This is a genomic window from Hymenobacter sp. YC55 (assembly GCF_029433095.1).
In the GTDB taxonomy this organism is placed as follows: Bacteria; Bacteroidota; Bacteroidia; order Cytophagales; family Hymenobacteraceae; genus Hymenobacter.
In genome coordinates this window covers 2650260-2707930 of the sequence record NZ_JARNTX010000001.1, presented here as the reverse complement: position 1 = coordinate 2707930, position 57671 = coordinate 2650260, and the positions used below count along the sequence as shown (strand labels likewise).

The 57671-nt window shown below is 56.4% G+C and carries 47 protein-coding genes (1 of these 47 only partly in view); 19 read left to right on the top strand and 28 right to left on the bottom strand.

The genetic code is table 11. The annotated features are described in order from the left end of the window. Window positions 1–227, top strand: partial view of a TonB-dependent receptor gene (locus P1X16_RS11425; RefSeq protein WP_277228896.1) — the final stretch only. The gene continues 2395 nt to the left of window position 1, outside the view; 227 of the gene's 2622 nt are visible here — the last part of the coding sequence; its start codon lies off the left edge, out of view; its stop codon occupies window positions 225–227. A 364-nt stretch (window positions 228–591) separates the two neighbouring features. Here the strand turns inward: P1X16_RS11425 and P1X16_RS11420 are convergent, their stop codons facing one another. After that, the gene (locus P1X16_RS11420; protein ID WP_277228894.1) at window positions 592–3150 is read right to left on the bottom strand and encodes a malectin domain-containing carbohydrate-binding protein; all 2559 of its coding nucleotides are present in this window, start codon (window positions 3148–3150) and stop codon (window positions 592–594) included. Window positions 3151–3792: 642 nt separating this feature from the next. Here P1X16_RS11420 and P1X16_RS11415 point away from each other — a divergent pair. From P1X16_RS11415 to P1X16_RS11405, 3 genes are all read left to right on the top strand, one after another. Next, entirely contained in the window at window positions 3793–4326 is a 534-nt protein-coding gene (locus P1X16_RS11415; RefSeq protein WP_277228892.1) for a 2Fe-2S iron-sulfur cluster-binding protein, read from the top strand. Between the two features lie 86 nt (window positions 4327–4412). Then, entirely contained in the window at window positions 4413–5438 is a 1026-nt protein-coding gene (locus P1X16_RS11410; protein WP_277228890.1) for a xanthine dehydrogenase family protein subunit M, read from the top strand. Next, window positions 5435–7708, top strand: coding sequence for a xanthine dehydrogenase family protein molybdopterin-binding subunit (locus P1X16_RS11405; RefSeq protein ID WP_277228888.1), 2274 nt, complete (start codon window positions 5435–5437; stop codon window positions 7706–7708). The genes P1X16_RS11410 and P1X16_RS11405 overlap by 4 nt, the downstream gene beginning before the upstream one ends. An 84-nt stretch (window positions 7709–7792) precedes the next feature. On the opposite strand, the gene P1X16_RS11400 is transcribed toward P1X16_RS11405, so the two are convergent. Both P1X16_RS11400 and P1X16_RS11395 read right to left on the bottom strand, forming a co-directional pair. Next, window positions 7793–9196, bottom strand: coding sequence for a POTRA domain-containing protein (locus P1X16_RS11400; RefSeq protein WP_277228886.1), 1404 nt, complete (start codon window positions 9194–9196; stop codon window positions 7793–7795). Window positions 9197–9245: 49 nt separating this feature from the next. Next, window positions 9246–9638: a BlaI/MecI/CopY family transcriptional regulator gene (locus P1X16_RS11395; protein ID WP_277228885.1), complete on the bottom strand. Its 393-nt coding sequence runs from the start codon at window positions 9636–9638 to the stop codon at window positions 9246–9248. A 333-nt stretch (window positions 9639–9971) separates the two neighbouring features. Between P1X16_RS11395 and ygiD the strand changes: the two genes are divergently transcribed. From ygiD to P1X16_RS11370, 5 genes are all read left to right on the top strand, one after another. Continuing rightward, the gene (ygiD, locus tag P1X16_RS11390; RefSeq protein WP_277228883.1) at window positions 9972–10748 is read left to right on the top strand and encodes a 4,5-DOPA dioxygenase extradiol; all 777 of its coding nucleotides are present in this window, start codon (window positions 9972–9974) and stop codon (window positions 10746–10748) included. A gap of 477 nt (window positions 10749–11225) precedes the next feature. After that, window positions 11226–12308, top strand: coding sequence for an acetamidase/formamidase family protein (locus tag P1X16_RS11385; protein WP_277228881.1), 1083 nt, complete (start codon window positions 11226–11228; stop codon window positions 12306–12308). A gap of 199 nt (window positions 12309–12507) precedes the next feature. Further along, window positions 12508–14976, top strand: a complete 2469-nt coding sequence (locus P1X16_RS11380) for a M1 family aminopeptidase (protein ID WP_277228879.1) — start codon at window positions 12508–12510, stop codon at window positions 14974–14976. A gap of 188 nt (window positions 14977–15164) precedes the next feature. Further along, window positions 15165–17870, top strand: coding sequence for a glucosidase (locus P1X16_RS11375; protein ID WP_277228878.1), 2706 nt, complete (start codon window positions 15165–15167; stop codon window positions 17868–17870). Beyond that, complete coding sequence (locus P1X16_RS11370) at window positions 17867–18571, top strand: dienelactone hydrolase family protein (RefSeq protein ID WP_277228876.1); 705 nt, start codon at window positions 17867–17869, stop codon at window positions 18569–18571. The genes P1X16_RS11375 and P1X16_RS11370 overlap by 4 nt, the downstream gene beginning before the upstream one ends. 432 nt (window positions 18572–19003) lie before the next feature. Here the strand turns inward: P1X16_RS11370 and P1X16_RS11365 are convergent, their stop codons facing one another. The 3 genes from P1X16_RS11365 to P1X16_RS11355 all read right to left on the bottom strand — a co-directional run bounded on the left by P1X16_RS11365 (window position 19004) and on the right by P1X16_RS11355 (window position 20913). After that, entirely contained in the window at window positions 19004–19318 is a 315-nt protein-coding gene (locus P1X16_RS11365; RefSeq protein WP_277228874.1) for a DUF3817 domain-containing protein, read from the bottom strand. Between the two features lie 9 nt (window positions 19319–19327). Then, complete coding sequence (locus P1X16_RS11360) at window positions 19328–19789, bottom strand: hypothetical protein (protein ID WP_277228872.1); 462 nt, start codon at window positions 19787–19789, stop codon at window positions 19328–19330. Window positions 19790–19989: 200 nt separating this feature from the next. Beyond that, a complete protein-coding gene (locus P1X16_RS11355) occupies window positions 19990–20913 on the bottom strand; it encodes a helix-turn-helix domain-containing protein (protein WP_277228870.1) in 924 nt (307 codons plus the stop codon). A 344-nt stretch (window positions 20914–21257) separates the two neighbouring features. Between P1X16_RS11355 and P1X16_RS11350 the strand changes: the two genes are divergently transcribed. Beyond that, window positions 21258–22115, top strand: coding sequence for an urease accessory protein UreD (locus P1X16_RS11350; protein WP_277228868.1), 858 nt, complete (start codon window positions 21258–21260; stop codon window positions 22113–22115). 137 nt (window positions 22116–22252) lie between these two features. Here P1X16_RS11350 and ureG read toward each other — a convergent pair whose 3' ends face one another. The 11 genes from ureG to P1X16_RS11295 all read right to left on the bottom strand — a co-directional run bounded on the left by ureG (window position 22253) and on the right by P1X16_RS11295 (window position 35882). Then, a complete protein-coding gene (gene ureG / locus P1X16_RS11345) occupies window positions 22253–23011 on the bottom strand; it encodes an urease accessory protein UreG (RefSeq protein ID WP_277228866.1) in 759 nt (252 codons plus the stop codon). Between the two features lie 122 nt (window positions 23012–23133). Beyond that, entirely contained in the window at window positions 23134–23808 is a 675-nt protein-coding gene (locus P1X16_RS11340; RefSeq protein ID WP_277228864.1) for an urease accessory UreF family protein, read from the bottom strand. A gap of 340 nt (window positions 23809–24148) precedes the next feature. Further along, complete coding sequence (gene ureC, locus P1X16_RS11335) at window positions 24149–25864, bottom strand: urease subunit alpha (protein ID WP_277228862.1); 1716 nt, start codon at window positions 25862–25864, stop codon at window positions 24149–24151. Between the two features lie 4 nt (window positions 25865–25868). After that, complete coding sequence (locus P1X16_RS11330; RefSeq protein WP_277228860.1) at window positions 25869–26384, bottom strand: hypothetical protein; 516 nt, start codon at window positions 26382–26384, stop codon at window positions 25869–25871. A gap of 372 nt (window positions 26385–26756) precedes the next feature. Next, a complete protein-coding gene (locus P1X16_RS11325; RefSeq protein ID WP_277228858.1) occupies window positions 26757–27515 on the bottom strand; it encodes an urease subunit beta in 759 nt (252 codons plus the stop codon). 116 nt (window positions 27516–27631) lie between these two features. Further along, window positions 27632–28231: an urease accessory protein gene (locus P1X16_RS11320; RefSeq protein ID WP_277228856.1), complete on the bottom strand. Its 600-nt coding sequence runs from the start codon at window positions 28229–28231 to the stop codon at window positions 27632–27634. A 211-nt stretch (window positions 28232–28442) separates the two neighbouring features. Continuing rightward, window positions 28443–28895 carry an ankyrin repeat domain-containing protein gene (locus P1X16_RS11315; RefSeq protein WP_277228854.1) on the bottom strand — a complete coding sequence of 151 codons (453 nt, stop codon included), beginning with the start codon at window positions 28893–28895 and terminating at the stop codon, window positions 28443–28445. Between the two features lie 319 nt (window positions 28896–29214). Continuing rightward, the gene (locus P1X16_RS11310; protein WP_277228852.1) at window positions 29215–30249 is read right to left on the bottom strand and encodes a bile acid:sodium symporter family protein; all 1035 of its coding nucleotides are present in this window, start codon (window positions 30247–30249) and stop codon (window positions 29215–29217) included. Window positions 30250–30581: 332 nt separating this feature from the next. After that, a complete protein-coding gene (locus P1X16_RS11305) occupies window positions 30582–31859 on the bottom strand; it encodes a PepSY-associated TM helix domain-containing protein (protein WP_277228850.1) in 1278 nt (425 codons plus the stop codon). Between the two features lie 152 nt (window positions 31860–32011). Beyond that, a complete protein-coding gene (locus P1X16_RS11300; protein ID WP_277228848.1) occupies window positions 32012–34612 on the bottom strand; it encodes a TonB-dependent receptor in 2601 nt (866 codons plus the stop codon). Between the two features lie 223 nt (window positions 34613–34835). After that, window positions 34836–35882: an LLM class flavin-dependent oxidoreductase gene (locus P1X16_RS11295; RefSeq protein ID WP_277228846.1), complete on the bottom strand. Its 1047-nt coding sequence runs from the start codon at window positions 35880–35882 to the stop codon at window positions 34836–34838. Between the two features lie 560 nt (window positions 35883–36442). Here P1X16_RS11295 and P1X16_RS11290 point away from each other — a divergent pair. Further along, entirely contained in the window at window positions 36443–38137 is a 1695-nt protein-coding gene (locus P1X16_RS11290) for a hypothetical protein (RefSeq protein ID WP_277228844.1), read from the top strand. 10 nt (window positions 38138–38147) lie between these two features. Beyond that, window positions 38148–39407 (top strand): radical SAM protein, encoded by a 1260-nt coding sequence (locus tag P1X16_RS11285; RefSeq protein WP_277228842.1) that lies wholly within the window; start codon window positions 38148–38150, stop codon window positions 39405–39407. A gap of 92 nt (window positions 39408–39499) precedes the next feature. Here the strand turns inward: P1X16_RS11285 and P1X16_RS11280 are convergent, their stop codons facing one another. Further along, window positions 39500–39727 (bottom strand): hypothetical protein, encoded by a 228-nt coding sequence (locus tag P1X16_RS11280; RefSeq protein ID WP_277228840.1) that lies wholly within the window; start codon window positions 39725–39727, stop codon window positions 39500–39502. 53 nt (window positions 39728–39780) lie between these two features. Here P1X16_RS11280 and P1X16_RS11275 point away from each other — a divergent pair, with 53 nt between their 5' ends. Continuing rightward, complete coding sequence (locus P1X16_RS11275) at window positions 39781–40548, top strand: TSUP family transporter (protein WP_277228838.1); 768 nt, start codon at window positions 39781–39783, stop codon at window positions 40546–40548. 88 nt (window positions 40549–40636) lie between these two features. On the opposite strand, the gene P1X16_RS11270 is transcribed toward P1X16_RS11275, so the two are convergent. After that, window positions 40637–41134, bottom strand: a complete 498-nt coding sequence (locus tag P1X16_RS11270) for a hypothetical protein (RefSeq protein WP_277228836.1) — start codon at window positions 41132–41134, stop codon at window positions 40637–40639. A 344-nt stretch (window positions 41135–41478) separates the two neighbouring features. On the opposite strand from P1X16_RS11270, the gene P1X16_RS11265 reads away from it, so the two are divergent. Then, window positions 41479–42501 (top strand): SDR family oxidoreductase, encoded by a 1023-nt coding sequence (locus tag P1X16_RS11265; RefSeq protein WP_277228834.1) that lies wholly within the window; start codon window positions 41479–41481, stop codon window positions 42499–42501. A gap of 60 nt (window positions 42502–42561) precedes the next feature. Here the strand turns inward: P1X16_RS11265 and P1X16_RS11260 are convergent, their stop codons facing one another. Next, window positions 42562–43134, bottom strand: coding sequence for a hypothetical protein (locus P1X16_RS11260; protein WP_277228832.1), 573 nt, complete (start codon window positions 43132–43134; stop codon window positions 42562–42564). Between the two features lie 150 nt (window positions 43135–43284). Here P1X16_RS11260 and P1X16_RS11255 point away from each other — a divergent pair, with 150 nt between their 5' ends. The 4 genes from P1X16_RS11255 (at window position 43285) to P1X16_RS11240 (ending at window position 46614) form a co-directional block, all read left to right on the top strand. Continuing rightward, entirely contained in the window at window positions 43285–44034 is a 750-nt protein-coding gene (locus P1X16_RS11255; protein ID WP_277228830.1) for a prolipoprotein diacylglyceryl transferase family protein, read from the top strand. Between the two features lie 26 nt (window positions 44035–44060). Then, window positions 44061–44387 carry a hypothetical protein gene (locus P1X16_RS11250; RefSeq protein WP_277228828.1) on the top strand — a complete coding sequence of 109 codons (327 nt, stop codon included), beginning with the start codon at window positions 44061–44063 and terminating at the stop codon, window positions 44385–44387. A gap of 18 nt (window positions 44388–44405) precedes the next feature. Continuing rightward, window positions 44406–45812 (top strand): radical SAM protein, encoded by a 1407-nt coding sequence (locus tag P1X16_RS11245; RefSeq protein WP_277228826.1) that lies wholly within the window; start codon window positions 44406–44408, stop codon window positions 45810–45812. A 487-nt stretch (window positions 45813–46299) separates the two neighbouring features. Continuing rightward, window positions 46300–46614 carry a hypothetical protein gene (locus P1X16_RS11240; RefSeq protein ID WP_277228824.1) on the top strand — a complete coding sequence of 105 codons (315 nt, stop codon included), beginning with the start codon at window positions 46300–46302 and terminating at the stop codon, window positions 46612–46614. A 351-nt stretch (window positions 46615–46965) separates the two neighbouring features. Here P1X16_RS11240 and mutM read toward each other — a convergent pair whose 3' ends face one another. Further along, window positions 46966–47799 (bottom strand): DNA-formamidopyrimidine glycosylase, encoded by an 834-nt coding sequence (mutM, locus tag P1X16_RS11235; RefSeq protein ID WP_277228823.1) that lies wholly within the window; start codon window positions 47797–47799, stop codon window positions 46966–46968. 261 nt (window positions 47800–48060) lie between these two features. Then, entirely contained in the window at window positions 48061–48960 is a 900-nt protein-coding gene (locus tag P1X16_RS11230) for a PhzF family phenazine biosynthesis protein (RefSeq protein WP_277228821.1), read from the bottom strand. Window positions 48961–49339: 379 nt separating this feature from the next. Between P1X16_RS11230 and P1X16_RS11225 the strand changes: the two genes are divergently transcribed. Beyond that, window positions 49340–50788: a DUF4394 domain-containing protein gene (locus P1X16_RS11225; protein WP_277228819.1), complete on the top strand. Its 1449-nt coding sequence runs from the start codon at window positions 49340–49342 to the stop codon at window positions 50786–50788. A 92-nt stretch (window positions 50789–50880) separates the two neighbouring features. Here the strand turns inward: P1X16_RS11225 and P1X16_RS11220 are convergent, their stop codons facing one another. The 6 genes from P1X16_RS11220 to P1X16_RS11195 form a co-directional block, all read right to left on the bottom strand. Continuing rightward, complete coding sequence (locus P1X16_RS11220; protein WP_277228817.1) at window positions 50881–51810, bottom strand: membrane-binding protein; 930 nt, start codon at window positions 51808–51810, stop codon at window positions 50881–50883. A gap of 297 nt (window positions 51811–52107) precedes the next feature. Beyond that, window positions 52108–53895 (bottom strand): ABC transporter ATP-binding protein, encoded by a 1788-nt coding sequence (locus P1X16_RS11215; protein ID WP_277228815.1) that lies wholly within the window; start codon window positions 53893–53895, stop codon window positions 52108–52110. A 510-nt stretch (window positions 53896–54405) separates the two neighbouring features. Continuing rightward, window positions 54406–56097 carry an MFS transporter gene (locus P1X16_RS11210; RefSeq protein ID WP_277228813.1) on the bottom strand — a complete coding sequence of 564 codons (1692 nt, stop codon included), beginning with the start codon at window positions 56095–56097 and terminating at the stop codon, window positions 54406–54408. Window positions 56098–56421: 324 nt separating this feature from the next. Then, a complete protein-coding gene (locus P1X16_RS11205; protein WP_277228811.1) occupies window positions 56422–56661 on the bottom strand; it encodes a KGG domain-containing protein in 240 nt (79 codons plus the stop codon). A gap of 61 nt (window positions 56662–56722) precedes the next feature. After that, window positions 56723–57037, bottom strand: a complete 315-nt coding sequence (locus P1X16_RS11200; RefSeq protein WP_277228809.1) for a hypothetical protein — start codon at window positions 57035–57037, stop codon at window positions 56723–56725. 146 nt (window positions 57038–57183) lie between these two features. Next, entirely contained in the window at window positions 57184–57624 is a 441-nt protein-coding gene (locus P1X16_RS11195) for a hypothetical protein (protein ID WP_277228807.1), read from the bottom strand. Window positions 57625–57671 lie beyond the last annotated feature (47 nt).

The window sequence follows — 57671 nt, the reverse complement described above, 5'->3', positions numbered from 1 at the left end:
GGGTCAACTACCGCTGGCAGGCCCGCTACTACTCGCAAACCTTCTTAGTCAACGGCTACGTGCCCGCCTATCACACCCTCGATGCCCAAGTGAGCTACACCGCAGCCGCGCCCAATCTACGCTTCAAGCTCGGCGCCAGCAACTTACTTAACGAGTACTACGTGTCGTACCTCGGCGGCCCAAGTGTAGGAGGGCTCTACTACCTAGCCGTGACGTATGGCCTGTAATGCCATGCATGGGGGGGATACAAACCAGGTGAGTTCAATAAGTGCTTATAATCCGCAGAAAAGGTCCTTCCTGTTAAGTAAGTAGAAGTATCTGATTTGCCGAAGTTGCCAAACTATATCGGTCATGCTGAGCGCAGTCGAAGCATCTCGCGTGCTGACGTTGTGAGGCTAACTGATTATACCACACTAGCGAGATGCTTCGGCTGCGCTCAGCATGACCGATATAGTTTGGCAAAGTCAGTACGCAGGGTGCTTCGACAAGATCAGCATGACGGCCTGGTAGTGTTGGCAATGGCGGCATAGGTTAAGACAGATAAAGCCGAGCTGCTAGAGCAACTCGGCTTTATCTGTTGTATTTAGTGACTTACTTTACCACCAGCATACGGGCGTTGATGATGCCTTCCTGGAGATACACACGAACGATGTACACACCTGCTGCAAGCTTCGAGGTAGCAAGCTCTAGTTGATTAGCGCCGGCCACGGTTGACTGTGTTTCTTGCAAGGCTACCTGGCCCTGGCTATTCAAGACCTCTAGACGTGCTGCTTGCTTCGTGGCGGCTGTAAAAGATAAGGTGGCTTTTTCGGAGACGGGGTTAGGGTACAGGTTCCATTTAGTGGCTAACGCCTTCGTGCTAGATTTGGCTTTTAATGCCGTCGAAGCTGTAGTTCCGGCTGCTGACGTGCTTTCGATGAGCAGGGCCGCTAGCTTTGCGTTGTCGAGGTCGGTGCGGAATTGCAGGTCAAGCTCCCCGTCGGTTACGGTTACGGTCCGGACGATGTCGAGGGAGGTGAGGCTGCCGGCTTGAGCAGCTATATCCAGGTCGTTTATTACTACTTGGTTTTCGGCTAGTACATCAAACTGGCGCTGCTGAGGGGCTTGCCAGAATATCTCGGCGAGTTTGAACGTAACGCGGTAGGTGCCATTAGGCACGGGCACGTTGTAACTGAAATTGCCGTACCGCTCCGTCTGATACAGTAAATCGTCGGGGGTATTGGCAATGGAATTGCTGGTGCTGAACGTGCTGCCGCCGCTGAAGTATTGGTCGCTCTGATAAGAAATGTTGTCGGCGTCGGTGTAGGCGTTGCCGCCCGCATTAAGCGCAAGCACTACGCCACTCTGGCCCGTGATGGTAAGCGTGAGCGTAGTAGTAGCGGTAGTATAGCCCGGCGCGCTGGCTTGTACGGTGGCGGTGTACGTACCGGGCGTCAGGCCCGCCGCATTGATTTGCAGCCCTACTTCCTGCCCAAGAGTGCCGGCTGTGCCCGTACGGTTAGGCAAGCTCAACCAAGTTGGGGCATTAGGCAGCGAAAGGGTATAGGAGGCAGTGCCGGAATAAGTCCATAGCACGTTTTCGAGCGTTGTGCTGCCGCCCGACGGGAGCGAAACCGCGAGTTGCGGCACCGAAAAGCCGAGTACGTTGCTGGCCACCCGGGTGATGGTGCTGACTTGGGTGGTCTTCTCGGGTACGGCAAAATTGTCGCGGGCACCTTGGGCTACCACTAAGCGGTTGCCAATGGCTTGTGCAAAGGGGGCAACTAGGGTAGCGGGCAGGGTGCAAAACTGGCGCCAGTTATTGACAGCAGGGCTGTAGCTCAGGATGTCGGCGTAGTCGGTGGTGTTGGTGCTGCCCCCTACAATCAGGATTTGGCCATCGAGGGTGAAGGTGCCGGGCTCGAAGTGCGACCTAGGGCCGGGCAGGTCAGGTAGCCGGGTCCAGGCGTTGGTAGCCGGGTCGTACACATGAACCAAGGAGTTGATGTCGCGGCCTTGGTCGTGGCCATACTGCCCCCCAATGGCGTACACCTTGCCCCCTAAAGAGGCCCCGGCCAAGTGGTTGCGGGGGCTGGGCAGCGGCGTGGCCGACTGCCAACCAGCGGCCAGATTATCGACATCCAGCACATAATGGTCGCCGGCATCGGTGTGGCGGTCGGGGAGTACGCCCCCGAACGCATGAATCTTGCGGCCAACCAGCGCCGCCGCATTGGAGCCACGCGGAGCCGGTAGAGGAGGGCCGAAGTTCCAGGTATTGGTTCGGGTATCGTAAACCTGCACGGCGGCCGTTACGGGGCCGGGGTGCACTTCGCCCTGAAAACCACCAATCAGCCAGACCTGCTCGTCGACCACCGCAACGCCCATATGGGTAACGGGGTAGGGGGCCGGGGCTAAGTTGGTCCACTGGTTGGTCGTAACGTCGTAGCGCTGCGTGAGGTTGGTACCCTGTAGGTTACCGTAGTAGCCCCCAAACGTGTAGAGCTGACCATTCACGACGGCACTCTGGCCTTCCTTGCGCTCCAAGGCGGAGGGAGCAGCAGTTACCCACTGGCAGCCGGTGGGGGAAGGGTCGGTACTGCGTAGTACTTCAATGGCGGCCACGCTAGGCTGGTCCACGCTGGCCGCAAAATCCAGGGTTAGCGCGTTGTCCGTTACGGTGGTTTGATACTCCTTGACAACGGCCGTCATCGAGCCAGCGTCAGCTATGATGTCGTAGTTGACAAGAACGGGACGGCCTTCCAGATTCACGCTGAACACGCGCCGGCCTGCTCCACCCGGCCCGCCCCCGGTTGCCCCGAAGTAGATTTCAGCAAAGTGCAAACGCACTGTGTACGTGCCCGCCGACACCGGAATGTTGTAGCTGAAAGGCACTAGGTTAGCCGAGGCGCTGTGCTCGGTGCGGTATAACTCGTCGTCGTTGGTTTGCAGCACATCGGCAATGGCCGAATTGCTAAACGATTTGCCGCCCGTGAAATACGCATCGGCCGCGAAAAGCTTGCCATTGGTTTGCACGGCTGCGCCGCCACAGTTGATGCGAATGGTGTCACCACTTGCGGCCACGCGGGCGGGCGTCTGCCGGGCTTGAAGGCTAGGGAGTTCTGGAGAGGGGTTGGCCAGCAGACTAGGCCCGGCGAACAGGCATGCTCCCAAAAGCAATGTTCTCGCCCTGCGAGGCAGTTGCGCAAGTATATTTTCTTTCATAGCAAGAAGGTGGAAGGTGGCTAAGTTGAGAAATAGAAGCGTATAGGAGTTCCGTTTGGGCGTCGTACTAGCAATAATTGAATACCAGCACAACTAGGATTTTTAGCGGTCATTTCACCAACGCCCGCACTTTTTCAATGGCAAGAAGAGAATATGCAGAATGAGTGATACTATATACCTCATCCGTCAAGTTATGTTCGCCTGTACTAGCTTTATTCTTGCTGCTGTGCACATTAATAAAGCATTAACCGCCTGTGCTTTGAATGGGAAAAAGAACTGGCAGTCGGTGGTAACTGGCTCGTAGTTTTCTACGAAAGGAAAAGCCTAGAGCAAGCGCTAGGAATACAAGCAGCCCGACTGTGCAATGGCGACGAAACCTGAAGGTTTAACGGGGGGCTGCTGCTGCTAACTCGTATTCTTACTCGAAATGCGTAATAGCCCGTGGGCAGCCCACGGGAAGTTTGCAACCGGACAAAGCAAATACCAGGGAAATAGTAACGCAAGGCGAAGTGGGGGCGTATGGATACGGAGCAGGTCGGAGTCAACTGCTACAAGGCTTCTGCTGCCAATCCACCTCTGCACTCAGTTTCTATGAATTCAAACCCAACTACCCTGTCCGCCGGCTTCGGCGCGCTGCCCAAGCCGCCGGCTACTGGGCATGTTACCCTTATTATCAATGGCGTGCGCCGCGAAATGCAGTTGGCTCCCTGGACGTCGCTGCTCGATGCCCTACGCGAGTACGCCGACCTGACCGGCACCAAGAAAGGCTGCGACCATGGGCAGTGCGGCTCCTGTACGGTGCTCGTCAACGGCAAGCGCATCAATAGCTGCCTCACACTGGCCGTCATGCAGGACGGCAACGAAGTAACGACCATCGAAGGACTAGGCCAGGAAGGCAATCTGCACCCCTTGCAGCAAGCCTTCATCGACCACGACGCCTTCCAGTGCGGCTACTGCACGCCCGGCCAAATTTGCTCGGCCCAAGGGCTGATCAACGAAGGGCGCGCCCACACCGAAGATGAAATCCGGGAGCTGATGAGCGGCAACCTCTGCCGCTGTGGCGCCTACGTAGGCATCTTGGCTGCGGTGAAAGAAGTGGTAGACAAGCAGAATGGGAAGTTGTGAAAAGTGAAGTTATGAAAGTGCCCTAGGGCTGCTTCGCATAACACGGATTCACAAACTCATACTATCTCAACTTCACTCTCTCACCCATGAACAGCTTCACCTATACCAGCGCAACAACCGTGGACACGGCCGTGCGCGACAAGTCCACCAACTCGAAATCGGCGTTTGTGGCGGGCGGCACTAATATTCTGGATTTGATGAAGGAAAACGTGGAAAAGCCCACGCACCTCATCGGCCTCAACAAGCTGCCCCTTACGACCATCGAAGACAACGCGGAAGGTGGCCTGCGACTCGGCGCTTTAGCCACCAACGCCGATACCGCCTGGCATCCCGAAGTGGAAAAGCGCTATCCGTTGCTTAGCCAGACCATACTAGCCGGTGCCACGGCGCAGCTGCGCAACATGGCCACCAACGGCGGCAACTTGCTTCAGCGCACGCGCTGCTACTATTTCTACGACACCTCCACGCCCTGCAACAAGCGAGAGCCCGGCTCCGGGTGCTCGGCCTTGCAGGGCTACAACCGCATCCACGCTATTTTGGGCACCAGTCCGCAGTGCATTGCCACGCACCCCTCCGATATGGCCGTAGCACTGGCCGCCCTGGAAGCCACAGTGCGCGTGAGCGGCCCGCACGGCGAGCGGACCATCGTTTTCGACGACTTCCACCGCCTGCCCGGCGACCAGCCGGAGCGCGACAACACGCTCGAAACCGGCGAGCTGATTACGGCGCTGGACTTGCCGGCTAAAGGCTTCGAGAAAAACTTCACCTATCTCAAACTCCGCGACCGAACCAGCTACGCCTTTGCCGTGGTATCGGTGGCAGTAGGGTTGGAGCTGGAAGGCACCACTATCAAAGAAGCCCGCATTGCCCTCGGTGGGGTGGCCCACAAGCCCTGGCGCGATATGGCGGTAGAGGAAACACTCCGTGGCCAGTCGGCTACCGAAGACAACTTCCGCCAAGCCGCTACGGCCATCATGCACAACGCCCAAGGCTACGGCTACAACAACTTTAAGATCGAGCTCGGCAAGCGCGCCATTGTGCGGGCCCTCAAGCAGGCCACCGAAATGAACCAGCCCCTCGATGCCAACGCATATCTAAACTCGAATCCATGAGCCAGCTTATAACTACCCCGCCCACCGTGGAAGCGGGCACCACCGGAACCAGCTACATCGGCAAGCCCACCAACCGCGTCGATGGGCCCGCTAAGGTGACGGGCGCCGCCAAGTATTCGGCCGAGTTCAACGTGCCCGGTTTGTTGTATGGCTACGTGGTCAACAGCACTATCACTAAAGGCCGCATCACCAAAATTCACTCCGAGCCGGTGCTGGCGCTGCCGGGCGTGGTGCAGATCTTCTCGCACGAAAACGTGCCTTCGCTGGCTTGGTTCGACCGTAACTACAAAGACGATGTAGCGCCCGGCGGCTCGCCGTTCCGGCCCCTGCACGACGAGAAAATCATGTTCAACATGCAGCCCGTGGCGGTGGTCATAGCCGAAACGTTCGAGCTGGCCCGCTACGGTGCGTCGCTGTTGCAGATTGATTACGAGGAAGAAAAGTTTGAAACCAACATCGAACTCAAGCGCGACGAAGGGTTCGAGCCGGGCCGCGGCAAAACCGGCTGGATGCCGCCGCCAGCACCCCGCGGCAACCCCAACGACGCGCTGAAAAAAGCCACCCACCGCATCGAGGGGGAGTATATGCACGGCACGCAGCATCACAACCCCATGGAGATGTTCGGCACCACCGTGGAATATCATCCCGATGGCAAGATCACGGCCTACGACAAAACGCAGGGCGTGTACAACGTGCAGCAGTACATCACCAAAATCTTCGGGCTTAGCAAAGACGAAGCTCGGGTGATTAACCTCTACATGGGTGGTGGTTTCGGCTCCGGACTGCGGCCCCAATACACGGTGTTCTTGGCGGTGCTGGCCGCGCTGGAACTGAAACGCTCGGTGCGCGTGACCCTCACACGCCAGCAGATGTTTTCGTTTGGCCACCGGCCCCACACGCTGCAATACGTGAGAATGGGCACCAACCCCGACGGCACGCTGGCAGCCTTGCAACACCACGCCCTCCATGAAACCTCGCAGTTCGAGGACTACACCGAAAACGTGGTGAACTGGTCGGGCATGCTCTACCAGTGCGACAACGTAAAGTTGGGCTACCAGATAGCCAAGCTCGACGTGTTTACGCCCCAAGACATGCGCGCGCCCGGTGCCGCCACCGGCTCTTTCGCCCTCGAAGTAGCCATGGACGAAATGGCCTACGAGGCTGGCCTCGACCCCTTGGACTTCCGCATCCGCAACTACGCCGAGCGCGACCAAAACCTAAAGCGGCCCTTCTCCAGCAAGAAACTGCGCGAGTGCTACCACCAAGGCGCCGCCCGGTTCGGTTGGGATCGGCGTACTCAGGAGCCACGCTCCATGCGCGAAGGCAACATGCTGATCGGTTGGGGTATGGCCGGGGGCGTGTGGGATGCTTCCATGCAAAAAGTCAAAGCCAAAGCCACGCTTACTGCCGATGGCAAGCTGACCGTAGCCAGCGCCACCGGTGACATTGGCACTGGCACCTACACCATCATGACCCAGATTGCGGCCGAAACGCTCGGCTTGCCCCTAGAGGCAGTAACCTTCCAGCTCGGAGATACCGATTTGCCGGAGTCGCCGGTAGAAGGCGGTTCTTGGACGGCGGCCTCGGTGGGTACGGCGGTGCAAAAGGTATGCGTCAACATTGGGGAGAAGCTGCTCAAGCTGGCCCAAAAGATGGAAGGCCACCCACTAAAAGGGGCCGACATCGACGACGTAGAGTTTGCCAACGGCCAGATACGGTTGCGCGAAAACCCGGAAGAAGCCGTAGTCATCCGCGACGTGCTGCAAGCCAGCGGCGAGGAGAAGCTTGAGGCCACCAGTAATTCCGGACCCGACATGATCAAGCAGCTACCGTATTCTTTGCACTCCCACAACGCCGTGTTCGTGGAAGTGAAGGTAGACGAAGACTTGGGCACCGTGCACGTGACGAGGGTAGTGAATGCTGTGGCTGCCGGCCGTATTCTCAACACCAAAACAGCTCGTAGCCAAGTGCTTGGGTCGGTAGTGTGGGGCATCAGCATGGCCATGATGGAAGAAACCGTCATGGACCACCACTTCGGCCGCTATATGAACCACAACTATGCCGAGTACCACATCCCCGTCAACGCCGACATCCACGACATCGACGTGATTTTCGTGGAAGAGGAAGACGACAAGGTGAATCCGCTTGGCGTGAAAGGCATCGGTGAAGTTGGCTTACTCGGCGTAGCCGCCGCCATCACCAACGCCGTGTACCACGCCACCGGCAAACGCATCCGCGAACTGCCTATTTACATGGATAAGCTGTTGTAACAGCAAATTCGCTAGTATATGAAAAAGCCCCGGAGCCAGTTGGTTCCGGGGCTTTTTATTAAAATATGTTATTAGATCTACAGCCTATTTCTTCTCCACCAGCGAAAATTCAATCCTCACTAAGTCGGTAGCGGCGTTCGGACGCATGATGGGTTGCGGATTTATATTAACCCGTTCAGGGTCAAAAGGGCCTAGCAAGGCTAGATTTTTTTGGGCTTCGATAAGCTTGGCCCGGCTAAAAGTAGCGCCAGGACGCAGAGGTATAGCATCCATTAAAGACTCTGTGGAGGTTTTGCCATTACCCGTGAAGGTGATGATGTCAAGTTGTGCTGCACGGCCTTCGGCAATTTTAAACGTTAGATCTACACTGCCATTGGGCTGGTGCTGGACAACGGGTGAAACCGAAAAGAAGAGGTAGCCCTGGTCCATGTAGAGCGACGTCACATCCTTACCATCGGGTGAGAAGCTGAGGTGCTTTTCCAAGGCAAGAGAATCGAAGGCGTCGCCGGGTTTCAGGCCGAGGGCTTGGTTGAGGCGCTCGGTAGATACTACCGTGTTGCCTTCCCACGTAATGCGGCCGATAGGTGTAGAAGTAGCCGCTGCTGAGGTTTCAGGGGCAACTGCAGCGGTCGGACTGGGCGAATCAGCACAAGAGGTAGCCATCCACGCACCGGCCAAGATTGGCACAATCAGGAGGAAGCGCAGTTTTTGCGTGGGGCGGGAGGATGGCGTAGTAAGCATAGTAATTCGCTGGATTATATGTTTGGTGGAAAAGGCATGAACTAGGGAAAGCGGAGACTGCTGCGCGGCCAGCTTAATAAGTAATTGGCCGTAGTCGGAAACGCTGCCGGCCGCGCGGGCTACCGCGGCATCGGCCAGATACTCGTGCACCTCTTTTAGCTGCTGGCGCACATAATAGACCGCCGGGTTAAACCACAGCAACACTGCTATACCTTCCAGCAGCAGAATGTCGAGCGTATGGCGTTGATGTACATGTACTAGTTCGTGTTGTAGAAGCTGCTGCTGTTCCGTCGCGCTAAGGCTAGCGTGCAACGGCGACAAAAACACGCTTCGCCCGAACGAGAAGGCGGGCATTGTGGGGTTGGAAAGCTCCACTAGCCAGTAAGCGCCTTTGTTGGTGCGCGGGTGACGCCGCGCAAGCTGCCGTAGCCACCACAGATTGCGCCCAAAGTTTTGCAGCCGGTACAGCACGCCGGCCATATACACCGCTACCATTCCGCCCAGCACCCAAGCCCACACACTAAGCGACGGGGCCGATAACGCAGTTGAGGCCGTAACTGCCGCGGGGCGGGCCCAAGTTAGTTGCAGGAGCAGTGGCCCGTTGTCGACAGCCGGGGTGGCAAGCAAGTAGGCAAGGCCCGGAAACGACAGCAGCGGCAGCACCAAACTCCCACCTACGCTGCCTAGCAGATACCACCGATTCCAACTGAAGTAGGTGAGGGGAGCAAACAACAGCCGGTAAGCCAAAGCGAAAACAGCCAGGCAGAAGGACGACTCAACTAGGTACAGGAAGTAGCTACTTAGCATCGCCGTCTTGTTTGGAAGCCTGATCGGCTTGGAGTAACTTGAGCAGCAGGGATTGAACTTGCTGTTGATCAAGCTTTTCCTCTTCCACCATAAATGATACTAAGTCGGAGGGCGAGTTGTCGAAGTACTGCGTGAGCAGGCGCTTGAAGCTAGCGGCCCGATATTGCGCGCGGCTGATCAGCGGAAAGTACTCGTAGGTCTTGCCATAGGCCTTGAACCCTACATACTCCTTCCGCTCCAGGATGCGCACCACCGAGGAGATGGTGTTGTAGGGCGGTTTCGGCTCGTCGGGCAGATGCTCGATGATGTCTTTCACGAAAGCCTTTTTTAGCTTCCACAGGATTTGCATGATGCGCTCCTCCGTCTTCGTTAATTCTTCCATAGAATAAATGTATAACGTATAAATCAGTTTAACAACTTATAAATACGTTTTAAAACTTATTTGTCAGGTATAGCATGCTGTTTGGTAATTCGTATTACATGCAAATGCTTGTATATCAGTACTATATAATATAAACTTATTGTTTTGCAGGATCTTGTTTTTGCGAAGGTCTAAACAAATTATGAAATAATGTAGGTACATTTGTTGTGTAAAGCACAGGTTCAGGTGCCTATGCGGTAGCTGAAAACCTGGCCGTGTTACTTTGATGCCTTCGCCATGAACTCTCTGCAAGATCTCCATGCCACTGCCAGCAGTTTTCAGAAAACTGTGAAGATGCCTGTTCTATTTGTTGGGCACGGTTCGCCGATGAACGCGCTGGCCGATAACCCGTTCACGCAAACACTGCATCAACTAGGCCACGACATCCGCAATGTGCAGCCACCACGCGCCGTGCTGGTGGTGTCGGCGCACTGGCTCACGCGGGGCACCTTTGTAGCCGTAAATGAGCGGCCCGAAACCATTCACGACTTCGGGGGCTTCCCGCAGGAGTTGTTCGATATGCGATACCCGGCGCCCGGCGCGCCCGACGTAGCGCAGGAAGTGCTGGCGGCCCTGCCCGATGCGCACCCCACCGACGAGTGGGGCCTCGACCACGGCACCTGGACGGTCCTGCACCACTTGTTTCCGGAAGCCGATATTCCGGTCTTCCAACTCAGCATCGACTACTACAAGCCGATGACCTTTCACGCCGAACTGTCCAAGCAACTGCAGTTTCTGCGCCGCCGCGGCGTGCTGATTGTGGGCAGCGGCAACATCGTGCACAACTTGCGCCAAAGCATGCCCAAGTTCATGAACGACGATGCCACGCCGTATGCTTGGGCGCAGGAATTCGATGAGTGGGCGAAGGCGAAAATCAATCAGCGCGACTTGCTAGCGCTGGCGCACTACCAGCAAGCCGGGGCCAGTGGTTCGCTCTCCGTGCCCACTCCCGATCACTATATTCCGATGCTCTATAGCTTGGCACTCGCGGAGCCCGACGACCAAATTCGCCACGCCTACGAGGAAGTAAGCTTCGGTGGCATGAGCATGCGCACGTTTGTAGTGGGGTAGAAGGGGCAGCCTTAGATAGAAGCTGAACAGGTTTTCTAAATCCTCTGTGCAGAGTAGCAGTGTGCTAACCTCGGGAATAGGCTGATGCCGGGCTGTGCGATTGAAAATTATAAAGACAGCCCGTCATGCTGAGCGCAGCCGCAGGCGAAGTCGAAGCATCTCGCGTGCTGATGTTGCTAAAGTAACCGTCATGCTGAGCGGAGTCGAAGCATCTGGCTAGTGTGGTAAACTCTAACGCTTGCCCAACGATTCGAGCGAGATGCTTCGACAAGCTCAGCATGACAGGTACTTTGCCAACGGCAGCACGCGGGATGCTTTGCTTTAGTAAGCGGATGCCGGATAAGCACGGTGATTAGAGTAAACAAAGACGTGAAAGCAGCGTAGGATTCCGACTATTCAGATAGTCTACAGAATAGACTAGTAGTTTTGAACGGCTGGTATGTAGTTTAGGGCATCTCTCGCTGCTACATCATACCCATGGGCTTTTCTTACTTACCTCAAAGCGCCGTAACGCTGGCGCTTGGCGTTAGCTTGCTGCTGGCTACTGCCTCTCAGGCGCAACAAGTAGCCGGTAAGCCGACCACGCACCAACTGAAACCCACGCCCACAACCGTTGCGTGGGGCTTTTATGATGCCGCCGCCAAGCCCGTGCTGCGAATCAAGTCGGGTGATAAAGTGGAAGTGCAAACGCTCATTACGTCTAGCCCTACGCGGCTGGAAGGGGCGGGGCTGCCGCCGGAGCAGGTGGAACAGTCGTTGCGCGACATTCACAAAGACGTAACCAACAAAGGGCCCGGAGGCCATATTCTGACCGGTCCCATCTACGTGGAAGGTGCCGAACCTGGCGACGTACTGGAGGTGCGCATCAAGAAAGTGGACCTGGCTATTCCGTATGCCTACAACGCCTTTGGCCCCACCAGCGGCTTTCTGCCCGAGGATTTCGGCTATGCCAAAATGCGCATCATCCCGCTCGACAAGAAACGGATGATGGCCCAATTTGCACCGGGCATTGAAATTCCGCTGCGGCCCTTTTTCGGCAGCATGGGCGTGGCGCCGCCACCCGCCTCGGGCCGCGTAAACAGTGCCCCACCTGGCATCCACGCCGGCAACCTCGATAACAAAGAACTGGTGGCCGGCACCACACTCTATATACCGGTGCACGTGCCGGGCGCCCTGTTTGAAGTAGGCGACGGGCACGCTGGCCAAGGCAATGGCGAAGTGGACATCACCGCCCTGGAAACGTCGTTAACCGGCACGCTGGAATTTATTGTGCGCAAAGACATGCACCTGACTTGGCCCCGCGCCGAAACGCCCACCGATTACATCACCATGGGCACCGACGAAGATTTAACCAAAGCCACTAAAGTGGCGTTGCGCGAGATGATCGACTTTCTGATGAAAGAGAAAAACTTGAGCCACGACGATGCCTATATGCTCGCCAGCGTAGCCGCTAACATGGAAATCACGCAGTTAGTAGACGGTACCAAAGGCGTCCACAGCATGATTCCGAAAAAGATATTCACGGGTAAGCCAGCCGTGGGCATAGGCAAGAGCAAGTAAGAAGCTACTTCCTTCTCTCACATTCTATAAGCTACTGCCGCCACCAAGACCGAAAGTCCTGCTTGCGTTGGAAACACTAATTCGCGCATGAAAAGTATTTAACTCAGTTCCTGATGGTGGCGGTAGTTCGAGAAAGTAAGGCAACCGTTCATGTAAGGCATTCATCTAGATGCATAAGACTCTCTACCTTGTGCTCCTGATGCGAAACTTCTCCTTGCTCTTACTTGGCCTAGCCACTGCCACCACAGCGGCCGCTCAGCAGCCTACTGCTACCAACAGCGAGTACCGCGCTGCCGCTCGCAAAATCAACGACTTGGTGCACACCAAGCTCGATGTGCGCTTCGACTATGCCAAGCGCTACCTGTACGGCAAGGAATGGGTGACCCTCAAGCCGCACGGCTATGCTACTGACTCGCTACGGCTCGATGCCAAGGGCATGGACATCAAAGCAGTGGCACTTATGCAAGGCAACACGCCGCAGCCCCTCAAGTACGGCTACGATCAGCAGCAGTTAGCCATTAAGCTGGGGCGGGCAGTGCCGGTCGGGGAAGCCTATACTATCTATATAGAGTACACCGCCAAGCCCGACGAGCTGAAGACGAAAGGCAGTGCGGCCATTACCGAAGCCAAGGGCTTGTACTTCATCAACCCCGACAGCACCGAGAAAGGCAAGCCCGTCCAGATTTGGACCCAAGGCGAATCCGAATCCAACTCGGCCTGGTTTCCGACCATTGATAAGCCCAATCAGAAATCGACCTCGGAAATCAGCATGACCGTGCCCGCCAAGTACGTCACGCTCAGCAACGGCAAGCTGGTGGGGCAGGCGCCAGCCGGGGCGGGGCTGCGCACCGATACCTGGAAATTGGACGAGCCGCACGCGCCCTATCTGTTTATGATGGCCGTCGGCGACTTCCGCATCACCAAGGACGCTTGGCGTGGTAAGGAAGTAAGCTACTACCTGGAACCGCAGTACGCAGCCCAAACCCGGCAGATTTTCGGCAAAACGCCCCGCATGCTGGAGTATTTCTCGCAGCTGCTCGGGGTAGACTATCCGTGGAATAAGTATGCTCAAGTGGTAGTACGCGAGTACGTGGCCGGAGCCATGGAAAACACCACGGCTTCTTTATTTGGGGACCAGGCGCAGGGCACTGCCCGCGAACTGCTGGATTGGGAATACGCGGGTGTGGAGCGTGAAATAGCCCACGAGTTGTTTCACCAGTGGTTTGGCGACTACGTGACGGCCGAAAGCTGGAGCAACCTAACCATGAACGAGTCGTTTGCCAACTTCAGCGAAGTGCTGTGGGCCGAGCACGAATATGGCTCCGACGCGGCCGAAGCGCAAGGCGACCTAAGCTTACGCAAGTACTTCCGCAACCCGGCCAACTATGCCAAGCCCCTGGCGCGTTACCAGTATGCCGATAAGGAAGACATGTTTGATGCCGTATCGTATGAGAAGGGCGGCAACATTCTGAATATGCTCCGTTACCATCTAGGTCAAGAGGTATTTTTCCGGGGATTACAACGGTATTTAAAGCAGAACGCCTTCGGCACGGGCGAGCCGCACCAACTTCGACTGGCATTGGAAGAGGTATCGGGTCAGGATTTAAACTGGTTTTTCGACCAGTGGTACTACCGCGCGGGGCACCCCATTGTTGCCATCGACTACCAGTGGGATGCTACCCGCAAGCAACAGGCCGTGATTGTGCACCAAACGCAGGCGGGTACACCGTACGTGCTGCCGCTCAACGTGGATATCTATGCGGGTGGCCGTACGCAGCGGTATCCGGCCACGCTGCGCCACGCCGTGGATACGCTCTACTTCCCCGCCGCCACCAAGCCCGATTTAGTGAACGTGGACGCCGAGAAAGTCTTGGTTTGGCAGAAGAAAGACAACAAGCCTCTAGCAGAATACGCCTACCAATACCGCCACGCCCCACGTTACCTCGACCGGCGCGAAGCCCTTAGTGCCGCCAAAGCTCAGCTTACGGACCCGACCGCGCAAAAAATCCTAGTAGCTGGCCTCGCCGATAAATCTCCCGCCTTGCGCGGCATGGCCATCGAATTGCTGGACCTTAAGAATGCTGCGCTACGCAAAGCCGCCGTGCCCGCACTGGCCAAACTCGCCGCCACCGACTCGTCGGTGAAGACGCAAGCGGTGGCACTCACAGCGTTGGGCACCCTGCAAGACAAACGCTACACCAAGCTGTTCAGCAAGGCACTCGAAAGCAAGTCGTACCAAGTGCAGGGCGCGGCGCTACGGGGCTTGTTGGCACTTGATGCCCGGCAGGCTTTAGCCCGCGCTACCGCTTTCGAAGCCGACCACAAAGGACCTCTAACGGTAGCAATGGTTGATGTGTATGGCAAAGCGGGCGGGGCGGCGCAGTGGCCACTGATAGTAGCTAAGTTCGACGCGGGTAGCCCACAAAACCGCTTCGATATGCTGCCTGGCCTTGCCGAGTTAGTAGGCCGCCTCGACGACCCAACTGCACTTTCTCAGGGAATTTCGCGCATCAAAGACATGGCCGTGCGCTACAAGCAATTTGGTATTCATACTCGCCTTATAGAATTGCTACGGCAGATCGAGCAACACCAGGCCACTCGGCCTACTGCTGCCCAGGCGTCTGAACTAGTGAAGCAGGCTGTAAAGGAAATAGAATCCGCAACGTAGTATTTCAAGTTTATAATAATGCCCACGGATAGTAACTTATCGGGTTTTATAGGGCTAGTGTCCCTGCTAAATACGGGATTAACCCATTATAAACGAGTTACTTTTGAGCCTCATTTAACCGTCCAAAGCCAAGCTCGACCGAACGCCTTACGCTGAGTCCCGTACCTTCGGGCTCAGGGTTACTTCTTATGACGCAGGAACAGTTACGTCTGGCGGACGATAATACGCACAAGGAATTTTGGAAAAAGTTTGGTCCTTACCTCACCGAACGACAGTGGGGAACGGTACGCGAAGACTATAGCGCCGAGGGCAATGCTTGGGGTTTTATCAGCCACGATATGGCCCGCAGCTACGCTTACCGGTGGGGCGAAGAAGGCATAGCCGGCATTTCCGACGACCAGCAGCTCCTCTGCTTTTCAGTGGGCGTCTGGAACGGACGCGACCATATCATCAAAGAGCGGTTATTCGGCCTGAATAACTACCAGGGTAACCACGGTGAGGACGTGAAGGAGCACTACTATTACTTGGATAGTACGCCCACGCACTCCTACATGAAGATGCTTTACAAGTATCCGCAGCGGGAGTTTCCGTACGAAGAGCTGGTAGTTGAAAATGCCAACCGCACCCGCGAGGAACCCGAATTCGAGCTGCTTGACACCGGTGTTTTCGATGATGGCCGCTACTTCGACTTGTTTGTGGAATACGCCAAGGCAGGCCCCGATGATATATTGATTCAGATTACCGTTCACAACCGGGGCCCAGAAACGGCGCGCTTGCAGGTGTTGCCGCAGCTTTGGTTTCGCAACACCTGGAGCTGGGGCTACGACGATTACCGGCCACAAATGCGCGAAACGCAGCCCGGTACCGTGCAAATAGAGCATGAGGGCCTAGGCAACTACCAGCTCTACTGCGAGCAGGACCCACAATTGCTATTCTGCGAGAACGTTACCAACGGAGCTAAGCTATACGGCTTACCAGCCGAAGGCAAGCACTTCAAAGACGGCGTCAACGACTACGTGGTAGAAGGCAAAGCTGGCGCCCTCAATGCCGACCAGCAAGGCACCAAAGTAGCTGCGCAGTACAAGCTGCGCGTGGCGCCGGGCCTTACGCGGGTGGTCCGGCTGCGGCTAAGCGCCTCAAAGCATAGCGCGCCGTTTGCGGATTTCGACGAAATCTTCGCAACTCGCCGCCAAGAGGCCGACGAGTTCTACAACTGCATTCAGGAAAACGTGCCGGACCCCGACGCGCGCAATGTGCAGCGCCAAGCATTTGCCGGCATGCTGTGGAGCAAGCAGTTTTACTACTACGACGTTATGCAGTGGCTCGAAGGCGACCCAGCCATGCTTATGCCCCCGCCCGAACGGCGCAAAGGCCGCAACCGGCACTGGCTGCACCTGCACAACGCCGACATTATCTCGATGCCCGACAAGTGGGAGTATCCCTGGTACGCCGCCTGGGACCTGGCTTTCCACTGCATTCCGCTGGCCACCGTGGATACCGAGTTTGCCAAAACGCAGCTACGCCTACTCACGCGCGACTCGTACATGCACCCGAGCGGCCAACTGCCCGCCTACGAGTGGAACCTAAGCGACGTGAACCCGCCGGTCCACGCCTGGGCCACTTGGCGCGTTTTCCAGATGGACAAGAAGCTCAGAGGCGACAAGGGCGACACCTACTTCCTGGAGTCGGTGTTCCATAAGCTGGCCTTGAACTTCACGTGGTGGGTGAACCGCAAAGACCAAAGCAACCGCAATATTTTTGAAGGCGGCTTCCTCGGGCTCGACAACATTGGGGTGTTTGATAGGAGCGCCCCGCTGCCCACCGGTGGCCACATCGAGCAGTCGGATGGCACGAGCTGGATGGCCATGTTTGCCTTAAACATGATGCGCATGGCGCTGGAACTGGCCAAAACCAATCCGGTGTACCAGGAAATTGCCGGCAAGTTCTTCGAGCACTTCCTCTACATTGCCGATGCCATGACCCGCGGCGGCGACGGCGTTTTCAACCTCTGGGACGAGGAAGACGAGTTCTACTACGACGTGCTGCACACGCCCGACGAAGAGCGCACCAAGCTTAAAGTCCGCTCGATTGTGGGGTTGATTCCGCTTTTTGCGGTGGAAGTAATAGACCAGGAACTGCTGGATTCCATGCCGGAATTTACGACGCGGGCCACCTGGCTGCTCGTCAACCGTCCGCACTTGGCCAAGCTCGTAGCCCGGTGGCAGGAGCCCGGCCAGAAAACTCGCCACTTGGTTGGGTTGCTGCGCCGCCAGCGCCTCACCAAGCTGCTAACCCGCATGCTCGACGAGGCCGAGTTCTTGTCGGAATATGGTATCCGGGCAATGTCGCGCTACCACCTAGAACATCCGTACGTGTTCAGCACCGAAGAAGCCGATTTCTCGGTTTCGTACGTGCCGGGTGAGGCTGAATCCAGCATGTTTGGGGGCAATAGCAACTGGCGCGGTCCTATCTGGTTCCCTATCAACTACCTCATTATCGAGTCGTTGCAGCGGTTTCACTCCTACTATGGCGAGGCGCTGCAAGTGGAATACCCAACCGGCTCCGGCAATATGCTTAACCTCAATGACGTAGCCATAGCTCTAGCTGAACGCCTGTCCAAACTCCTGCTCAAAGGCCCTGATGGTCGTCGCCCGGCCTTCGGCGACTACGAACTGCTCCAAACCGACCCGCATTTCAAGGACTACCTGCTGTTTCACGAGTATTTCCACGGCGAAGACGGCCACGGCTTAGGAGCCAACCACCAAACCGGCTGGACGGGATTGATTGTGAGATTGTTACAAAAACGAGCCACTTCTACTGTTCCTGATACCAAACAAAACGCGGACTCATCGGCTTCTGAGGCTCTACTCGCAACCCCTTTACAATCTCAATGAGCTATCCCAACGCCGTTGTTCTGCAAGCCTCCGACAACACCGAGCTAAACGCTTACACCGCTTTCCCTACCACTGCTGGTCCGCACCCAGGCATCATTCTGTTGCAGGAAGCCTTTGGCGTGAACGGCCACATTCGCAACGTAGCCGACCGACTGGCGGCCGCGGGCTACGTAGTAATTGCCCCCGAACTGTTTCACCGCTCCGCCGCGCCCGGCCTGGAAATTTCCTACAACGACTTCCCGAGCGCCGCGCCTCACTTCCAGGCTATTAGCCCAGAAGGTCTGACGGCTGATTTGCAGGCGGCTTATAGCTGGCTGCAAGCCCAGGAAAGCGTAACCGACAAAATCGGGAGCATCGGGTTTTGCTTGGGCGGCCGGGTGTCGTTTTTGGCCAATGCCGTGCTGCCGCTGGCAGCAGCCGTTTCGTACTACGGAGGCGGCACGCAGCATCTGAAAGACCGCGCCGCTGATTTGCACGCGCCGCACCTGTTCTTCTGGGGCGGCCTCGATCAGCACATCAGCAAAGCGCACATTGCGGAGGTAATAGACGCCGTAGAAGCCGCTGGTAAACCCTATATCAATACCGTCATTTCCTACGCCGACCACGGTTTCCACTGCGACGAGCGCCCTAGCTACAACGCCGATGCCGCCGCCGAAGCCTGGGCCATGACGCTGGCCTTCTTCCAAGAAAAGCTAAGCTAGGCCCGCTGAGAATCTGCCTCGCTAAGTACTAAACAAAGCCACCCGGCGCTGTACAGCCACTTGAACTGTATCGGTGTCGGGTGGCTTTTTGACTACGGGGTTAGGCTAAGTAGCTATCGCTTACTCTATCTGGTATCTTATTATATTATCAAAGCATTACACATGCTAACGCTCTACTACTATTGTCATGCTGAGCTTGCCGAAGCATCTCGTATGTTGATGTTCCCTATACAATATGACCGTCATGCTGAGCGCAGTGCAACGAAGCCGAAGCATCTCGCGTGCTGACGCAGGAATAGTATATACCACACTAGCGAGATGCTTCGACTGCGCTCAGCATGACAATAGCACCACAACGTCAACATACGAGATGCTTCGTTTTCGCTTGCTGATAAAATTAAACGAGAAGTTAAATCAATAGTCACTTGTATATCAAGGCTTTGCTTCCTGCTTTTGCATGGGGGCGAGAATCTTGCGGTCAACGTAGAAAGTGCCGAAGGGAATAATGCAGGCGAGCAACACTTTCCAGGTGGTAGTAGAAAATCGCCAATGATACTCAACGCCTACGCGCAAGGTGTTCAGTACAAAAAGCAAGAACAGCAAGCCATGAACCGGCCCTATGGCTCGAACTAAGCTAGGGTCATTCGTGAGATACTTGAGCGGCACGGCCACTCCAATCAAGAACAGCAAGGAAAGCCCCTCCAGTAGTCCTAGCAGACGGAGGCGGCCAATTGGGGATTTCAGCATCACAATAAATTAGTGGGGAAGGCGGAAGTACGGGCGGCTGGCCAAGGGCGAGAAAGGCCAGGGTATAGCCAGCAGAATAAGCAGCAGCGCCGCCGTAAACCACAGGGCCATCGTGCGAAACTTCGTGGGGCTGGTAGACTGGCGTTTCGCCAGGGCCGAACCTACTGTAAGCACGATAATGGCCACGGTCATGGCGGCCACGTGTTGCAAGCCGAAAAACAGCGTACCGGGTTCGTGCACCGCATCCCGCAGATGAAAGTCTCTCAGCAGCGGACTAGTGATATACAGGGCGTAGCCAAGCATAAGTTGCACATGGGCCACGGTGGCTACCGTGTGCCGCGTGGTATTGTCATGGGTGGTGAAGGGCAGGTGGCCGCGCCAGCCTCGGTAGGCCCGGCCCATGCCATACAAGAGGCCGCAGAGCACCGCCCATCTGCCCAACGAGTGCAGAAACAGTAGGGTAGAATACATGGCCGTTAGAAAGCGAGACGGCCAGAATTAGCAAGGTATTGACTACCAGTGTATTCAAGGAGCCTAGTAAACAGGTAGGAGGCTAGCGCACTTGCGTGCGGAAACAAGGAATTCTGTATGAAGGACATGGGGCGATGCGTAATTGCTGAGGCAAAGGTCGAGGACTGCCCAACGTCCCGTTAGTACAGAAAAAGCCGGAATCAGGACTTTTTAATCATTTTGCGAAACACCAGCGGCGACACCCCGGCGTGCTTCTTGAACAACCGACTGAAATACGAGGGGTCGGTCACGCCAACTTCGCCGGCAATTTCGGCCACCGACAGTGTGCTTTGGAAAAGCAGCGCCTTGGCTTCCAACACAATGGTTTCCTCCAGCCACTTCGTCGGCGACTTGCCCGTGACCGTGCGCACCGATTTGGTTAAGTGGTTGGGCGTGATGTGCAGCAGGTTGGCGTAGTCACTAATCGAGTGCGCTGATTTCAGGGAAGTAGCAACCAATTGCTTGAAGCGGTTGGTGATTGTCAGCGCCGTGGACTGCGGTGGAGTAGGAGTGGCGGCGTAGGCCCGGTTCAGCTCGTGGAGCAAGGCGAGCAGATAAGCGCGCAGAATGTCGGGGTAGTGCAGCTCGTGGGTGTTGAATTCCGTGAGCAGACGCTGCATCACATTCTCCACAAACCCCGCCGTTTGGGTATCCAGCTCGATATACGGGCTACCCCAAAACTGCAAGAACTCGAAAGGGTTCGGAGCGTCGGTGGGTCCGGTTTTGCCGAGGAGCATATCGTCGTGAAAATGGAGCAGAAAGCCCGTATTCTCGTCACCGGGCTCAAAAGAATGCACTTGCCCGGCCCGTACTACCAGCACTTGCTGCGGCCGAATAGTATAGGTTTCGTTGCCGATGCTCATGCGCGCCGTGCCCGAAGTCAGGTAGAGGCAGCTGTGCGCCGTGGCTCGGGAAGGCGGAATACCCTGTGTGAAGTGCATGTACATCTGCTCCACTGCCACCGCAAAAAACAACTCCGACCCTGCCCGCCGTAGCGCCTGAAAAGCCGACTTATCCGGCATGAAATGGGTCAGAAAGCCACTAGTGTTGTAGGTATTAATTGCTTGGGGAGATAATGCGCTCATAATGTTGAAACAGCCGAGTAGCTAACTTGACGACGCTGCACTAGCAGCACATCAGTAGGGACGAGTTATACCTTGGAATGCTTTAGTTGCTGGCCATACGAATGCCCGACTTCTAGCAGGGCCACGAACCCTGTAGAGATGCGACACTTCGCGTCTCGTCGTTGAACAGCTGTAATAGTCTAAACGACCGAAGTAACGACGAGACGCGAAGTGTCGCGTCTCTACAAATAGGTACTTAACACTTGTTCTGAGCCAATGTACCTGACATTCGTTTGGCAGGGATGAACGCCCTAGCGCGAAAACGACTGCGGCTGCCCGCTATATTGCAGCCTAACGCTCTCAGAATGCCTTTTACCACCGATTGGAGTGAACTGGAAGTAGCGCAGGTGCAAGGCCGGTCGCGGCTGATAACTTGCCGCAACTTGCAGCCACTCAAGATTCTGAATCCGGCCGCACCAGCTAGTTCCTGCCACGTCGTCCTCTCCAGCTACGGCGGCGGCATGGTCGCCGGCGACACCATTCGGCTGCGCATCAAGGGCGGCCCTAATACGCGGCTTTTTCTTAGCTCACAGTCGAACACCAAAATTTTCAAGTCCATCGACGAGCAGGTGGCCGAGCAGCACATTGCCGGCGAGCTGGCCGCTGGTGCCCTGGCCGTAGTATTTCCGGACCCCGTAGTGCCGCAAGCCGGCAGCCGCTACCGCCAAATCCAGCATTGGCACCTCGCCCCCGATTCGCTTTTGCTGGTGGCCGATTGGTTGCACTCTGGCCGCATGGACATCGGCGAGAGATTCGAGTTCCACTCGTTTTTCTCGGAGCTGCACGTACGCCGCCAGGGCCGCCTCGTGCTCCTCGACCGGTTTGCCTTCCACCCGCAAGAGCAGGTTGCTACATCACCCGCCAACTTCGGCGCCTACCAAACCGTGCTTTCACTCTACCTGATTGGCGCCCCCACAGACCCCCGATTCACCCGCCTTGCGCAGCAATTCCAGCGCCTCAAGCTGTCCATCCCCGACACTCCCCAATTCGACCTAAGCGGCCACGACTGCCTGGTTTCGGTAACGCAGGCCAAAGAAGACGTGTACGTGCTTCGGGCTGCCGCCCACAGCCGGCAGGCCTTGCAGCCGCTATGCGCGCAGGTGCTGCAAGCATTGGCCAACGAAGAGTTTTTCGGCTACAATCCGCTGGCTCGTAAGTACTGAGGCAAGAGTTATAAAGGGTAATGCAACTAGGCTGTAGCGCGAAGCCTGCGCTTCGCGTATTAATGGACGATTCCACTGTTACGGGGCGATTCTAGTCGTTCAATGATACGCGAGGCGCAGGCTTCGCGCTACAGCCTCTACTTGCGGGGTCGCCGGTCCTCGCTCACCGACTCCAACGCGCGGGCTTTCGCGGCGTGGATGTGGCTGATGATGTCGTCGAGGCCGAAGCCGTCGAGGGCGCGGGCGAAAAGAAAGGGACCTTCGCCGCGCATCCGGCGGGAGTCGCGCTCCATCACGCCCAAATCGGCGCGAATGAGGTCTTTGAGGTCGATTTTGTTGATGACCAGCAGGTCGGACTGGGTGATACCAGGGCCACCTTTGCGCGGAATTTTGTCGCCGCCCGACACGTCGATAACGTAGATGGAGTAGTCTACCAGTTCGCGGCTGAAGTGGGCGGCCAGATTGTCGCCGCCGCTTTCCACGAACAGCAGATCCAGCGTGGGGAAGCGCACCATAAGGCCTTCCAGCGCGTCCATATTCACTGAAATATCTTCCCGAATAGCCGCGTGCGGGCAGCCGCCAGTTTCTACGCCCACAATCCGGTCGGCGCTTAAGGCACTATTGCGAATCAGAAATTCAGCGTCTTCACGGGTGAAGATGTCGTTGGTGACTACGCCTAGCTCATAGTCGTTGCGCAGCCGCTCACACAAGGCTTTAAGCAACGCCGTTTTGCCAGTGCCCACGGGCCCTCCAATGCCCACGGTGAAAGCACGTTTGCGGAAGTTGCGGTAGGAGGGAAGCCGCCGCGTCTGCCGCTCGTTGAAGTCGCCCGGCGACTCCATCACCTCGTGGGTGTGACCGTGTAGCAGCAGGGCGAGTTTATCAGCAAAAGCCATGTTCAGGGAAAGTCAAGAGGTGGTGAAGGTGAAAAGAATTGCCAAACTGATGCTAGATCAAGTCTGAAAGCTTAACCAGACGCCTATGCTTCGGTGGTTAAGCAGAGGCATAGAACAGCAAGCTAGTTCTGAAACAGTTTCGAGTAAATATCCTCGTGTAAGGTTTGTGTGGTATCGAGCAGAAACGCCGACCGTGACGCTTCTTGATAAGGCTGGTGGGCAAAACAAGCCAGCAAATGCTCGAACACGGCATAGAAATCGTGCTGAAGCCGGTGACCTTCTAAGGGGCCAAGGAAGCCTAAGCGGATGGCGGCGCTAAGCTGGTCGCGCAGCGCCATATGCAAGTATACCGCCTGCAAATCGGCCAGCGGGAAGCCCGCTTGTTTCAGCGCCAGCGTGAAGCTGAGGGTGAAATGTAGTGGCAGTTGCCGAGCGTCAAACCAAGCCCGAAGTTCAGGCAAACCAGCGTCAGGATAAAAAGTGGTCAGCAGCTTCAGCCACGTCTTGCCCTGCGTCACGCTGGCCCGGTGCAGCGTGGGCACCAGCAGTTGCGCGTCGTATTCCTCAGCAAGTTCGTGCAATTCCTCGCCTAGCACCGGCAGGTTGAAGCAGGAGTGCATAAACGGTAGCTCCAAACTCGCCACCTGCTGCAAATACGCATACAAATGCTGGCGAAAATCAGAGCCCGTCTTAATCAACCCAAACGTGAAGCTGCTTTCCAGGCCGTAGGAGTAAGCAAACGAGCCCGTCGGCAGAGCCGAATCCACCAAGTGCAGCAGCCGAACGAATTGAGACATACAGTTTGGGTGATGAGGGAAGGCTAAAGCTAATCTATAGTTAGTTCCCTCTTCAGCTGAGCAGGGGCTAGGGGTGCTTGACCAATACTTGAACGATCCACAAGAACGGTCATGCTGAGCGCAGCCGAAGCATCTCGCTAGTGTGGTAATCACTACTCCTACATCAGCACGCGAGATGCTTCGACTACGCTCAGCATGACAATACTTTTACAATGTCAGTGTGACAAGATGCTTCAATTTCGCCTTGCTGATGCACTTAGCATGATAATACTATCACAACATTAGCACGTAAGTAGTCAACTACCGCTCCTCATCTGAGAGAATCGACTATGGCTCAGCTCTAAAACAGGTTGTAGAGTTGCGCTAGTGGCAGCTTGGTAGCTGGTTCGCAGGTTAGATGCACGCCATCGACGGTTACGCGGTAGGTTTCGGGGTCTACTTCGATGTTGGGCAGATAGTCGTTGAGGGCCATGTCTTTCTTGGTCACGGTGCGGCAGCCTTTCACGGCTACTACCTGCTTGGTGAGGCCGTAGGTGGCCTGCACGCGCGTCACCGAGGCCTGCGAGACAAACACCATGGACGTCGGTCCGATGGCCGAGCCGAGCGACCCGAACATAGGGCGCGAAAAGGCCGGCTGCGGCGTAGGAATGGAGGCGTTGGCGTCGCCCATCTGCGACTGTACAATCACGCCGCCTTTGATGATCATCTCGGGGCGGGCACCGAAAAACTGCGGCTTCCAGAGCACCAAATCGGCCAGCTTGCCAAGCTCCACTGAGCCCACTTCATCGGCGAAACCGTGGGCGCGGGCGGGGTTGATGGTGTATTTGGCTACGTAGCGCTTCACCCGGAAATTGTCATGGCCGCGGCCAGCGTCTTCGGGGAGGGGGCCGCGCTGCTGTGCCATTTTGTGGGCGGTTTGCCAGGTACGGGTTAGCACTTCGCCCACCCGGCCCATGGCCTGCGAATCAGAAGAAATGATGCTCAGCGCCCCCATATCGTGCAGAATATCCTCGGCGGCAATAGTTTCGCCGCGGATGCGGCTCTCTGCAAAGGCCACGTCCTCTGGAATGTTACGGTCGAGGTGGTGACACACCATGAGCATATCCAGGTGCTCGTCGATGGTGTTGACGGTGAAGGGCCGCGTGGGGTTGGTAGACGAGGGAATAACGTTGGGCTCGCCGCAGATTTTAATGATGTCGGGCGCGTGGCCGCCGCCGGCGCCTTCGGTGTGGTAGGCGTGGATGGTGCGGCCCTTGAAGGCAGCGGTGCTGGTTTCCACGAAGCCGCTTTCGTTGAGCGTATCAGTGTGGATGCACACCTGCACGTCGTACTGTTCGGCAATGGTGAGGCACTGGTCGATGGCGGCGGGCGTGGTGCCCCAATCCTCGTGCAGCTTGAAGCCGAGGGCGCCGGCCTCCACTTGTTCTAGCAGGCCTTCGGGGCGGGAGGTGTTGCCTTTGCCGAGGAAGCCAAAGTTGAGCGGGTATTCCTCGGTGGCGCGCAGCATCATTTCCAGATAGAACGCGCCGGGCGTGCAGGTGGTGGCCGTGGTGCCGGCCGCCGGACCCGTACCGCCGCCCACCATCGTGGTGATGCCCGAGGCCAGCGCCTCCGGTATCTGCTGCGGGCTGATGAAGTGAATATGGCAGTCAATGGCCCCGGCCGTCAGAATTTGTCCTTCGCCGGCAATAACTTCCGTCGTCACGCCCACCACCATACCGGGTGTCACGCCAGGCATAATGTGCGGGTTGCCGGCTTTCCCAATACCTATAATCCGCCCGTTTTTGATGCCAATATCCGCCTTGTAGATACCGGTGTAATCAACCACCAGGGCGTTGGTAATCAGTAAGTCCAGCGTCTCGGCTTGCGGGATGCCGGCGGCCTGGCCCATGCCGTCGCGCAGCACCTTGCCACCTCCGAACTTGCATTCCTCGCCGTACACGGTGTAGTCCCGCTCGACTTCAATCAGCAACTCGGTGTCGCCGAGGCGCACTTTGTCGCCGGTAGTAGGGCCGTACATATCGGCGTAGGCCTGCCGGTTGATGGGGAGTGACATAAGTTTATTCCTTGGAAGCCGGAGCCGTGGATGTATAGAAGGAATTAATTTGCGCTAGTAGCGGCTCTATCGGCTTGTTTCCAGACATCGTGTTGTAAAACTGGTGGTTGATTGAGCAGTCTATAACCTGACCATCCATGACTTTCAGCAGATAAGGAAACCCTTTTCTGTCCTTGACGCCAGCAAGCATAGTTGAAAGGAACCTTAGATCATCTCCAGAAATAATTTGAGTGCCTTCTACAAAAAGCTTTCGAACTGTGGGAGCCAGTTTAGGAACAAGTATTTCACGGGAAAATGTGACGCTACTCTTACGGTTGTTGTAAAAAAAGAAGCAGGCTCCATTTGCCTGCTGTAAATATTCGCTGTATTGTTTCTCGAACTTTTTGTTCGCAAAATGAGAGTATATTAAAGTAAAAGGCAGAAACGGTAGAATGACAATAACCATGATAAGAACAATAGCAATGATAATAGCCCTGCCAAAATAAGCGTTAATCCTAATTGTTATGGTTTCTAATTTCATGATTAAACTGCTTATGGTTAAATAAATGAGTAATAAGAATTAAATACTAATTGTTATTAGTCTCATGCTTGATTAGCCTGGCGTCTCTAAATATTTTATTCCTGCCAATTCTGTAATTATCAATTTTTTCTAAAACTCTATTTAGTAAGCTATCAAGATTGTGTAAAGATTCTTTATAGTAAAAATTGCTAGAAACGGAGGCAATTAAAGTATCATCTGATAATAGCTTCCATGTTACATAAGCTTGTGGCTCCTGTATATTGTTTATTGTAATTTCTCCGTTGCATGTTAGGTCTTTGCCATCTATATGGGCTATAGATACAATTCTTATGTGGTCGATATAAGGCATGTTCTATTTCTATTAGACTGCAATTAAGAACGATGTTTAGCATCTGTCTCGCGCATTCTACCCATAGCACTATCTGCTCCTTTAGCTTCATCCAGCTTCCCATCAATCCAGCCGTTGCCGCCGTACACGATACGCTCGCCGGCCAGGGCTACCAGCATCACCCGTTTCCGTTCGCCGGGCTCGAAGCGGACGGCCGTACCGGCGGGGATATTGAGGCGGAACCCGTAGGCTAAGGCCCGGTCGAATTGCAGGGCGGCGTTGGTTTCGAAGAAAGGGTAATGGGAGCCCACCTGCACTGGCCGGTCGCCTAGGTTGGTCACGTCCAGCTCCACGGTGGCGCGGTCGGCATTCAAGACGATATCTTCCGAGGACAGCAGATACTCGCCGGGATTGGGGTGCAGCACGTTGTCAATAGCCAGCTTTTCGGGGGTGCGGGTAAGGCCGGAAGCGTAGAGCGCCAATTCGGGGTTGCCTTGTTCGCGGCAGATGGGGTGGTGCACGGTCACGAGTTTGGTGCCGTCGGGGAAGGTGCCTTCCACTTGCACTTCGGCTATCATGTCGGCTACGCCGGGCAGCACGTCTTGCAGGCCCAGGAGCTGTTTGCCTTTGTCCATGAGCACCGCCACCCGTTCCCCGTCGCGGATAAACTCCAGCAACTGCGTGGCAATAAGGGCCATGGCTTCGGGGTAGTTGAGCAGCAGGCCGCGGGCATAGCGCTTTTGAGCTACAAAACCGGCTTGGTGCAGCACCAACTTATCGAGGTCTTTGGGCGAGAGGTGCATGAGTGATGCTTGCTTGTTGGGAGTTGCTTGTTGAATAGCGGATGGCTGAACTGTTAGTTGCTAGGAGGGAGAATTGGTAGTTGAACGATTACCAAGCAACTCCCAACAAGCAACAACTAAACATTCACGTACACCATCCAGCCACCGTACAGAATGCAAACCAGTGACGAGACGATGCCGGTTGCCAGGCGCAGGCGGCGGCTTAAGCGCATGCGCGGGGTGTACGGTATGCTCAGGAGCCCCGCCACGCCGAACATCCCAAGGATGGAGCCTACCCCGAACACCAGCAAATACAGCATGCCTAGCAGCGGGCTGCGAATTTCACTCATCACCAGCAGCACCAGCGCCCCGCTGCCCGCCAGGCCGTGCACCAGGCCCACCGTATACGCCACCCGATGCTCGGAGCCAGTCGGCAACTTGAAGCCTAAAGGTTCTTTGCCTGCCAATCGGCTCAAGCCCATAACCACCAGCATTAGGCCGACCGCCGCTTCAAAGTAGCCGGATGTGAGAAAGGTCGCTCGGCTGAGCAAGATTACGGAGCCAACTAGCGCTATCATGGTGGTGTGCCCGAGCCCCCAATACAAGCCATCCTTCATGGCCAACATCGTGCTGTCGCGCCGCGAAACCATGGTGCTGACGGCCAACAGGTGGTCGGGCTCGAAAGCGTGCCCGGCGCCGGCCACGGACGCGAATAAAATAGGTAATAGGTTCTCCATGCAGAAGCAGGTCGAGGCTAGGCTTGCTGAGTTGAGGTAGAGAAACCGGGGTGGGGCGGGCAGAGGCGGGGCGCAGCGTTGACCTGCTTGGCAGCAGACCAACGCTTGGAAATATACGGGGCAACTGCCAGTAAACTGCAAAAGCGGCTCGACATTGCTGCCGAGCCGCTTTTGCGGTGTGGTGTTGGTTGTGTGATAGAGTGCCTGAAACCTACTTGCTTTTGGCTTGCAAGAGCTTCAATACTTCGGCGTTGCCGCTTTCCTTGGCACTAGCCAAGGCGTCTTTGCCATCGTTGTCTTTCAGCTTGGGGTCGGCGCCAGCGGCCAGCAGGAGGGTTACCAACTCCATGTTGCCCTCGCCAGCGGCAGCCATTAAGGCAGTGGCATTGAAGCTGTCGGGCTTGTTGACTAAAGCTTTGTGTTGAAGCAGGATTTTCACGATTTCGGTCTGGCTGCGCCCGGCAGCCAGGATAAGAAAGCTAGTGGGAAAACCCGGCATCATTTCAACGGGAGCATTGGGGTCGGCACCAGCTTTCAGTAAGGCCTCTACGTCGGCAGGCTTATTTTTCACAACAGCGGCATACACCTTTTGAGTTGGCGTTTGGGCTAGAGTAACGGTAGCTAAACCTGAAAATAAAACAATAACGAGAAGAAGTTTTTTCATGCCGGGAAACTGACTCTTGAATTAATTACTAGCTTCAAATATAGCAAACCAACTTGAAAAAACACTATTATGTGGTTGCTATTATGCTGGCAATTCTTGAATAGATAAGTACCACTGGTGTGAGCCTTGACTTCGGCTGTTAAACCCTCGAAATGCAAATTATAAGCTCCACAGTAATACAGAAACGGCAAATTATAACCAACTGGTAGCTAGTAGGCTATCGGAGGAAAAGTGTAATTTCTGCAAGGAGAAGGCCAGCTAGCCTTAAGCTGCACATTACGAATGCCAGGCTACTCTTGAATAATGCTAAATTATAGTGCTACTGTGTAGCCGCATTCTGGCCCATGCGTTGTGCCATTACGCTGGCCAGAATGATTTGGAGCGCGTGATACAGCATCAGGGGCAATAGGAGCGCGCCCGTAGCGGCCGTGGCCGGAAACAGCAAGCTAGCCATGACACTACCATGCACCAGCGACTTCTTCGACCCGCAAAACAGCGCCACAATCCGGTCCTCGCGCGAGAAACCTAGCACCGAACTTAGACCCCATACCAACCCGAAAATCAGGAAGTACAGCGCCACCATACCCAAGCCTAGCAACAGCACATCGGTGGGGATATAGCTGCGGAAAACCCCTTCGGCAAACGACTCGCAGAACGACGTAAAAACGATCAGCAGAATAACTATCTGGTCGAAGGTGCGCAGGGTTTGCTTGTGCTGTTCGGCGAAGCTGCCGAAGCGGCGGTTGAGTAGCACCCCCGCCACCACGGGCAGCACCACTTGCCACGTCAGGTCGAGGGCCAGGCCCCAGAGGTGGCCACCTCCGGTGCCGGTGTGCAGAATAAGGCTGGTCCAGACGGGGGTGAGAATGATACCGATTAAGCTGCTGATGCTGGCATTGAAAATGGCCGCTGGCAGATTGCCGCCCGCAATGCCCACCATCACCACCGACGTAGACACCGTGCTAGGCAGCGTGCAAAGAAAGAAGATGCTCTGCCAAAGTAAATCGGCCTTCTCGGTGCCAAAAAAAGGTCGGACCACTAGCGCCAGCAGCGGAAAAACTACAAACGTGGTAAGCTGCACCACGGTGTGCAGCTGCCAGTTACGCAGCCCAGCCTTTAGCTTCTCCAGATTCAGCCGGAGCCCGTAGAAAAAGAAAATCAAGGCCACGCCCGTAGTAGTCAGCAGCTTCCAGGGTATCGGGCTTGCCTTGCTGCCTACGCCCGGCACCAGATACGCCAGCGCTACAGCGCCTACCAGCCCAAGCAAAAACCAGTCGAGCAGCCCCGCTCGGCGGAGCAGAGCCACCAAAGGGTTTTCGGAGGTAACCGGCTTGGAAGTAGTAGGCGACGACATACGAGAGACTTAGTGGTAGCAGGGGTAGTAAAGCGGCGGTATGGCCCAAGACCGCAATGCCGCGCTTCCCCGTACTAGTAGTGTGATGATGTGGCTTTGGTTGTTGAAGGTGCCGTTATCTTTATAACAGACGGCATTTCGCCAATTGCAGGTTGCTGCTACAACCGGCCAGACAAAACAAAAGCGTCAGGCAACTCCGCCTGACGCTCTAACTCTTTACGATTGAGAATGCTCGAAGTTTCCTAGTGTAGCCGGAGCACGCACGAATGATAGGTAGCTAGCCGCAGTGAAAATCTCGTTCACTTAGGCGCTACTTGGCTGATACCATTCATTTAGGCTGCTACCATTTTGCGTTGTTTCTTTTTGGCTTTGCGCAACCGATTCAGCCACATGATAGTGCCTGTAATAGGAAAGGTGACACCCAGCAAACACACCACTAGGCTGATGATCTTGGAAGGCCATCCGTAGATAGAGCCAGTGTGCACCGGTTTAAACATGCCCCGTACCCGCTGGCCCAAGCTGCGCTGCTCGTAGGTCTGCTTGCTGATAACAGTGCCCGAATACTGGTCGAGATACACTTCGTCGGTAGCATTTTCGTAGCTGGCACCTGGCCGGAGCGTGGCTACCCGAATGCTGCCCGTAGGGTCTTTGGGCATTTGCAGCGAGTAATATTCGGCGGTCGGCGCTTGCTGGCGGGCCAAGACCAAGGCGGCATCGGGCGTAAGAGCTGCGGCATCCGCTACGGCTGGCGTGGCAGAAGTCGGGGGCTCGGGGCGCTGCATAGGCGAGTTGGTTACGGCATAGATGCCTTTGTTGAACCACTCAAACGACCACGCCAAGCCCGTGAAGGCAAACACAAACAGAAACAAAGCCGAGTAGAACCCGAGCACAATGTGCAGGTCGTGGTTGAGGCGCTTCCAGCCGCCGCTCCATTTCACTTGCAGGCGCTGCCGCACCGCATTGCGCGTAGCCGGCCACCACAACACGATACCCGTCCCGATAATGAACAAGAACATCAGCGTGCTTACGCCCACCACCAGCTTGCCAATAGCGCCGCCTACCATGCCGCGGTGCAGGGCCATCATCGTGAAGAAGAACGTTTCGCGGTAGTTCAGCTCGCCCGTAACGGCAGCTGTGTAGGGGTTCACGAATACGGTTGGGCCACGGCCGCCTTCGCCGCCGCCTTTACCACCCTTGGCTTCCGGGACTTTGCCGCCAGCTGCCGGCGCTCCGGCCTGGGCACCACCTTCCGAACGGCCACCTTCGCGATGCTTCTCGGCACGGCCTTCCCGGCCTCCTTCGCCTTTCCGCTCGCCACCTGGCCCACCGGGTGCTCCGGCCAAGCTAACTTCCACGGTACGAGCTGGGTCGGCGTACACTTTCACGCCCGTGATTTTAGCGTCGGGCTTGTAGGCCCGGACCGCCTCCGTGAGTTGGGCCAGGGGCTGGCGCGGCGTGGTGGCGGGCGTCACGAAGTAGCGCTCTGGGTGCCACGCCTGCTCTAATTCCTTCTCGAAGACCAACACCCCACCCGTGAAGCACACCACGGCAATGATAAGGCCCGAGACCAGGCTGAGGTAGAGGTGAATGTTGCGAAAGAAAATTTTCATACTCAATAAGATAAGGAAACTGTTTGGACCGTGAATTTCCGCAGAAACCCGGAAAGTAACCAGTTGCAGCTGGTAGTTTCCGGGTTTCTTCACTCACCTTTTATTGTGGTTGTCAATCGTGAGTTGCTAGGGAGGCTAGCAACTCGCAATTGTTAGAACCGATAGCTGGCCGTGGCCGAGAAGTTGCGAGGGGCAATGGGGTTCACGCTGTTGTCGTCGTGCATGTTATAGCTCAACTCATCGAGGATGTTGGCAAGTTTCACCCGCACCGAAAAACGGTCGTAGGTGTAGCCGAGCGAGGCATCGAAGAGAACGTAGTCGGGGATGCTGATTAGGCGGAACGCGTCACTTGTGGTATTGCCGCGGCCGTCAGTCCAAGGCTTGCCAGTAGCAGGATCATACGTCCGGGTGTTGCGGCCGGCCAGCTTGTCGCCTACATAGTAAGAGGTGATGCCCGCCGTGAGGCCGCGTAGGAAGCTGTTGTCGCCAAAGCTGCTGCCAAAGTTGTAGTAGAGGCTGAGGTTGGCCGTGTGAGCGGGGTTGTAGCGCAGGCGGCTGTTGTTTTCGTAGATGTTGCTCTTGGTATAAGCCGTGTGATTGTAGCTATAGCCCGTGATGAATGTCCAGCCCATCATGGGCTTGCTTTGCACGTCCACTTCCACGCCTTTGCTAGTCACTTCCCCAGCCAGCTCTTTGATGTTGGTGTTCACATTGTCTCTGAGCACACCATCGGGTCCGGCAATCTGACCAAGGTACGTTTGCGCCAAGTTGCTATTCACAATCCGATAAGCCGTCACGTTGGCCGACAACAGCCCGTGGAACAGGTCGTTCTTAATACCTACTTCGTATTGGTCGAAGGTGGAAGGGGCCAGGGCCGCTCCGCTCACTTCCTGGCCGGTGTTAGGCTGGAAGGAGTTGGAGTACGAGGCAAACAACGCGGTTGTCTTGATGGGCTGGTATACCAAACCCAGGCGTGGCGAGAAGGCATCGTCGAAGCGGCGGGTCTGCGTTACTTTCACCGACTGGTCGGCGGCCGTGGGGGCGGCGTAGGTGTACACGTCGCTTGGGGTTTCCTGGTAGCTCCAGCGCACGCCAGCCAACAGCTTCACTTTTTCAGTAATGCTCATCAAATCTTGCACGTAGAAGCCGGCCCGCCGCGTGTTGGTAAAGGTGCGGGTGTTGCGGTTCAGTGCGTCGAAGCTGCTGATGCTGTTGTTTGGTTTGCCCAGCGTCCGGCTGCGGTCCAGCACGTTGATGGAGTCATACGGCTGCGCAGTGAAAGTCAGCGCCTGCGTGTTGTACTGGTCGGCGTCAGCCCCAATCAATACGGTGTGCTCCAAGAAGCCAGTGCGAACCTTGCCGGTCAGGTCGAGTTGCGCGAGGTAGTAGTTTTCAGCGGTTTCGCTACGGCCCAGCGTGCGCTGCCAGTTGCCGTAGAGAGACGGTTTGGGCGCGGCCGGCACGTAGTTGGGCGTATTGACCGTTCCCCGGGCCGGGCGGGTGCCATTGTTGATGCCCGTTGGGCGGTTGCCGGTGCGCTGCTCGTTGTCGTAGCGCTGGAAGCCGCCTACTGCCCGAATCTGCCAGGCGTCGTTGAGGCGGCTAGTGAGCGTGGCCGTAGCACTGGTTTGGTTGGTGGCATTGTTGGCGCCGGGCACGTTGAGGAAGCGGCTGCGCGATTCTAGCACGTTATAATCAACTGCGCCCACGCCAAAGTCCGGGGTGCGGTTGTCACGCAAGTAATCGGCCTCCAGGATCAAAGTAGTTTTGGGCGTCAGCTCGAAAAGCAACGACGGATTTACATACACCCGGTTGGATTTCACTTCGTCGCGGAAGCTGTTGGCGTTTTCGTAAGTGCCGTTGAGGCGAAATGCTACTTTCTCACTTTTGCCAACTGCGCCATACACGTCCACAATGGGCTTCCAGAAGCCGAAGCTGCCCACGCGCAACCCAACTGAGCCGCCTTGCTCGAACTGTGGCTTTTTGGTAACCAAGTTGAGAACACCGCCAGCTGCTACGTTGCCATATAGGATGGCTGCGCTTCCTTTCAGCACTTCCATGCGCTCCAACGAAGAAGCTTCGGGCATCACGCCATTATTGTAGCGGACGCCGTTTTTGAAGGTGTTGTTGCTGCCATATGCGAAGCCGCGGCTGCCAAGTTCTTCCTGCGTGCCGCCGGTAGTGCTGGTCACGTACAAGCCGCTCACATTCACAAGAGCATCGGAAAGGCGCAGCACCTGCTGCTGCTCCAGCACCTCACGCTCCACGGTTACGGCGCTTTGCGGCAAGTCGAGGGTAGCTACGGGCAGCTTGCCCACCGTGACAGTCCGCTGGTTCAAAGACTTAGCGCCTGTTACGGTTACTTCCGACAGGTTCTGGTTGCTAACGGCCAGCGTAAAGGCTGGTACGGGTGTGCTTTCGCCGCCAGTTACAGTAACCGGCACTTCCTGTGTAAGGTAGCCGATGCTGCTTACTACCAGCTGGTAAGAGCCTGACTGTGCCGACAAGCGGAAGCTGCCATCGGCGGTTGTGCTCGTGCCAAACGAAGTGCCTTTTAGCGCTACCGTTACGCCTTCCACTGGCTTGCCTTCGGCATCGGTCACCTTGCCGGTCAACCAACCGCGCCGAACCGGATCATCGGCGCCCACAAGGGCCGAAGCAACGGTTGGATTGGTGGCAACTGACAAAGGAAGATCATGCGCAAGGCCGCTAAGCGGCAACGAAAGGAGTAAGAGTAGAGCAGGTCGGGACATCGAACAGAGCCTTTAGCTTGTTTAGACAGATTAAAAACAATGCAAAGCACGTCCCTATTTAGATGAATTCAAAATAGGTCAATAAATATTTTTAGCAGTTAATAAGGAAAGGGTACAAAAAAGCGGACCAGGAAAATACATTCCTGGTCCGCATACCCGTCTTCTAGCACAGATAAGCTAGTGATGAGGTCAACAAAACGTGCTTGTTGCCTTGACTATATGCTTAATGAGTTTGTGCCAGCAACTGCGATACCGGATTCAACTCGAATACCTCGGCTAGCAACTCGTAGGAGCGGAGCCGGTCCTGGAAATCGTAGGTGATAGTGACGGCGGTTACTTCATCGACGCCGTATGCGGCGGCCAGCGTTTCAAGTTGCTCGCGTACTTGCTCGGGGTTGCCGGACACCATGCGCTGGTGATGGTAGTCGAGGCGGGCGCGTAGCTCGGGCGTGAGCGGGTAGTTCCGGACAGTGTCGGCGGAGCCGATGGGAGTACGGTCGCCGGTTTCCAGCTTTAGCATCTGCAGGGCCAGCGCATCGGCTAGTTCCCGGGCTTTCGCCTCGGTTTCGGCGCAGAGTACAAAGATGGCCACGTTGGCTAACGGAGCAGCCAACTCGGGCGACGGGCGAAACCGCTCTTTATACAGCCGCACCATGTCGGGGCCGCCATTGGGGTTGATGAAGTGCGCAAACGAAAACGCCGCCCCTACGTGCGCTGCAAACAAGCCACTTTGCCCACTCGAGCTTAGCAACCACATTTCCGGTACGGTGTCAATGAAAGGAGCGGCCTTCACTTTGGCGTGAATAGTGTCGGGCACTACTTCGTCGTGCAGGAAAGCACGCAGGTCCATGAGTTGTTCGGCAAAGTCTTCGTCACGGAAGGCGTTGTGAGGGTTGAGGGCGTGGGCCGTAATCCGGTCGGTGCCGGGGGCGCGACCGATGCCAAGGTCGATGCGGCCAGGATAGAGTGCTTCCAGCAAACGAAAGCTTTCAGCCACTTTCAAAGCCGAGTAGTGAGGTAGCATCACCCCACCCGAGCCAAGCCGAATGCGCTTGGTTTCAGCCCCGAGCCGAGCTAGTAGCACTTCCGGCGCCGAGCCTGCCAGGGTCCCGGTATTGTGGTGCTCCGATACCCAAAAACGAGTGTAGCCTAGCCGGTCGGCCAAGCGAGCTAGTTCTATGGTTTCTTGCAGCGCCTGCCGGGACGAGCCACCCTGCCGCACCGGCGACTGGTCGAGGACACTCAAGTGCACTTTATTGGAAGTTGACATGATGCCAATGAGTTAAGCAAGTGAACAGCCATATTGAAACGGCGTGTGGTAGCTGCTACAACAGCAACAATAGACGACTAGTTTGCCACTGAACTATTCCTGCACCGACCCGCTGACCTCTATATAAGAGTACAAAAAGGTGTGTTAGGGGCTTAACCTCTTATTGGCAACTCCAAGAATGGAGTTGTGTGGCAAACTGTGCCGTTAAAACTGGCACCCCTCAATTCAACAAGGTAATAGGTAAAGTCTTTTGAATGCTTGCATAATCTGCTGATAGATAAGGTTATATACTCAATTATGGGATGCTATAAAGTCAGGTGTGCTGCAAGATTGGATTGGGAGTTGGGTGGGTAAAACATAGGTTCGAATTAATATTCGAGGTGCCTGATTTGAATTGGGCAACAGCACCACGCTTCAAGACAGGAATAACCGGATACTTCTCTGCGAAAGCCAGGTCTAGCAGCCTACAACGGTAGCCAAGCCGCCGCAGGAAATTCCGCAAACCAAAGGCCCTCCTGCTACATCAGAACCCACGCCCACTCATCCATTCTGCTACCTATATGCCCGCTTTCTTACCCAAATCACCTATCTGGCGCGGAAGCGTTTTCCAACTGGCGCGCAAGCAAAGAATTGCCCGGGCGGTTGCGTGGCTCATGCTGGTGGCTTTTCTGCATTTGACCACGGGCTGCAACTACTACCGTGCACGGCAAAGCGAAGTATCGGCGCCCGCCATAACGAAGCTGGCTGAATCGAAGATATTCCTGATTCACGAGCCGGGTGGTCTTACTTGGGAACTACTAAATCCGCGCCTCAATGGCGAAACACTGGAAGGCACCCGCCGGTACGTACCCGATGTGATGATTCCATACTTGGCCGTTCCGCCCAAAGGAGAGTCTCCGCGTTATCCGAGCAGGTTCGCACAAGGAGTACTGAATCTGGTGCATGTGCATATAAGCACGGTTCAAGCTTTCGAAAATGGTCCGATTAGTATCGCACTTGCTGATATAAAGCGGATCGACTTAATAGAGAAGAACTCAGGCAAAACCACGGCTTCCTATGTACTTGGGACCATAGGCACTGTTGCAGGCGCCATGCTGATTCTGGCAATTGTCATTGTCCTCACCAAAAGCTCCTGCCCATTTGTATACGTCCACAATGGAGAGCAATACCAGTTTGTGGGCGAGGCATACGGCGGCGCCATTTTCGCCCCAGCGGAGCGCAACGACTACCTGCCGTTGCCCACCATTCAAGCCCGGCAGAACGAGTATCACCTCAAGATAACCAACGAGCTGAAAGAGCGGCAGTACACCAACCTGGCCGAACTGTGGGTTGTACAGCACCCTGCCAATACCAAAGTCTTGCTCGACAAGCGCGGCGGCATCCAAACCGTAAGTGATCCGCAGACGCCTGTACGGGCGGTATCGGTTGGTGGCGCCGACTATGCCCAGCAGCTGCAAGCCACCGACCACAACGCGTTTCTATTCAACGAGAATACCCCCGGGGCAACACCCAATCAACTGGTCCTCAGCTTTGCGAAGCCCGCTGGAGGGCGCACCGGCAAGCTGATTCTACACGCGCAAAATTCGCTGTGGTTGGATTATCTCTACGGCAAATTCACGCAGAAATTCGGCTCCTATTACAATCAGTGGGCCGAAAGCCAAAAGCAGGTGCCCGGCCCCGAACTCACCCAATGGTCGTTGGACCAAGGAATTCCGCTACGGGTGTACGTGGAAGCTGGCCGGGGTTGGCAGCTAGTAGATTATATTCCGCCGGTCGGACCACTGGCTTCCCGCGACTTGGTGGTGCCGCTCACCTTACCCGATGTGCCAGCCGGGCAGCTAGTACGCGTGAAGCTGGAAACCGGCTTTATGTTTTGGGAACTGGATTACGCTGCCCTCGATGGCAGCCCCAACCAACCCGTAACGCTGGAAAAGTGCCGCCCGACCATTGCGCTAGACGAGCGAAAGCACGACCAACAGGCCAACCTGGCGGCCGATGACGACCAGTATCTGCAGCAATTGCGGCCGGGCTCCGAAGTAACGCTCACCTATCAGCCGCGGCAGCTCATCCACTCGGCAAACCCACAGCGCAGCGTCTTTCTGCACACCAAGGGCTATTACGAGCCCATTCGGGCCTACGAGGGAGTGCCCGACCTGTCGGCGCTCTACGGCTTCCGCAAGCCCGGCCGCTTTATCGAGTATTCCAAAGAGCAATACCAGCAAACTGCCCGCGAAATCAATCTAGCCACCAACTAGTAGCATTCCTATGCCTGCCTTAGAATCTTTCGTACCTCTAGCTGAGCTTACTTACCTCGATGCCCCAGCTGATGCAGCGGCCACCAGCCTGGAAGTAGTGCCACTTCCGGTAGTGCCCGCTACTATGCTGTCCGCCGGTTGGAAGCGTGAAACTCTCAACGGCATGCGTCAGGTAGCCGAAGCTGGCACCCTGCTGCGTTTGCTGCGTACGCCCGCCCGCTTTAAGCGCGGCGCCGAGCAGCTGCAACTGCTTCGGGATGCCTACTATGGCAAGTGGGTACCGCGGAAGCTGGCGCGCGTCGATGGCCGCTACTACCGGGAATTTATGACGCCGGGCCGCCCTTCCCGCGCCTATGATGCCTACGTGGCTTCCACCGTGAACCGGCTGGTGCCGTTTCGGGCCGACAAGAACACGTTAAACATGGTCTTTTTGGCTATCACGAAGAAGTGCCCATTGGCTTGTGCGCACTGTTTTGAATGGGACGCGCTCAACCAGAAGGAAAAGCTGACGCTCGACGACTTAAAGACCATGGTGGCCAAGTTCCAGGCCCGCCACGTGTCGCAAATTTTCTTTAGTGGCGGCGAGCCGATGCTGCGCGTGCACGACCTGCTGGAAATATTGCAAACTGCCCAACCCACCACCGACTTTTGGGTGATTACTTCGGGCTTCAACTTCACCCTCGAAAATGCCCTCAAGCTCAAACAAGCCGGTCTGACGGGCGTTTCCATCAGCCTCGACCACCACGAGCCGCGCCAGCACAACGCCTTCCGAGGCTTCGATAAGGCCTACGAAAACGCGCTGCAAGCGGCAGTATATGCCCGTGAGGTGGGGCTGGTGGTGAACTTGGGGCTGTGTGCTACCCGCGAGTTCACGACCAAGGAAAACCTGCTGGCTTACGCCGAACTGGCCAAACGCCTAGGAGTAACGTTTGTTCAAATTCTGGAGCCGCGCGCTATAGGCCACTACGCCGCCCAGGACGTGGCGCTAAGCGAAAGCCAACTGCAACTGCTCGATAGCTTTTACGAGCAAGTCAACTACATGCCTGCCTACCAGGACTTCCCCATTGTGCACTACTACGGCTACCACCAGCGGCGCATCGGTTGCCATGGGGCCGCCGACCGTTTCCTCTACGTGGATACCGACGGCGACTTACATGCCTGCCCGTTTTGCCAAAAGAAACAAGGCAGCGCCCTTGGCTCCTCACTCGATGCGGTGCTGGATAAGGGCCTGGTGGGCAGCTGCCAACAGTTCAAGCAGTCGACCTGGTAGTTCATTCGGCCGCCACAGGCGGCTTGAATACATGTCGGCTAGCTTGCCGTGGATGAGCACCAGGTAAGCGGTAGCCACCCACGTAAACCGGTCTAAACCGTGCAAATCGGCATAATGCGCGGCAAATCATTGCTGACGATGGGTTGGTCGAGGGAGCCCAGAAACATGGCCAGCGGCAGAAGATGCTCGCAAACGTGAGCATCTTCTGCCGCTGGCTGAGGTTTTCCGTCATGAGAAGCAGAGGGTGGGCTGAGCCTGCCTGTGCGCAGTAAGCAGCGGGGCGTAGGTTGAGTTAGCAGTTGCGAGTTGTCGGTTGCCATTCATAAGGGCTATTAACTGGTAACTGGCAAGGCAATATGCTACTTTCGCGGCCGTGATTACCACTCTGACTCTCGCGCTGCTGTGTTTGTTCGCCTTTATGGCGGGGTTTATTGATTCGATGGTCGGCGGGGGCGGGCTGATACAACTGCCGGCGATGCTGCTGCTGCTCAAAGGCGTACCGGAGCCTACTATTTTCGGCACCGGCAAAGTATCGTCGTTGATGGGAACAGCGGCGGCCCTGCGACGCTATGCTGGCCAAGTGCCCATTCAGTGGCGCGCCGTGGGTACGGCGGCGGTGGTGGCGGGCAGTTTTGCGTTTTTGGGGGCGCGGGTGGTAAGCATGTTTCCGCGGGAGTTGCTGCGGCCCATGGTGCTGGGCCTGCTGGTGGTAATTGCTCTCTACACGTTTTGGCGCAAAGACCTCGGTGCCCTGCACGCCCCGCGCCTCTCGCCCCGCCGCGAAGTGTGGGTGGCCATCATCATGGGCGCAGTTATTGGCTTCTACGACGGCTTTTTCGGTCCCGGCACGGGCAGCTTTCTGCTCTTCACGTTCGTCGGGCTATTCGGCTACGATTTTCTAACGGCCTCGGCCTCGGCCAAGCTCGTGAACGTAGCTACCAACATTGCTGGGCTGGCGTACTTTGCTTATACCGGGCAAGTGCTTTGGATGGTGGCCTTGCCGATGGCCGTATGCAACATGTTAGGCTCTAGTTTGGGTGCGCAAGTGGCTCTGAAGCAGGGCACGGGGTTCGTCCGGATACTGTTTCTGGTGGTCGTCAGCGGCATCATTCTCAAACTAGGCTGGGAGACGTTTCACTAAGAAGAAGACCCGGTGCGTTTGCTGTTCTTCCTGCGCAAGTCGTGCAGAAAGAACAGCAAACGCACCGGGTCTTCTTTTTTACTACTCCTTATTCGCCTTGCGAAGGGAGGCCGGGCGCAGGGTTTCCCTGGATGCCCTGGGCATTAGGAACGCCCATTTTTTCTTCGCGTTTGCGCTGGTACTTATCGAATTGAGCGGGAGACAGTACGTTTTTCAAGGCGCTCAAGCGGGCCTGGCCGATGTCATCGACGATGGAGGCCATTTTGCGCACGTCTTGTCGGTAGTTGAGGCGGGCCGACTCAACGCCGCGCACACTGGTTAGGTTGATTTGCCGCACCTTCTCCACTTGCTCGGGGTTGAGCGCCAATGCCTTCTGCATGTTGCTGGTAAGGGCATTGGCACGCGTTTCCACCTGAGCTTCGGGGGGCGCCGCCATAGGGCGGGCGGGCGCGGCCGCCGAGGCAGAGGTCTTGGGTTTGGTGGTGCCAGCTACGGCCGGCTTAGGTTTCGGCTTGGCAGCGGTTTGGGCTAGCAGCAGGGTAGGAGTGGTCGCCAGCAGCAGTGCGGCGATAAAAAAGGTTTTCATGCGTAGTAAGTGAAAATGCCAGCCGACGCATAGCGCCTCTGGGCCAAGCAGTGAGCGAGGGGCTGAAACTGACACGTAAATATGATGCCAATTCGTGAAAGCTGCGCCCATAACGTCTATCTAGAACTTTCTGGTTTCAAGTTGTGCTGTTTCCAGTGCTGATTTTTAATTGGTTAACCAGTGCCTTCCAGCGTATTCTGCATCTGGCTGATTGTGAGCTGTGGGCCTACTGTTGTGCTTGCCGGAGGTTGGCCACAGGTCGTTGCAAGACCCTGCCAAACATCTTCCGCGTGCAACGAGTATCTAAGCAACAACTAGGACACCGAAGCAGAAACGCAGACTATATGAAAGCAGAAAAACGTACTAACTGGTTGGCACTGGCCGGCGCTGGCGCGCTGCTGGCGGCCGCCACCTTGTGGAGCAATCGGCGCGGCTCCTACAACTTGCAGGGCCGGGTAGTCTTAATTACCGGCGGCTCGCGCGGGCTTGGGTTGATTCTGGCCCGCCAAGCGGTGGCCGAAGGCGCCAAGGTAGCTATCTGTGCACGCGACACTGACGAGCTGGAGCGCGCCCGGCAAGAGCTGTCCGCAGACGGTGCTGAGGTGCTGGCCGTGTCCCGCGACCTGATGGTGCCCGGCGAAGTGCGCACCATGGTAGCCGAAGTGCAGGAAAAGCTAGGCCCCATCGACGTGCTGATCAACAACGCGGGCATCATCACCGGCGGCCCGCTCGACCATATGGAGTTGCGCGAGTATGAGGAGTCGATGGACACGCACTTCTGGGCTCCGCTGCACGCCATGCAGGCCGTGCTGCCCGATATGCGCCAGCGCGGCGAGGGCCGTATCGTGAACATTGCCTCGGTGGGCGGCAAGGTGGCCGTGCCGCACCTGGCGCCCTATTGCGCCAGCAAATTTGCGCTGGTCGGCCTCTCCGAGAGTTTCCGTTCGGAGCTGCTGCAGTATGGCATTCAGATTACCACGGTTTGCCCCGGCTTGCTGCGCACGGGCAGCCCGCCGCATGCCATCATCAAGGGCCAGCACATCAAGGAATACGCTTGGTTTACCGTTGCTGATTCTATGCCCGCCATTACGGTGGGAGCCGAGTCGGCGGCTCGCCAAATCTGGAACGCCTGCCGCCGAGGCTACGCCGAAATCATCATTGGGATGCCCGCTAAGCTGCTTTCTGCTTTCCACGGCTTGGCCCCCGGCACCACCGCCGACATGCTGAGCTGGGTGAACCGCGCCCTGCCTGGCCCCACCGGCGAGCAAGGCGACGCCCGCCGCTACGGCCACGAAAGCGAGTCGCCCATCACCCAATCTTGGCTCACTACGCTCACGCGCAAAGCCGCCAAGAAAAACAACCAATAGGAAAGCAACAAGGCCCGGCGACACACGCCGGGCCTTGTTGCTTTTATAAAGCAGAAGGTTTCATTCCACGCCGGGCATCGTGAACCGATACGTGTGTACTTCCCCCTCGGGCAGTTGCGCTACCACATGGTACAGCATACCGGGCAACAGTTGCTCGCGCCGTAAGGGCAGTCGGGTAAGGCCGGCAGGTAATTCGCCTTGCCACAATTCCTCGGCGCGCAGCTGCCCCTGAAAATGATACAGCGTGATGGTGGCTTTGGTAGGAGTACGGACGGTGAGCTGCACTTCCGGTACCACTTCAGCTAGCAAAACGGTTAGGCGTTCGAGCACGGACTGTTGTGCCGCCGGACTCAGCAGAAACTGAAGTTGCGCGAGCCCCACTGGCCCAAAAACGTCTTCCAGTCTGACATCTGGATCTTGCAACTGAAACCCTTGTAGAAGTTGTGTCCGCTCCTGGTCGTTGAAGCCAGCACCGAGCCCGATAAGCGTAAAGTTGCGGGCGTCGAAGTCTTGGTGAACAGTAGCCAGCATAACGGTGCCTTCCACGGCGTGGCCGTCGGACCGCAAGGCGCTCAGCAACCGGTTCAGCACGGCTTGATCCTTCCCAACCAATAAGGCACGCGCGGTCTTCATCAGTAAAAGGCAGTAAGGCAGGTGGTATTTGCAGTTGCTTGGTAAGTAGATCAGACGATTAACTCAATAGAATCCCTTAAACTAGAACCGTGCATACACGCAGTTAGCACGCTGGTTTTATCCTGAACCTTCGTCAACAGTCCCACTTCCTTGACGTTTCCCGTTCACCTGACGCTTGGCCCGGTTTTTCTGCCCGTGCACTTGTTGCTGGAGGTGCTGGCCTATACCCTAGGCTACCGCTACTACCAACGCCTGCGTACCCGCACCACCGACCCGATTTCCGACGAGCACCGGCTTTGGATTTTTGTGGGCTGCGCGGTGGGGGCGCTGCTCGGCTCGCGCCTGCTCGGACTGCTCGAACACCCGGAGCTACTGCTACACCCACCCGGCGGCGGGTTCTATTATTTCACCAACAAAACCATAGTTGGGGGCTTTCTGGGTGGCCTGATCGGGGTTGAAGTCACCAAAAAGCGCCTAGGCATCACTGCCTCCAGCGGCGACCTGATGGCGTTTCCGCTGCTGCTGGGCCTAAGTATCGGCCGGCTCGGCTGCTTCCTCAGCGGCCTCGAAGACGGCACCTACGGCACCGCCACCGATCTACCCTGGGGCATCGACTTCGGCGACGGCATTCGGCGCCACCCCACCAACCTCTACGAAATTCTGTTTTTGAGCATACTGGCGTTGCTGCTATGGTTGCTGGAGCGGCGCAAGCCGCTCCCGAACGGCCGGCGGTTTCAATTGTTTCTGGCCGCGTATTTACTGTTTCGGCTATTGGTGGAGTTCATCAAGCCCACGCCGCCCTTGCCGGGTCTTGGGCTTACGGCCATTCAGTGGGCTTGCGTGGCAGGCTTGGGGTATTATGGGTGGGTATGGGTGACAATTCCAATCAAGAGATATTAACTGGCACCTTCAACTAATGCTATAATATGAATAACATTTGCGCTAACTCCTTATTGCTTTTCTTAATAGGTGTTTTATCTAGCTGCGAAGGCCATAGGGTGCAGTATGGCATTGTTAAAGACAAGCAATCAAGAATGCCATTGAATCATGTTTTGGTTGAAGTAAATAACTACCATGAAAATGAAGAGATATATACTGATTCAAAAGGTAGATTCATAGTTGATGGAGCTTTTGGTGGATGTATGCCAGACTGCCCAGATATTGTAATTAAATTTTCAAAGAAGGGATATCAGTCAATAGAAATGAGAAATCCGACTGGCACAGTATTCTATCTAGCCTCTCAAATGAAATAGCCTATATACATTCCTCCCATGCCCGAACGCCCCTATATCTACTACGATTTCACGCTGAGCCTCTGCCCGGAATGTTTGCGCCGCATCGAGGCCAAAATCGTGTTCGAGGACGGGAATGTGTACATGCTCAAGCGCTGCCCCGAGCACGGGCGCCAAAAGGTGCGCATTGCCACCGATGTGGAGTACTATAAAAGCATCCGCAATTATGTGAAGCCGAGCGAGACGCCGCGTCGCTTCAACATGGCCACCCACTACGGCTGCCCCTACGACTGTGGCCTCTGCACCGACCACGAGCAGCACAGCTGCCTCACGGTGGTGGAAATAACCGACCGTTGCAACCTCACGTGCCCTACCTGCTACGCCGAAAGCAGCCCTACCCACGGCCGGCACCGCACCCTAGAAGAAGTGGAAGCCATGATGGACCTGGTAGTAGCCAACGAAGGTGAGCCCGACGTGGTGCAGCTATCCGGTGGCGAGCCCACGCTGCACCCGCAGTTCTGGGAGATTCTGGACATGTGCAAGCGCAAGCCCATCAAGCACCTGATGGTGAATACCAACGGCGTGCGCCTGGCCAAAGATGAGGCCTTTGTGGCGCGGCTGGCCACCTACGCAGGCGCGTTCGAGGTGTACCTGCAATTCGACTCGTTCCGCGAGAACGTGCTGCTTACCATGCGCGGCCGCGACCTGCGCGAGGTGCGCCAACAGGCCATAGCAAACCTCAATAAGTATAACCTCAGCACCACGCTGGTCGTGACCCTGCAAAAGGGCCTCAACGACGACGAAATGGGCGAAATCATCGACTACGCCCTCCAGCAGCGGTGCGTGCGCGGCGTCACGTTTCAGCCCACCCAAGCTGCCGGCCGCCTCGACAACTTCAACCCCGCAACGGATTCGTTTTCGCTCACGGAAGTGCGCCAGGGCATTATCGCTCAAAGTTCGGTGTTCACCGCCGCCGACCTACTGCCCGTGCCCTGCAACCCCGACGCGCTGGTCATGGCTTACGCTCTGAAGCTGGACGGCGAAGTCTTTCCCCTCACGCGCTACCTCGACCCCGCCGAACTGCTCACCAACAGCAGCAACACCATCGTGTACGAGCGTGACCCGCGCCTGCGCCAACACATGCTCAAGCTGTTCAGCACGGCCAATACTGTGGATACGGTAGTGCCCGAAATCAACCAGTTGTTGTGCTGTTTGCCGCAGGTGTCGGCTCCCAACCTGAGCTACAACAATCTGTTCCGCATCATCATCTTGCAGTTTATGGATGCCCATAATTTCGACGTACGCGCCGTCAAGAAATCCTGCGTGCACATCGTGAGCAAAGACCTGAAGATCGTGCCTTTCGAAACGATGAACATCTTTTACCGCGACGCCGAGAAGCTGGCGCGGCTGGAGGAATTGCGGGCCGAACGCACGGGTATTATCTAGGTTACGAAATTGAACAGCCCTGCGCGCCGGATTATCGGTTATAACCTGTTGATTATGCTAGGCATGGCAGTGCTATTTCGCTTGCCGATTTGGAAGCAGGAGGTAGCCTTCCTTGTCTATATTGGCCCACTGTGGGGTATGATTTTGATGATTATGTGGAATGCCACTGCCGCTTTATCAGCTAAATCACCGGAAACTCGGCAGGCACATTGGCTGGGGTTGCTAGTAGTGCTGTTGATTGGAATAGGTACCTGTGCCCTGCCTTAATTTCGATAGGCGCTAACCAAGTGCTGTTAAGCAACGGCTTAGCTGGCGCAATTATGATGTTGTCGGACAATTAGGATGCACTACGCCTTGGCTTTTTATCGGCCTTATTGCTATTGCTGATAGGGTTAAGTTTCTGTGGGCTAATGTTGTCCAACATAAAAGGTCATCAAAGCCTGCGAAAATTTGCTGTAACTTACTGTTGGTTGTTTTCCCAACTGTCATGCCTGATTCAGCTCCACAACCCAACCATATTCTGCGCAACAACCTGATTGGTTTGCTAATTGCGGCCGTCGTGCTGGGGCTGTTGGCTGGCGTTACAGAATTGGCTAGTGCGGCGCTGTTTGCCTTCGGCTATGTCATACAGGCCGCCGTAAACGTGGTGCTGGGATTATTTCATTTGTTTCAAAACACCAATCAACCAACCGATAAGAGCCCCGCACCTTACTTTCTGAGTGCCCTGCTGGTGCTGTTGATTGGGTTTGGAGCGTGTAGTGGTATGGTAGTCTTGAGCGGTGGCCTTGGTAACATGCACTAGCTGCAAATCGAGTGTAAGATGCAGTTGCCAACCAGGCTTTATCTATGAAGGCGCCATTCCAACGCATTGCCGCCTACAATATGGGTGTGTTGCTGGGAGCAGCTTGCCTGCTACGCTTGTTCATTCGAGAAGAATACACCACACAAATGAGTGGGTATGCCTTATTAATGGCTCTGGTAATAGTAGGCTTGTTCGTTTTTAACCTAGCCGCGGCTACTTTAACAACTGTACCCGGCCGTGGCAAGGCCTATTTGCTGGTTGCGCTTCTGGTCGTATTGATTGGGTTTGGGGTGTGCGCAGGAGGAGTACAAACTATTCCTAGGATTGGGGAATCTTCAGAGGAGGGCAGTTCTACTGAGCCATGGGAGCCGGAGCCGGCTGACACTTCGGGCAATGATACGTAGCCCGGCCACCCACGTAGCCTTTATCAATTAGCGTTTTCGGGTGGCGGGGGCAGAAGGTGTGGGCATCGGTGCCGGGCGTAGCGGAGTCGTCCCACTCGCGGGCGTGAATCAGAAACGAGGCGGGGAAGTGCCGGTAGGTGGCCTCGTGCTGAATAGCGGTGGTGAGCACCAACTGGATGGCGTCGTGCAGGGCCTTAAACTCTTTGGCGTTGAGCGTGTGCGCCCGGCGCTCCGGATGAATCTTGGCTTGAAATAGTACTTCATCCACTATCCAGTTGCCCAGGCCAGCTGTGATGCCTTGGTCGAGGAGCAGCGGCTTAATCATCGGCTTCTTGGTGCCGAGCACAGTTTGCAGATGCTCGGGCGTTACGTCCAGCGCATCGGGGCCGAGCTTTTTGGCTTTCTGGTATTGCGCTACGCTTTCCACCAACCGAATGCGGCCAAACTTGCGCGGGTCAATGAAAGCCACGCGCAGACCATCGGCAAGGTGGAAGGCGACGCGGGTAAAGCGGGGCGCGTCGTGGTCGTCGCGGTAGGCACCCACGTCGCCGGTCATGCCGAAATGCAGGACCACAACCTGGCGGCTATCTAACTCCAGAAAGCAGTTTTTGCCGAGGCGGTGAGTGGCCGTCACGCGGCGGCCTACTAAGGCCTTGCGTAGCGTGTCTTCGTCGGTGGCAAGAACGTGGGCGTCTTTTACTTCAAACGCCGTAATGGTTTGGTGCAGAATGATATCGTCGAGGAAGCGGCGGTAGGTTTCAACTTCGGGTAGTTCGGGCACGGAGCAGGAGCAATAAGTACAACACGGTTCAGGTACTGAACAGCTTCTGCGGGCTCAGAGTTGCAACAAAACAAGCACCTGCACCAGATTATCAACCCTAACGCAGCAGCTAAACTTGATGGCTCACATGCTGTAGCACGAAGCTCCAGCTTCGCGTATCGTGGTCCGATTCTGCTGTTACGGGATGGGTCTTGTCGTTCAACAATGCGCGAAGCTCAGGCTTCGCGCTACAGCGTATGGGCTGAATTTAAACCCTACTGTCTATACCGTCAGCTTGCCTTCCACGAGCACCACGCCCGTGCCGCCTATGCGCACAAACTCAATAGCCTCGCGCGGACCGGCTACGTGCACCGTTATCGTGCCCGGTCGACCGAGCCAATGGCCTTGCTCGGCAATGAAATCGGGGTGGGCAAGGTAGGCATAGTACCACAGATAGGCTGCCATGCCCCCCGTGGCCGACCCCGTAACCGGGTCTTCGGGCAGGTCGGGGGGCGTGCCGAATTGCCGGGCAAACGTGTGGCCGGTGGGGGTGGCGCCGCCCAAACAAAACAAGTGGGGACTGAAAAAGTCGGAGCTGGCCCGGTAGCGGGCGTAGGCGGTGGGCTCGGGTGGGGTGGCCCGGCGCAAGGCGTCATGGTCGCGCAAGAGCATCATGAGCTGCGGGGTGCCCGTGCTTACCGTTTGGATGGGCGCACCCGGCAATACATCGGCAGCGGTGAGGCCGAAGAGCGGGGCTACCACCGCTGGGTCGTGCAGCTGACCAAATACGGGCGGGCGCTGGGTCATCAGAATCTGCGGCAACTCGTCCGCCTCCATCGGCGCATCTACATCTATCCGAATCGGGCCGTCGCGCAGGGCGAGCTGCAACGTGGTGCGCAAACCTGCGAGCTGCAAGCGGCCCGCATGCATCAGCGCCACCACGGTGGCAATAGTAGGGTGCCCGGCCAGCGGAATTTCTTCGGCTGGCGTGAAGAAACGCACCCCGAAGTCTGCCGCCGCGGAGCGCTGCACAAAAGCGGTTTCCGACTGGTTGAACTCGCGTGCCAGCTGCTGCATCTGCTTGTCAGTTAGAGCATCAGCGTCCAGTACGACCGCGCACGGGTTGCCGCCCAACGGGGTTTTTGTGAAGGCATCAACGAGCAAGAAAGGGAGCGTAGACATACAGCAGCGGGTTGGTTGGGTGCAAAGGTAGATGCATCAACCAAGAACATGCCTGTAGTCTGATGGGTGACTAGCACTGAAGCCTTTGCATATAGCAGAACACCAAATCCGAGCCGATGGTCTGTTTGCTGGTAGCTGAGGTGCTTCAATAGGTGTGGAGGGTTTTAACACCCAAAGCACTTTTCCAAGGTGTTAGGACGCATAAGCACAAATAGATGAAGTTTATATGAAGCCTAAATCCGGTCGAGAATCCACGTCGTAGCTCTCTTCAAAGTCTAATTTTTCACCAAAAAATAGCAAAATGAGAAAGTCTTTTTACGTTGGAAAGTTGGCAGTCTGCGCTGCTCTATTGTTCTCATTGTCCGGTTGCGAGGATTATTTGGAGCACATTTTCAATGAGAATAACCAGGGCAACGGGCAGCAATTAGACGTCCCCTTTATTGCCTTGGAAGAAGGTGTTAAACTAGCTGCTTTTGCGGCTGGTAGTTCCCAAAGCCCTGTTGCTACGGTTGCCATCAGTGGTTTGCAGTCCGGCGAAACCATTCTGGCCATTGACTTTCGGCCAGCTACTGGGCAACTGTACGGAGTAAGCAGCGCCAGCCGCCTCTACGTAATCAACCCCCTGACGGGGGCCGCCCGCATGATTGGCGCAGGACCTCTTACGCCAACGGTCTCGGGCACTATTGCAGGCTTTGATTTCAATCCGACCGTAGACCGTATCCGCTTAGTAACCAACACCGGGCAGAACCTGCGCCTAAATCCTGAAACCGGTGCCGTTGCCAATACCGATGGCCAGATCAACGGTGCCACTGGGGCCAGCATCTCCGCCGTAGCGTACACGAACAATGTAGCTGGCGCCACCACAACCACCCTCTACGACATCGACATTACAACCCAAAAGCTCTACAAGCAGATGCCACCTAATGATGGTACGCTGGTGGAAGTTGGCGACCTCAAGCTAAAAGTAACCGGGGAAGGCGGCTTCGATATTGCACCCCAAAACGACAAAGCAGTTGGGCTTTTTGAAGTCAACGGCAAAGCCACGTTGTTCACTGTCGACTTGGCTACCGGCAAAACCAAAACTATAGCCAAGTACAACAACAAGATGTACACCGGCATTGCTATTCCGACCCAGCCGGTTGCCTACGCCATTACGCCTGCCAATAGCCTCCTGATTTTCAACCCTGTAAATCCATCTTCCACCGTAGCCAAGCCGCTTACCGGCTTGGAAGCCAACGAAACCGTAGTAGGCATTGACTTCCGGCCCGTAAACGGCCAACTATACGCGTTAGGTAGCCATAGCCGCCTCTACACCGTCAATACATCTTCGGGAGCGGCCGCGTTTGTGGCGTCTTTGAGTACGCCCCTCGCCGGTACTGCTTTTGGCGTGGATTTCAACCCTACCGTAGACCGGCTCCGGATTGTGAGCAACACCGGCCAGAACCTGCGCGTGAACCCCACCGACGGCGTTGCTCTTGTTGATGGCGCACTCAACCCCGGCACACCCGCTGTTACGGGTGCCGCCTACACCAATAACTTCGCCGGAGCCACTACCACCATGCTGTTCGACATTGATGTAATGTCCGACAAACTTTTCGCCCAGAATCCGCCAAACGCAGGCACTCTAGTGGAAGTAGGCAACCTCGGCGTAGATGTGGAAGCTGCCAACGGCTTTGATATTGGCGGAACGACCGGCACCCCATACGCCTTGCTTTCCTCGGGCGGCAGCACCAAGCTCTACCGAATCAACACTAGCACCGGAGCCGCAACCAGCGTAGGCGACTTTACCAGTGCCGCTACTGGCTTGGCCGTTGGGCTCGGCTTCTAGCAGCTTATATTCCTCATAAACAAAAAGGTCCCGGCTAAACAGCCGGGACCTTTTTGTTTATTCTTGAATAATATTGACAGTTCGTGCCCTCCTTAGGAAGGGTCCGATACCATGGCTACTTGCCGACCGTTGCTGTCATAGACGGCACCTTCTGCATCAATCAGGAGGCGGCGGTTTTGCTCGTCAACCAAGATGAAAGGAAAGTCTTCGTTGTTGGAGCGGGTGATGCGGCCTACCACTTGCGCCGTATGCTCCTCATGGTCGAGGCGAATTACGTTGAGGCGGTTGGTGAGGTAGAACGGCTGGTTGGGCTTATTGCGGAAGGTAATCTTGCCTACCAAGCTCATCTGCCCGTTGCTGGCCATTACAACCGGCGTTTTTGCGCTAGTGCTGGACCGGGTTGGAGTGGGCGTCGGCACAGCAGGGTAGTTGCTTACGATAGCGGGTGCGGCGGAAGGAGCAGTGCCGCGGTTGCTAGCCGCAATCTGCTGGCTGGCCCGCTGCCAACCGTCGTTGATGGCCTTGAGGCGAGTGGAGCGGCCGGGGTGCGTAGGGGAAGCTTCCTCGTCCGATACCACCGCCATACCGGCTTGGGCTTCGGCCAGGCTGGCGCCCATTTTGCGCAGCACAAAGCCCGAAAACTCGTCGGCTTCTAGCTCGTCGGTGGGGTTAGAGCCGCCGGGCTTCAAGGTGTGGCCGTTGAGGTGGTGGCCCATTTCGTGGGCAAGAATGCTGATGCCCGCCCAGTCGGAGCGGCCGGCGCGGTTCACGGCAGCCACAAAGTCGGGGTTGTAGAGTAGGAAGCGTTTGCCGTTGTATACCACCGCTGCCGCGTTTTGAACGGCGCTGGTAGCCTGTAATTCGAAGCGGGGCTTAAGGCCCACCACATCGGTGATTTCGCGCAGTACGTCGCGCTTGGGAGTCGTAGTTGAGGATTGAGCACTGACCGAACCGGCCAGAAGCAGCCACGCAGCCAGCAGCAAGCCGGAGAAATGGCGGAAAAAGCGAGGCTGAAACGTCATGGAAATAGTAGTAGGATGAGAAACCTGGATAGTCAGGAATCGTGCCTAAATAACGTGTACCACCAATTTTTAGTGCCCACAAAAGAAGCTGTGTATAGCTAGTACGGTCGACATTTCAGCGCAAGCATTTCTTTTCAGTACTGTTGACCTACTGTCGTTTGCTTGCCTGTCCTGCCTGCTTTATAACTACTAGGTTGTCAGGCACGGAAAAGCTCCGGCCGCTAGGTGCCTGCCCCAAGTGAGGGAGGTACCTAGCGGCCGGAGCTCCTAGACTAAGAAAGATGGGCCGATATGCAGTTACGCTTGCACCAGTTGGGGAGCAATAGCGGACTGTGGCCGTTCGCCGATTTGCTGGCGCCACATGGCGTAATAAAGACCTTTTTGCAGCAGCAGCTCGTCGTGGCGGCCTTGCTCGGCAATGTGGCCACGCTCCAGCACGAAAATCTTGTCGGCGTGCAGGATGGTGCTGAGCCGGTGGGCAATAAGGATGGTAATGTGCTGGCGCGAGCCCGAAAGCTCGCGCACCGTCTGGCTGATTTCTTCTTCCGTAAGCGAGTCCAGGGCCGAGGTGGCTTCGTCGAATACCAGCAGCGTTGGGCGCCGCAATAAGGCCCGCGCAATGCTCAGGCGCTGCTTTTCACCGCCCGAAACCTTCACGCCGCCTTCCCCAATCACCGTGTCGAGGCCTTGGGGGGCGCGGGCCAGTAACGAGTCGGCAGCGGCTTGGTGCAAGGCACGCAGGCATTCCTCGTCGGTGGCATGAGGGGCCACAAAGCGCAGGTTTTCGCGGATGGTACCCGCGAATAGCTGCGTATCCTGGGTTACAAAGCCTATTTGCTCGCGTAGCGTGTCTAAGTCGATTTCAGTACCGGGAATGCCATTGTAGAGAATCTGACCGGCGGCGGGCGGGTAGAGCCCTACCAACAGCTTCACGAGCGTGGTTTTGCCGGAGCCTGAGGGCCCCACAAACGCAATGGTTTCACCCAGCTTTGTTTCGAAGGAAATGCCATCCAGCGCCGCATTGCTAGCTGACAGGTGCTTGAAGCGCACCTCATCAAAGGCCAGCGTTTGAATCTGTTTGATGTTTTTGGGGTGCGTGGGCTTCACGTCGCGCGGCGTGGCCAGTATCTGCTCGAAATTGGCCAGAGAAGCCTCGGTTTCGCGGTAGATATTGATGATGTTGCCCATTTCCTGCAGCGGCCCGAAAATGGCAAACGAGTAAATAAACAGCGAGAAGAACTCGCCCACCGTAATGCGGCCCTGCACCACCAAGTACAGCATGAGCAGCAGAATGGCGTTGCGCAGCAAGTTTACAAACGTGCCTTGCACAAACGACAACGAGCGGATGTAACGCACCTTCTTTAGCTCCAGCTTCAGAATCTTGTTGGTGGTGGAGTTGAGCCGCTCGGTTTCCTGCTGGGCCAAACCCAAGCTTTTCACCAACTCGATATTGCGCAAGCTTTCCGTGGTGGCACCCGCCAGAGCAGTGGTTTCGGCCACGATGGTTTTCTGCACCTCCTTGATTTTCTTGCTCAGCACCGAGCTCAGCAGCCCTAGCAGCGGAATGGTTAGAAAATAAACCGGTGCAATAACCCAGTACACCGTGAGGGCATACCCTACCACGAAGATGATGCCCACCAAGCCCACAAACAGCACGTTCACAAACGAGGCAATCAGCTTTTCAACGTCGGTGCGGACCTTCTGGAGCTTGCCTAGCGTCTCGCCCGAGCGCTGGTCTTCGAACACCTGATACGGCAGCTCCAGCGAATGCCGCAACCCATCGGAGTACAGTTGCGCCCCCAACCGCTGGGTGATAACGTTGACGTAGTAGTCCTGGAAGTTTTTGGCTATGCGCGACACCATGGCCACGCCCATAGCCGCCAGGATCAGCAAGCCCGCGCCGCTCAAAAAGGTCCGGAAGTTGATGTCGTGCAGCGCCCCGCTGGGCTTGACCACATATTGGTCGATGATTTTGCGAAAAATCCAGGGGTCAAGCAGCGAGAAAATTTGGTTGATGGCCGCCAGTACCAGGGCCAGCACCAATAAGCCCCAGTAATTGCGCAGATAGCCGTAGAGCAGTTTCATATGCGAGAAGAGTATTCAGCTAGAAAGCATCCAACAAGGTAGAAGGTTTCAGTTCAGCTACAGACCACTCCGTATTTATTCACACATACCCTGCGTAGTAGATCATAAAATATCAAAGGCTTAGCTACTTAGATGCTAAACCTAGTCACAAGTTCCCCTCTCAGCTGCTGCGCATTCTAGCAAAAAGGAGCTGGGAGTGAGAAGTGGTTTAATAACTGTTGTTCACCTCGACCGTCATGCTGAGCGCAGCCGAAGCATCTCGCTAGTGTGGTATATACCACTCCTGCATCAGCACGCGAGATGCTTCGACTTCGTTGCACTACGCTCAGCATGACGGTTAGCACTGTAACGTCAGCACGCGAGATGCTTCGACTGCGCCTCCGGCTCCGCTCAGATGACGTTTTAACGAAACGTTCTGATGCGGGTCAACCGCTCTTAGCTTCTCCTTGCTAGATGCGCAATAGCAGCTGGGAAAGGAGCCACCTGTTAGCTGTAGTCTAGTGCCAATGCTTAGCTGGCGGTTTCGCCGGCGGTACTGGCTACTAGGCGGGTGCTGCCGGGCACCATGGCGGATTGGCTGGTTGGTTCGCCGGCGTGCTCGGCTAGTAAGCGGGTGATTACGGGCTTGTCGGGGCCTTGGTGGAGCTGGCGGGCTAGGTTCTTCACGTCAGCTTCTTCGCGGCTCACGCCCCGGTCGTGCAATTGCTCATACTCTTCCCACGATTCCACCATGAAATACTCGACCAGCCGGGTAGGGTCGGCCAGGTCGGTGTAGAGGCCGACCCGTATGGCTCCTTCGCGACGACGGATGCGGCTGAGCTGCTCCATAAGGGCCGCAAAAGCCGGGTGGTCGGCAGGGGCCACTTGATAGGCAGTCGTGATGATAACCGGGCCGGCATTGGGGGCGGGCTCCTGCTTCAGCACCAACTCGGGGCGTGACCGGGCGGGGGTGAAGTCCAGGGTTTCGGTGTTGTTGATAAGCGAGTAGCGCAGTACCAGCAGCGTGCTTAGGCCCAGCCAAACAGCCGCCCCGGCCAACGCCACGGGCAGGCCCCAATGGCTGGCTACCGAACCCCACACCACGCTGCCCAGCGCCATGCCGCCCTGAATGGTAAGCAGATACAAACTAATTGTGCGGGCCTGCACCCAGCGGGGCACCACCGTTTGCACGCCCACGCTAAACGAGTTGAGCACCAGCATCCAAGCCAACCCCACCAGCACCAGCAGCGCCGATAGCACCACGCGGTTGTCGACGAAGGCTAGCCCGAGCAAGCCAATGGCAAAAGCCACCGTGGCCAGCGTCACGCGCCAGTTGATAGTAATGCGGCGGTTGAGACCCGGTAGCACCACCGCGCCAAGTACGGCCCCCGCGCCCATGCACGAGAGCAGCACCGAATAAAACGAAGTAGGCAGCAAAAGCCGCCGCGCTACCACGGCCGGCATCAAAGCAAACAGTGCCGAAGCTCCAAACGTGAAGCTCACGCCCCGTACCAGAATATTCTGAACGGGCGGCGCGAAACGCGCGTAGCGCACGCCCCCCCGAATGGCCGCCAGCACCCGCTCGCCCGCCAGCGTGGAAGTGGCCTGCGGCTCGCGTTTCCAGCGCCACACCATATAAATAGTAGCCAAAAACGACAACCCGTTGAGCAGAAATGCCGCTCCCGCCGAGAAGCTGCCAATCAGCAAGCCGCCGAGCGCCGGCCCAAACGAGCGGGCCAAGTTGAAGCTTACGCTGTTGAGGGCCAAGGCCTGGGGCAGCTGCTCGCGGGGTACCAGCTCAGGCGTCACGGTTTGCCACACGGGGTTGTTGAGCGCGCCGCCCAGTCCCAGCAGAAACGTAAGCAGAAGCAACAGCCACGGCGTGGTGAGCCCCAGCAGCGTAATAGCCGCCAGCACCAAGGCCACCCCGGCCATCCAGGACTGGGTGAGCATCAGCATGCGCCGCCGATCCACTAAGTCGGCGAGGGCGCCAGCGGGCAAACTCAGTAAAAAGACAGGCAGCGCCGAAGCAGTTTGTAGCAACGCCACCAGCACCGGCGAAGTCGTCAGGTCGGTCATTAGCCCCACGGCGCCCACGTTTTGCATCCAGGTGCCGATGTTGGAAACAAAAGAGGCAATCCAGAGCATCCGGAAAAACGGAATCCGGAGGGGCGCCATAGGCGAAACGGGTGCCGGCGCCGCCAGCGTAGCAGTAACAGACATAAGTAACAAAAGCAGAAACCGCATTGCTTACGTAGCACCTCCACCTTTTGGCTAACCCACCAACAGCCAAAAGGCCCGACAACGCCTGAAGTGCCACATAACAAACCACCTATACAGGCCGCCCACTGCCATCTAACGACTCGCCGGCGGTACCATTTTACCGCAGCCTTCCTATGCATGTGAAACAACTGGCCACGGCAGCACACCAAACGAGCAGAACAGCAGGCAACGGGCCGCACAACAAAAAAGCCCCGGAGAATCTCCAGGGCTTTTCACATGTACGTTAAGCTCGAAACATCCGGCTAGTTCGCCGGCTGATAAGGGTTAGCTGTTGGCAGAAGCCCGATTCGTACGGCTAGCCTGGCCACCTTTGCGACCCGCAGCGCGAGCCTCTTCGGGCGTCCACTGGTGGCCCCGGCCACTCTCGTGCGAAGCTTTGCCGCCTTCGCTGGCAATGCGACGCTGGGTAGCAGGATCCATGGCAGCAAAGCCGCGTGGGTTGCCAGTTTTAGGCGCAGCAGATTTAGAGCGGCCAGATGATGCAGATTGAGAGGAAGTAGCCATGAGGAAAGAAATTTGTGGAAAGGAATTGGTTGTGGAAAGGAAAAGTAAGCTGGAAAGCAGGTTAAGCAGTAGGAGAGGGTATCACCCGAAACAAGTGGTGCAGCTGCAGCAAGTGCAGGGCCCGGCATAGCACGGTATCCACGTTGTAGAGCAGAATATCGGCGCCTGCCTGCCGGGTAAGTAGCAACTGCGACGCCAAGTAGCTGACCCCCCGGGTGCGCAGGCACTCCAGGTGTTGGCAGTCGATGAGCAATTGGGGGCGTTGCTTAGGATTGGCTTGGTACAATCGACTCGCCAAACGCACTGGGTCCGTCTGATTGAGGTCGATGGTGTACACGCGGGCAGTCGGGTCGCTGAGGGAGGAGAAGTCGAGCATAAGGAAGGGACAGAAGTGGTTAATAATAAGCTGTCTGTGAAGTTGCTCTGGAAGGATGAAAGCAAATTTAGGAGTGCTTTCTCTGGATCAGCTGCGTAGTAATGACCAATTTTTTCTTTGCGTATTACTACCTGCGCCGTGGTGACTTATACCGACGTGGTTTGCGTGCTGGGCCATAAGGGCGCCACTTGCGAGCCGCGCTGAAACTTGTCGGGCATGAACTGGAGCCGGCCGAACAACCACCGGCTGCCGCCGGGGCGCAGCCGTAGCATGGCAAAGTGGCCCCGCAGCGTATGCCCTTCAAAGTCGAAGCACAGGCGCTCCTGCTCAGCTTGTAGCGGCAAGTCACCCGTCAGGAGTGTGCATTCTCCCATATCAAGCAAGTGAGTGGGCGGGGGAAGCAGGGTAGTTTCCACCAACAGCGAGTGGCTCTGCTGGGCCAGCCGATGATGCGTGAGCTCGGGTAGCACCCAATGCGCCAAAATGGAATCCGTATCACCAGCAACGGGGGCCTGGGCGAACAAAGCCAAGTGCTGACTTGTGCGGGATCCAACAGACTGCCAAACAACAAAGTGAAAAGAAGACATAGCGAAGAAACAAAGTCGACAGAAGGCCCGGAAAAGGCCGCGGAGAA

What these genes read in the sequence shown, in the direction of transcription:
- P1X16_RS11415 (WP_277228892.1), top strand. Translation starts at nt 3,793, where the DNA reads ATGAATTCAAACCCAACTACCCTGTCCGCCGGCTTCGGCGCGCTGCCC.
- P1X16_RS11410 (WP_277228890.1), top strand. Translation starts at nt 4,413, where the DNA reads ATGAACAGCTTCACCTATACCAGCGCAACAACCGTGGACACGGCCGTG.
- P1X16_RS11405 (WP_277228888.1), top strand. Translation starts at nt 5,435, where the DNA reads ATGAGCCAGCTTATAACTACCCCGCCCACCGTGGAAGCGGGCACCACC.
- P1X16_RS11395 (WP_277228885.1), bottom strand. Translation starts at nt 9,638, where the DNA reads ATGGAAGAATTAACGAAGACGGAGGAGCGCATCATGCAAATCCTGTGG.
- ygiD (WP_277228883.1), top strand. Translation starts at nt 9,972, where the DNA reads ATGCCTGTTCTATTTGTTGGGCACGGTTCGCCGATGAACGCGCTGGCC.
- P1X16_RS11385 (WP_277228881.1), top strand. Translation starts at nt 11,226, where the DNA reads ATGGGCTTTTCTTACTTACCTCAAAGCGCCGTAACGCTGGCGCTTGGC.
- P1X16_RS11380 (WP_277228879.1), top strand. Translation starts at nt 12,508, where the DNA reads ATGCGAAACTTCTCCTTGCTCTTACTTGGCCTAGCCACTGCCACCACA.
- P1X16_RS11375 (WP_277228878.1), top strand. Translation starts at nt 15,165, where the DNA reads ATGACGCAGGAACAGTTACGTCTGGCGGACGATAATACGCACAAGGAA.
- P1X16_RS11370 (WP_277228876.1), top strand. Translation starts at nt 17,867, where the DNA reads ATGAGCTATCCCAACGCCGTTGTTCTGCAAGCCTCCGACAACACCGAG.
- P1X16_RS11365 (WP_277228874.1), bottom strand. Translation starts at nt 19,318, where the DNA reads ATGCTGAAATCCCCAATTGGCCGCCTCCGTCTGCTAGGACTACTGGAG.
- P1X16_RS11360 (WP_277228872.1), bottom strand. Translation starts at nt 19,789, where the DNA reads ATGTATTCTACCCTACTGTTTCTGCACTCGTTGGGCAGATGGGCGGTG.
- P1X16_RS11355 (WP_277228870.1), bottom strand. Translation starts at nt 20,913, where the DNA reads ATGAGCGCATTATCTCCCCAAGCAATTAATACCTACAACACTAGTGGC.
- P1X16_RS11350 (WP_277228868.1), top strand. Translation starts at nt 21,258, where the DNA reads ATGCCTTTTACCACCGATTGGAGTGAACTGGAAGTAGCGCAGGTGCAA.
- ureG (WP_277228866.1), bottom strand. Translation starts at nt 23,011, where the DNA reads ATGGCTTTTGCTGATAAACTCGCCCTGCTGCTACACGGTCACACCCAC.
- P1X16_RS11340 (WP_277228864.1), bottom strand. Translation starts at nt 23,808, where the DNA reads ATGTCTCAATTCGTTCGGCTGCTGCACTTGGTGGATTCGGCTCTGCCG.
- ureC (WP_277228862.1), bottom strand. Translation starts at nt 25,864, where the DNA reads ATGTCACTCCCCATCAACCGGCAGGCCTACGCCGATATGTACGGCCCT.
- P1X16_RS11330 (WP_277228860.1), bottom strand. Translation starts at nt 26,384, where the DNA reads ATGAAATTAGAAACCATAACAATTAGGATTAACGCTTATTTTGGCAGG.
- P1X16_RS11325 (WP_277228858.1), bottom strand. Translation starts at nt 27,515, where the DNA reads ATGCACCTCTCGCCCAAAGACCTCGATAAGTTGGTGCTGCACCAAGCC.
- P1X16_RS11320 (WP_277228856.1), bottom strand. Translation starts at nt 28,231, where the DNA reads ATGGAGAACCTATTACCTATTTTATTCGCGTCCGTGGCCGGCGCCGGG.
- P1X16_RS11315 (WP_277228854.1), bottom strand. Translation starts at nt 28,895, where the DNA reads ATGAAAAAACTTCTTCTCGTTATTGTTTTATTTTCAGGTTTAGCTACC.
- P1X16_RS11310 (WP_277228852.1), bottom strand. Translation starts at nt 30,249, where the DNA reads ATGTCGTCGCCTACTACTTCCAAGCCGGTTACCTCCGAAAACCCTTTG.
- P1X16_RS11305 (WP_277228850.1), bottom strand. Translation starts at nt 31,859, where the DNA reads ATGAAAATTTTCTTTCGCAACATTCACCTCTACCTCAGCCTGGTCTCG.
- P1X16_RS11300 (WP_277228848.1), bottom strand. Translation starts at nt 34,612, where the DNA reads ATGTCCCGACCTGCTCTACTCTTACTCCTTTCGTTGCCGCTTAGCGGC.
- P1X16_RS11295 (WP_277228846.1), bottom strand. Translation starts at nt 35,882, where the DNA reads ATGTCAACTTCCAATAAAGTGCACTTGAGTGTCCTCGACCAGTCGCCG.
- P1X16_RS11290 (WP_277228844.1), top strand. Translation starts at nt 36,443, where the DNA reads ATGCCCGCTTTCTTACCCAAATCACCTATCTGGCGCGGAAGCGTTTTC.
- P1X16_RS11285 (WP_277228842.1), top strand. Translation starts at nt 38,148, where the DNA reads ATGCCTGCCTTAGAATCTTTCGTACCTCTAGCTGAGCTTACTTACCTC.
- P1X16_RS11280 (WP_277228840.1), bottom strand. Translation starts at nt 39,727, where the DNA reads ATGGCAACCGACAACTCGCAACTGCTAACTCAACCTACGCCCCGCTGC.
- P1X16_RS11270 (WP_277228836.1), bottom strand. Translation starts at nt 41,134, where the DNA reads ATGAAAACCTTTTTTATCGCCGCACTGCTGCTGGCGACCACTCCTACC.
- P1X16_RS11265 (WP_277228834.1), top strand. Translation starts at nt 41,479, where the DNA reads ATGAAAGCAGAAAAACGTACTAACTGGTTGGCACTGGCCGGCGCTGGC.
- P1X16_RS11260 (WP_277228832.1), bottom strand. Translation starts at nt 43,134, where the DNA reads ATGAAGACCGCGCGTGCCTTATTGGTTGGGAAGGATCAAGCCGTGCTG.
- P1X16_RS11250 (WP_277228828.1), top strand. Translation starts at nt 44,061, where the DNA reads ATGAATAACATTTGCGCTAACTCCTTATTGCTTTTCTTAATAGGTGTT.
- P1X16_RS11245 (WP_277228826.1), top strand. Translation starts at nt 44,406, where the DNA reads ATGCCCGAACGCCCCTATATCTACTACGATTTCACGCTGAGCCTCTGC.
- P1X16_RS11240 (WP_277228824.1), top strand. Translation starts at nt 46,300, where the DNA reads ATGCCTGATTCAGCTCCACAACCCAACCATATTCTGCGCAACAACCTG.
- P1X16_RS11230 (WP_277228821.1), bottom strand. Translation starts at nt 48,960, where the DNA reads ATGTCTACGCTCCCTTTCTTGCTCGTTGATGCCTTCACAAAAACCCCG.
- P1X16_RS11220 (WP_277228817.1), bottom strand. Translation starts at nt 51,810, where the DNA reads ATGACGTTTCAGCCTCGCTTTTTCCGCCATTTCTCCGGCTTGCTGCTG.
- P1X16_RS11215 (WP_277228815.1), bottom strand. Translation starts at nt 53,895, where the DNA reads ATGAAACTGCTCTACGGCTATCTGCGCAATTACTGGGGCTTATTGGTG.
- P1X16_RS11210 (WP_277228813.1), bottom strand. Translation starts at nt 56,097, where the DNA reads ATGTCTGTTACTGCTACGCTGGCGGCGCCGGCACCCGTTTCGCCTATG.
- P1X16_RS11205 (WP_277228811.1), bottom strand. Translation starts at nt 56,661, where the DNA reads ATGGCTACTTCCTCTCAATCTGCATCATCTGGCCGCTCTAAATCTGCT.
- P1X16_RS11200 (WP_277228809.1), bottom strand. Translation starts at nt 57,037, where the DNA reads ATGCTCGACTTCTCCTCCCTCAGCGACCCGACTGCCCGCGTGTACACC.
- P1X16_RS11195 (WP_277228807.1), bottom strand. Translation starts at nt 57,624, where the DNA reads ATGTCTTCTTTTCACTTTGTTGTTTGGCAGTCTGTTGGATCCCGCACA.